General features: G+C 65.0%; 53 protein-coding genes and 1 riboswitch (2 of these 54 running past the window's edge). Of the genes, 24 read left to right on the forward strand and 29 right to left on the reverse strand.

All coding sequences use genetic code 11. The features are described 5' to 3' along the window. From GQB00_RS12005 to GQB00_RS12025, 5 genes are all read left to right on the forward strand, one after another. On the forward strand, positions 1-727 hold the 3' portion of the coding sequence (locus GQB00_RS12005) for a dihydroxyacetone kinase subunit DhaK (protein ID WP_165856377.1). The gene continues 266 nt to the left of window position 1, outside the view; only the last 727 of its 993 coding nucleotides appear in the window; the start codon falls outside the window, past its left edge; the stop codon is at positions 725-727. Positions 728-756: 29 nt separating this feature from the next. Then, positions 757-1,410 carry a dihydroxyacetone kinase subunit DhaL gene (gene dhaL / locus GQB00_RS12010; protein ID WP_111493406.1) on the forward strand — a complete coding sequence of 218 codons (654 nt, stop codon included), beginning with the start codon at positions 757-759 and terminating at the stop codon, positions 1,408-1,410. A 219-nt stretch (positions 1,411-1,629) separates the two neighbouring features. Next, positions 1,630-2,589, forward strand: coding sequence for a transaldolase (gene tal / locus GQB00_RS12015; RefSeq protein ID WP_111493404.1), 960 nt, complete (start codon positions 1,630-1,632; stop codon positions 2,587-2,589). Positions 2,590-2,626: 37 nt separating this feature from the next. Then, positions 2,627-4,612 carry a transketolase gene (gene tkt, locus GQB00_RS12020; RefSeq protein ID WP_165856378.1) on the forward strand — a complete coding sequence of 662 codons (1,986 nt, stop codon included), beginning with the start codon at positions 2,627-2,629 and terminating at the stop codon, positions 4,610-4,612. Positions 4,613-4,711: 99 nt separating this feature from the next. Continuing rightward, a riboswitch (FMN riboswitch) is annotated at positions 4,712-4,862 on the forward strand. 214 nt (positions 4,863-5,076) lie between these two features. Next, positions 5,077-5,574: a 6,7-dimethyl-8-ribityllumazine synthase gene (locus tag GQB00_RS12025; RefSeq protein WP_111493400.1), complete on the forward strand. Its 498-nt coding sequence runs from the start codon at positions 5,077-5,079 to the stop codon at positions 5,572-5,574. A 59-nt stretch (positions 5,575-5,633) separates the two neighbouring features. Here GQB00_RS12025 and GQB00_RS12030 read toward each other — a convergent pair whose 3' ends face one another. Next, positions 5,634-6,260, reverse strand: coding sequence for a TetR/AcrR family transcriptional regulator (locus GQB00_RS12030; RefSeq protein WP_111493398.1), 627 nt, complete (start codon positions 6,258-6,260; stop codon positions 5,634-5,636). 174 nt (positions 6,261-6,434) lie between these two features. Between GQB00_RS12030 and GQB00_RS12035 the strand changes: the two genes are divergently transcribed. Next, positions 6,435-6,992 (forward strand): carboxymuconolactone decarboxylase family protein, encoded by a 558-nt coding sequence (locus tag GQB00_RS12035; RefSeq protein WP_165856379.1) that lies wholly within the window; start codon positions 6,435-6,437, stop codon positions 6,990-6,992. 54 nt (positions 6,993-7,046) lie between these two features. On the opposite strand, the gene GQB00_RS12040 is transcribed toward GQB00_RS12035, so the two are convergent. From GQB00_RS12040 to GQB00_RS12085, 10 genes are all read right to left on the reverse strand, one after another. Continuing rightward, positions 7,047-8,006 carry an isopenicillin N synthase family dioxygenase gene (locus GQB00_RS12040; RefSeq protein WP_165856380.1) on the reverse strand — a complete coding sequence of 320 codons (960 nt, stop codon included), beginning with the start codon at positions 8,004-8,006 and terminating at the stop codon, positions 7,047-7,049. A 21-nt stretch (positions 8,007-8,027) separates the two neighbouring features. Next, entirely contained in the window at positions 8,028-9,374 is a 1,347-nt protein-coding gene (locus GQB00_RS12045) for an amidohydrolase family protein (RefSeq protein WP_165856381.1), read from the reverse strand. A gap of 7 nt (positions 9,375-9,381) precedes the next feature. Beyond that, entirely contained in the window at positions 9,382-9,873 is a 492-nt protein-coding gene (locus GQB00_RS12050; RefSeq protein ID WP_111493390.1) for an ureidoglycolate lyase, read from the reverse strand. Beyond that, complete coding sequence (alc, locus tag GQB00_RS12055) at positions 9,870-10,886, reverse strand: allantoicase (protein WP_165856382.1); 1,017 nt, start codon at positions 10,884-10,886, stop codon at positions 9,870-9,872. Before alc ends, GQB00_RS12050 begins: the two co-directional genes overlap by 4 nt. A 180-nt stretch (positions 10,887-11,066) precedes the next feature. Then, entirely contained in the window at positions 11,067-11,993 is a 927-nt protein-coding gene (gene puuE, locus GQB00_RS12060) for an allantoinase PuuE (protein ID WP_323127285.1), read from the reverse strand. A 2-nt stretch (positions 11,994-11,995) separates the two neighbouring features. Beyond that, positions 11,996-12,688 (reverse strand): TetR/AcrR family transcriptional regulator, encoded by a 693-nt coding sequence (locus GQB00_RS12065; protein WP_111493384.1) that lies wholly within the window; start codon positions 12,686-12,688, stop codon positions 11,996-11,998. A 56-nt stretch (positions 12,689-12,744) separates the two neighbouring features. Continuing rightward, positions 12,745-13,518, reverse strand: a complete 774-nt coding sequence (locus GQB00_RS12070; RefSeq protein ID WP_111493382.1) for an outer membrane protein OmpK — start codon at positions 13,516-13,518, stop codon at positions 12,745-12,747. 154 nt (positions 13,519-13,672) lie between these two features. Beyond that, the gene (locus tag GQB00_RS12075; protein ID WP_165856384.1) at positions 13,673-14,599 is read right to left on the reverse strand and encodes an ABC transporter permease; all 927 of its coding nucleotides are present in this window, start codon (positions 14,597-14,599) and stop codon (positions 13,673-13,675) included. A 1-nt stretch (position 14,600) separates the two neighbouring features. Then, on the reverse strand, positions 14,601-15,710 hold the full coding sequence (locus GQB00_RS12080) for an ABC transporter permease (RefSeq protein WP_165856385.1): 1,110 nt from the start codon (positions 15,708-15,710) through the stop codon (positions 14,601-14,603). Beyond that, complete coding sequence (locus tag GQB00_RS12085) at positions 15,697-17,241, reverse strand: ABC transporter ATP-binding protein (RefSeq protein ID WP_165856386.1); 1,545 nt, start codon at positions 17,239-17,241, stop codon at positions 15,697-15,699. The genes GQB00_RS12080 and GQB00_RS12085 overlap by 14 nt, the downstream gene beginning before the upstream one ends. A 311-nt stretch (positions 17,242-17,552) precedes the next feature. On the opposite strand from GQB00_RS12085, the gene xdhA reads away from it, so the two are divergent. The 7 genes from xdhA to GQB00_RS12120 are packed head-to-tail and all read left to right on the forward strand — an operon-like array spanning position 17,553 to position 25,708. Continuing rightward, on the forward strand, positions 17,553-19,076 hold the full coding sequence (xdhA, locus tag GQB00_RS12090) for a xanthine dehydrogenase small subunit (protein ID WP_165856387.1): 1,524 nt from the start codon (positions 17,553-17,555) through the stop codon (positions 19,074-19,076). Next, complete coding sequence (gene xdhB / locus GQB00_RS12095) at positions 19,069-21,438, forward strand: xanthine dehydrogenase molybdopterin binding subunit (RefSeq protein WP_165856388.1); 2,370 nt, start codon at positions 19,069-19,071, stop codon at positions 21,436-21,438. The genes xdhA and xdhB overlap by 8 nt, the downstream gene beginning before the upstream one ends. Next, entirely contained in the window at positions 21,423-22,301 is an 879-nt protein-coding gene (gene xdhC, locus GQB00_RS12100) for a xanthine dehydrogenase accessory protein XdhC (protein ID WP_165856389.1), read from the forward strand. The genes xdhB and xdhC overlap by 16 nt, the downstream gene beginning before the upstream one ends. Next, positions 22,302-22,802, forward strand: a complete 501-nt coding sequence (gene uraD, locus GQB00_RS12105) for a 2-oxo-4-hydroxy-4-carboxy-5-ureidoimidazoline decarboxylase (protein ID WP_111493368.1) — start codon at positions 22,302-22,304, stop codon at positions 22,800-22,802. It begins immediately after the preceding gene. After that, positions 22,799-23,143 carry a hydroxyisourate hydrolase gene (gene uraH, locus GQB00_RS12110; protein WP_165856390.1) on the forward strand — a complete coding sequence of 115 codons (345 nt, stop codon included), beginning with the start codon at positions 22,799-22,801 and terminating at the stop codon, positions 23,141-23,143. Before uraD ends, uraH begins: the two co-directional genes overlap by 4 nt. Positions 23,144-23,148: 5 nt before the next feature. Further along, the gene (gene guaD, locus GQB00_RS12115; RefSeq protein ID WP_207950677.1) at positions 23,149-24,510 is read left to right on the forward strand and encodes a guanine deaminase; all 1,362 of its coding nucleotides are present in this window, start codon (positions 23,149-23,151) and stop codon (positions 24,508-24,510) included. Further along, positions 24,491-25,708, forward strand: coding sequence for a urate hydroxylase PuuD (locus GQB00_RS12120; RefSeq protein WP_165856391.1), 1,218 nt, complete (start codon positions 24,491-24,493; stop codon positions 25,706-25,708). The genes guaD and GQB00_RS12120 overlap by 20 nt, the downstream gene beginning before the upstream one ends. 127 nt (positions 25,709-25,835) lie before the next feature. Here GQB00_RS12120 and GQB00_RS12125 read toward each other — a convergent pair whose 3' ends face one another. From GQB00_RS12125 to GQB00_RS12140, 4 genes are all read right to left on the reverse strand, one after another. Beyond that, the gene (locus GQB00_RS12125; protein WP_165856392.1) at positions 25,836-26,126 is read right to left on the reverse strand and encodes a helix-turn-helix domain-containing protein; all 291 of its coding nucleotides are present in this window, start codon (positions 26,124-26,126) and stop codon (positions 25,836-25,838) included. Then, on the reverse strand, positions 26,116-26,370 hold the full coding sequence (locus GQB00_RS12130) for a type II toxin-antitoxin system RelE/ParE family toxin (protein WP_228276704.1): 255 nt from the start codon (positions 26,368-26,370) through the stop codon (positions 26,116-26,118). Before GQB00_RS12130 ends, GQB00_RS12125 begins: the two co-directional genes overlap by 11 nt. Before the next feature lie 191 nt (positions 26,371-26,561). Further along, entirely contained in the window at positions 26,562-27,566 is a 1,005-nt protein-coding gene (locus GQB00_RS12135; RefSeq protein ID WP_165856393.1) for an isopenicillin N synthase family dioxygenase, read from the reverse strand. 130 nt (positions 27,567-27,696) lie between these two features. Then, positions 27,697-28,698: an ABC transporter substrate-binding protein gene (locus GQB00_RS12140; RefSeq protein ID WP_165856394.1), complete on the reverse strand. Its 1,002-nt coding sequence runs from the start codon at positions 28,696-28,698 to the stop codon at positions 27,697-27,699. 560 nt (positions 28,699-29,258) lie between these two features. Between GQB00_RS12140 and GQB00_RS12145 the strand changes: the two genes are divergently transcribed. After that, on the forward strand, positions 29,259-30,617 hold the full coding sequence (locus GQB00_RS12145; RefSeq protein ID WP_165856395.1) for an amidohydrolase family protein: 1,359 nt from the start codon (positions 29,259-29,261) through the stop codon (positions 30,615-30,617). Positions 30,618-30,896: 279 nt separating this feature from the next. Here GQB00_RS12145 and GQB00_RS12150 read toward each other — a convergent pair whose 3' ends face one another. Next, positions 30,897-31,964: a BMP family ABC transporter substrate-binding protein gene (locus GQB00_RS12150; protein WP_165856396.1), complete on the reverse strand. Its 1,068-nt coding sequence runs from the start codon at positions 31,962-31,964 to the stop codon at positions 30,897-30,899. 439 nt (positions 31,965-32,403) lie between these two features. Between GQB00_RS12150 and GQB00_RS12155 the strand changes: the two genes are divergently transcribed. Further along, positions 32,404-34,062 (forward strand): mechanosensitive ion channel family protein, encoded by a 1,659-nt coding sequence (locus GQB00_RS12155; RefSeq protein ID WP_165856397.1) that lies wholly within the window; start codon positions 32,404-32,406, stop codon positions 34,060-34,062. Here GQB00_RS12155 and GQB00_RS12160 read toward each other — a convergent pair. After that, a complete protein-coding gene (locus GQB00_RS12160; RefSeq protein WP_165856398.1) occupies positions 34,054-34,383 on the reverse strand; it encodes a potassium channel family protein in 330 nt (109 codons plus the stop codon). The two genes, GQB00_RS12155 and GQB00_RS12160, sit on opposite strands and share 9 nt — an antisense overlap. A gap of 290 nt (positions 34,384-34,673) precedes the next feature. Between GQB00_RS12160 and ccoM the strand changes: the two genes are divergently transcribed. Then, complete coding sequence (gene ccoM / locus GQB00_RS21955; RefSeq protein ID WP_266096041.1) at positions 34,674-34,805, forward strand: cytochrome c oxidase subunit CcoM; 132 nt, start codon at positions 34,674-34,676, stop codon at positions 34,803-34,805. Positions 34,806-34,943: 138 nt separating this feature from the next. On the opposite strand, the gene GQB00_RS12165 is transcribed toward ccoM, so the two are convergent. Then, positions 34,944-35,351, reverse strand: a complete 408-nt coding sequence (locus tag GQB00_RS12165; protein ID WP_111493346.1) for a globin — start codon at positions 35,349-35,351, stop codon at positions 34,944-34,946. Between the two features lie 283 nt (positions 35,352-35,634). Between GQB00_RS12165 and GQB00_RS12170 the strand changes: the two genes are divergently transcribed. Further along, a complete protein-coding gene (locus tag GQB00_RS12170; RefSeq protein ID WP_416234147.1) occupies positions 35,635-37,320 on the forward strand; it encodes a phytoene desaturase family protein in 1,686 nt (561 codons plus the stop codon). Positions 37,321-37,331: 11 nt separating this feature from the next. Here GQB00_RS12170 and GQB00_RS12175 read toward each other — a convergent pair whose 3' ends face one another. Both GQB00_RS12175 and GQB00_RS12180 read right to left on the reverse strand, forming a co-directional pair. After that, positions 37,332-38,231 (reverse strand): SMP-30/gluconolactonase/LRE family protein, encoded by a 900-nt coding sequence (locus GQB00_RS12175; protein ID WP_165856400.1) that lies wholly within the window; start codon positions 38,229-38,231, stop codon positions 37,332-37,334. A gap of 11 nt (positions 38,232-38,242) precedes the next feature. Next, positions 38,243-39,217, reverse strand: a complete 975-nt coding sequence (locus GQB00_RS12180; protein WP_165856401.1) for an NAD(P)H-dependent flavin oxidoreductase — start codon at positions 39,215-39,217, stop codon at positions 38,243-38,245. Between GQB00_RS12180 and GQB00_RS12185 the strand changes: the two genes are divergently transcribed. Continuing rightward, a complete protein-coding gene (locus GQB00_RS12185) occupies positions 39,179-39,418 on the forward strand; it encodes a hypothetical protein (protein WP_165856402.1) in 240 nt (79 codons plus the stop codon). The two genes, GQB00_RS12180 and GQB00_RS12185, sit on opposite strands and share 39 nt — an antisense overlap. 397 nt (positions 39,419-39,815) lie before the next feature. Beyond that, positions 39,816-40,433 carry a QsdR family transcriptional regulator gene (locus GQB00_RS22085; RefSeq protein ID WP_111493338.1) on the forward strand — a complete coding sequence of 206 codons (618 nt, stop codon included), beginning with the start codon at positions 39,816-39,818 and terminating at the stop codon, positions 40,431-40,433. Between the two features lie 12 nt (positions 40,434-40,445). Here GQB00_RS22085 and GQB00_RS12195 read toward each other — a convergent pair whose 3' ends face one another. The 8 genes from GQB00_RS12195 to GQB00_RS12230 form a co-directional block, all read right to left on the reverse strand. Then, on the reverse strand, positions 40,446-40,877 hold the full coding sequence (locus GQB00_RS12195) for a hotdog fold thioesterase (RefSeq protein ID WP_165856403.1): 432 nt from the start codon (positions 40,875-40,877) through the stop codon (positions 40,446-40,448). A 55-nt stretch (positions 40,878-40,932) separates the two neighbouring features. Beyond that, positions 40,933-42,348: an aldehyde dehydrogenase family protein gene (locus GQB00_RS12200; RefSeq protein ID WP_165856404.1), complete on the reverse strand. Its 1,416-nt coding sequence runs from the start codon at positions 42,346-42,348 to the stop codon at positions 40,933-40,935. A gap of 10 nt (positions 42,349-42,358) precedes the next feature. Continuing rightward, positions 42,359-43,465: a zinc-binding dehydrogenase gene (locus GQB00_RS12205; protein ID WP_165856405.1), complete on the reverse strand. Its 1,107-nt coding sequence runs from the start codon at positions 43,463-43,465 to the stop codon at positions 42,359-42,361. Positions 43,466-43,563: 98 nt separating this feature from the next. Then, entirely contained in the window at positions 43,564-45,366 is a 1,803-nt protein-coding gene (locus GQB00_RS12210; protein ID WP_165856406.1) for an acyl-CoA dehydrogenase, read from the reverse strand. A 179-nt stretch (positions 45,367-45,545) separates the two neighbouring features. Continuing rightward, positions 45,546-46,730 (reverse strand): acetyl-CoA C-acyltransferase, encoded by a 1,185-nt coding sequence (locus GQB00_RS12215; RefSeq protein ID WP_165856407.1) that lies wholly within the window; start codon positions 46,728-46,730, stop codon positions 45,546-45,548. Positions 46,731-46,891: 161 nt separating this feature from the next. Continuing rightward, on the reverse strand, positions 46,892-48,985 hold the full coding sequence (locus GQB00_RS12220; protein WP_165856408.1) for a 3-hydroxyacyl-CoA dehydrogenase NAD-binding domain-containing protein: 2,094 nt from the start codon (positions 48,983-48,985) through the stop codon (positions 46,892-46,894). A gap of 317 nt (positions 48,986-49,302) precedes the next feature. Further along, the gene (locus GQB00_RS12225) at positions 49,303-50,127 is read right to left on the reverse strand and encodes an IclR family transcriptional regulator (protein ID WP_111493324.1); all 825 of its coding nucleotides are present in this window, start codon (positions 50,125-50,127) and stop codon (positions 49,303-49,305) included. 326 nt (positions 50,128-50,453) lie between these two features. Continuing rightward, complete coding sequence (locus GQB00_RS12230) at positions 50,454-51,794, reverse strand: hypothetical protein (RefSeq protein ID WP_111493322.1); 1,341 nt, start codon at positions 51,792-51,794, stop codon at positions 50,454-50,456. Between the two features lie 186 nt (positions 51,795-51,980). Here GQB00_RS12230 and GQB00_RS12235 point away from each other — a divergent pair, with 186 nt between their 5' ends. The 5 genes from GQB00_RS12235 to modC all read left to right on the forward strand — a co-directional run bounded on the left by GQB00_RS12235 (position 51,981) and on the right by modC (position 56,278). Beyond that, positions 51,981-53,186, forward strand: a complete 1,206-nt coding sequence (locus GQB00_RS12235; RefSeq protein ID WP_165856409.1) for a 3-oxoadipyl-CoA thiolase — start codon at positions 51,981-51,983, stop codon at positions 53,184-53,186. Positions 53,187-53,255: 69 nt separating this feature from the next. Next, positions 53,256-53,627 carry a winged helix-turn-helix domain-containing protein gene (locus tag GQB00_RS12240; protein ID WP_111493318.1) on the forward strand — a complete coding sequence of 124 codons (372 nt, stop codon included), beginning with the start codon at positions 53,256-53,258 and terminating at the stop codon, positions 53,625-53,627. A 74-nt stretch (positions 53,628-53,701) separates the two neighbouring features. After that, positions 53,702-54,475: a molybdate ABC transporter substrate-binding protein gene (gene modA / locus GQB00_RS12245; RefSeq protein ID WP_165856410.1), complete on the forward strand. Its 774-nt coding sequence runs from the start codon at positions 53,702-53,704 to the stop codon at positions 54,473-54,475. A 5-nt stretch (positions 54,476-54,480) separates the two neighbouring features. After that, positions 54,481-55,176 (forward strand): molybdate ABC transporter permease subunit, encoded by a 696-nt coding sequence (modB, locus tag GQB00_RS12250; RefSeq protein ID WP_165856411.1) that lies wholly within the window; start codon positions 54,481-54,483, stop codon positions 55,174-55,176. Beyond that, the gene (gene modC / locus GQB00_RS12255) at positions 55,169-56,278 is read left to right on the forward strand and encodes a molybdenum ABC transporter ATP-binding protein (protein WP_207950678.1); all 1,110 of its coding nucleotides are present in this window, start codon (positions 55,169-55,171) and stop codon (positions 56,276-56,278) included. Before modB ends, modC begins: the two co-directional genes overlap by 8 nt. Before the next feature lie 274 nt (positions 56,279-56,552). On the opposite strand, the gene GQB00_RS12260 is transcribed toward modC, so the two are convergent. Further along, positions 56,553-56,554: a 2-nt sliver of a DcaP family trimeric outer membrane transporter gene (locus GQB00_RS12260; RefSeq protein WP_228160477.1), read on the reverse strand. The gene runs 1,309 nt beyond the window's last position; only 2 of the gene's 1,311 nt are visible here; its start codon lies off the right edge, out of view — the gene reads right to left on this strand; only part of the stop codon is in view: it crosses the right edge, with 2 bases visible at positions 56,553-56,554.

The raw sequence follows: 56,554 nt of genomic DNA on the forward strand, positions 1-56,554 counted from the left end.
TTTCGATGCCGCCAACCAGGGCCGTGGCGTGGCCTGCCTCTACGGCAACTACGCCGGCGACAACATGAACGTGAAGCTGGCGCGCAAGATGGCGGAGCTGGAGGACATCGAAGTCCAGACCGTGGTGGCCCGGGACGACGTGGCCTCGGCGCCGGCGGACCAGCGCGACAAACGCCGCGGCGTAGCCGGCGAAATCATGATGTGGAAGATCGGTGGAGCCGCCGCCGCCCGCGGCGACAACCTGAACGAGGTGATCCGCCTGGCCCAGAAGGCGGTGGACGCCTGCTCCAGCATCGGCGCCGGCCTGAGCAGCTGCACCATTCCCGCCAACGGCAAACCCAACTTCTCCATCGAGCCGGGCAAAATGGAACTGGGCATCGGCCACCACGGCGAGCCCGGCATTGAAATCACCGACCTGCCCTCAGCCAGGGAAATGGCGGCGACGCTGTGCAAACCGGTACTGGAAGACCGTCCCTTCAAGCGCGGCGACGAAGTAGCGGTACTGGTGTCCGGGCTGGGCGCCACACCAGTGATGGAACTGAACCTGCTCTACGCCGAGATCGCCGACATTCTGGACGAGGCCGGCATCAAGGTGCACCGCACCTACATCGGCAACTATTTCACCTCACTGGAAATGATGGGCGCCACCCTGACGCTGATGCAGCTCGACGACGAGCTGAAGACGCTGCTCGACGCCCCCGCACGATCCCTGGCCCTGAGCCAGTGATCCCACAGGCCACCGCCGGGAGAACCCTCATGCATTATCTGGACGCATCAAAAGGTGACGAGATCCTGCAGGATCTGGTCGCTATCATTATGGAAAACCGTACATACCTGAGCGAAGTGGACGGTGCCATCGGCGACGGCGACCACGGCATCAACATGGCCAAGGGCTTCCGCCAGTGCGGCGAGGCCATCGACGGCCAGTCCCTGTCCCTGGCCAAGGGGCTGGGCAAACTGGCCAGCGTGTTGATGGGCTCCATCGGCGGCTCCATGGGACCACTCTACGGCAGCCTGTTCCTGGGGATGGCGACCACGGTCAAGGACAAGGAGATCGTCGATCCGCAGACCTTCGGCGACATGCTCGCCGGTGGCCTGGCATCCCTGCAGGACATCAGCGACGCCCAGGTGGGCGACAAGTGCCTGCTCGACACCTTGGTGCCCGCCGTCGAGGCCTATCAGGCCGCGCTCGTGGACGGCGCCGACTTTGCCGGCGCCCTCGAACGCATGCGCCAGAGCGCGGAACAGGGCAAGGAATCGACCCGCGACCTGGTGTCGAAAATCGGACGTTCGGCGCGCCTGGGCGAGCGCTCGCGGGGTCATCTGGACGCCGGTGCCGTGTCCTGCTGCCTGCTGCTGACGCAACTGGCGGACAGCACCGAGGCCCGCCTGCAGCCACGGGCCGCCTGAGACCGTTGATTCCGGGGCGCTGCCGTTCGTCGACGGCGCCCGACTCGCCTTTCCCGCTTCGAACCGCCGGCGCCGCGACGTTCACGACGTCGCGCTGGCGGACACGGTCATCGCCGAACGTCAACGCAACCGGGCGCAGCGCTCGCCGGTTTCGGCGTTCGACGACGTCACCGTTCGCAGCCTTCATATTTCGCCGTTTCCCGACAGAGGAGCCTTGTCATGCCATCGCAACTCGACGCGCTCAAAGCCCATTCCCTGATCGTCGCCGACACCGGTGACCTGTCCGCCATCCGCCGCTACCAGCCGCAGGATGCCACCACCAACCCGTCCCTGATCCTCAAGGCCTTCGAGCTGCCCGACTACCAGCCGCTGATCGAACGGGAGCTGGCCGCCCTTGCCGGCACCGGCGACACCCGCGAGCAGCAGGTGGAGAAAGCGGTCGATACCCTGTCGGTGGCCATGGGGTGCGAGATCGCCGGCCTGGTCCCCGGCCGGGTCTCCACCGAAGTGGCGGCGCGCCTGTCCTTCGACACCGACGCCAGCATCCGCAAGGCGTTTGACCTGATCGGGCAATACGAGCAGCGTGGCGTGGGGCGCGACCGGGTGCTGATCAAACTGGCCTCCACCTGGGAAGGCATCCGCGCCGCCGAAGTACTGGAAAAGGAAGGCATCCAGTGCAACCTGACGCTGCTGTTCAGCGACGCTCAGGCCCAGGCCTGCTTCGACGCCGGCGTGTTCCTGATCTCGCCGTTCGTGGGCCGGGTGACCGACTGGTATAAGCAGCACACCGGCGAAGCGTACACCGCCGAGACCGATCCCGGCGTGCGCTTCGTGCGCGGCGTGTGCGAACGGCTCAATGCCGGCGGCTACGACACCGTGGTCATGGGCGCCAGCTTCCGCAACACCGGCCAGGTGCTGGGACTGGCCGGCTGCCCGCGGCTGACCATTTCCCCGGCGCTGCTGGAGGAACTGGCCGGCACCGACGGCGACGTCAGCCCAACCGTACACGTCGCCCCGGACCAGGGCCGCGCCACCCCGGCGCTGTCGGAAGCCGACTTCCGCTGGGGCCACAACCAGGACGCCATGGCCAACGACAAGCTGGCCGAGGGCATCCGCCGTTTCGCCGCCGACCAGGAACGCCTGGAACGGCTGATCGCCGAACGCCTGGCCCAACACTGATCCGGCCCCCCACTGAACCGCCACAAGGAGCTTTGCCATGCCATCCCGTTTCGAACTGGCCAACGCCGTCCGCGCCCTGGCCATGGACGCCGTACAGAAAGCCGGCAGCGGCCACCCCGGCGCCCCCATGGGCCAGGCCGACATCGCCGAAGTCCTGTGGAACGACTTCCTGAGCCATAACCCCGGCAACCCGGACTGGCCCAACCGCGACCGTTTCGTCATGTCCAACGGCCACGGCTCCATGCTGCAGTACGCGCTGCTGCACCTGTCCGGCTATGAGGTGAGCCTGGACGACCTGAAGCAGTTCCGTCAGCTCCACTCCAAAACCCCGGGCCACCCGGAATTCGGCTACACGCCCGGCGTCGAAACCACCACCGGGCCGCTGGGCCAGGGGCTGGCCAACGCCGTGGGGCTGGCCCTGGCCGAACGCACGCTCGCCGCCCAGTTCAACCGCGACGGCCACCGCATCGTCGATCACTACACCTACTGCCTGGTGGGCGACGGCTGCCTGATGGAGGGTATTTCCCACGAAGTCGCCTCCCTGGCCGGCACCCAGGGCCTGGGCAAGCTGATCGTGTTCTACGACGACAACGGCATCTCCATCGACGGCGAGGTCGAAGGCTGGTTCACCGACGACACCGCCAAGCGCTTCGAGGCCTACCACTGGCAGGTCCAGCGGGTGAATGGCCACGACCCGGAACAGGTCCGCGCCGCGATCGAGCAGGCCCGGGCCGACGACCGCCCCAGCCTGCTGATCTGCAAGACGATCATCGGCTTCGGCGCGCCCAACAAGCAGGGCCAGGAGTCCTGTCACGGCGCCGCGCTGGGCGAGGACGAAGTGGCCGCCGCCCGGGTCCAGCTGGACTGGCCCCACGCCGCCTTCCACGTACCGCAATCCATCTACGAAGGCTGGGACGCCCGGGCCACCGGCGCCCGCCGCGAGAACGACTGGAACACCCGTTTCGCCCGTTACGCCGAAGCCTTCCCGGGCGCCGCTGCCGAGTTCAAACGGCGCATGGCGGGCCGGTTACCCGATGCCCTGGCGGAAACCGACCTGGCCGGCGCCGCCCTGGACCGCGAAGAATCCATCGCCTCGCGCAAGGCCTCGCTGGGCTGTCTCAACACCCTGGGCCCGCAATTGCCGGAGCTGCTGGGCGGCAGCGCCGACCTGGCGCCGTCCAACCTGACGGTATGGGACGGCGCCGAACCCATCAGCGCCGAGCACCCCGGCGCCAACTACATGCATTATGGCGTGCGCGAATTCGGCATGGCCGCGATCCTGAACGGTATTGCCCTGCACGGCGGCTTCGTGCCCTACGGCGCGACGTTCCTGATCTTCTCCGAATACATGCGCAACGCGGTGCGCATGGCGGCGCTGATGAAGCAGCGGGTGATTCACCTGTTCACCCACGATTCCATCGGGCTGGGCGAGGACGGTCCCACGCACCAGCCCATCGAGCAACTGGCCACCCTGCGTGCCACCCCGAACCTGTCCACCTGGCGCCCGGCCGACGCGGTGGAGACCGCCGCCGCCTGGCAGGCCGCCCTGGAGCGAGCCGACGGCCCCACCGCGCTGGTGCTGTCCCGCCAGGGGCTGCCGCACCAGCCGCGCGACCGCGACCAGCTCGCGAACATCCGCCGTGGCGGCTACGTGCTGAAAGACTGCGCGGGGCAACCGGAACTGATCCTCATCGCCACCGGCTCGGAAGTCAGCCTGGCGACGGCCGCCGCCGAGGCCCTGAACCAGCAGGGCCGCGCCGTGCGTGTGGTGTCCATGCCCTGCTGCGAGGTGTTCGACGCCCAGGACGCCGCCTACCGCGAGCAGGTGCTGCCCGCCACCGTGAAAGCCCGGCTGGCCGTCGAGGCGGGGCATCCGGACGGCTGGTACAAGTACGTGGGCCTGGACGGCCGCGTCATCGGCATGACCACCTTCGGTGAGTCCGCCCCCGCCGGGGATCTGTTCAAGGCCTTCGGCTTTACCGAGGACAACGTGCAAGCGGTCGCCGAATCGCTGCTCAACTGAACCGGACCGGCCATGGCCCGGATCATGGCCGGTCGCATTCGGGGCTGGTGGAAAAACGCGCAACCGCATACAATGGCGCCGCCCGTGGGTAACCGCGGGCTTCGTTCTCAGGGCGGGGTGAAAGTCCCCACCGGCGGTGATGGCATTTTCGCCTCAGCCCGCGAGCGCCTGGCAGGCATGTCTGCCAGGGTCAGCAGATTCGGTGCGATTCCGAAGCCGACGGTGACAGTCCGGATGGAAGAGAAGGAATCACCAGAGAAGTCCAATCTGCGGTGCATCGCGCCGCGGTGGCGTGTCGAGCGGGCGGACCGGATCTCCGGAACCTGCGACGGCGCGCGGCCGCCTGCGGTTCATCCCCAGCCTGCACTTTGAGGCGATCCCACCACGGCTTTGCCAGACGCGAGCCGCATGCCCTGATTCCTAGTGACCGGAGCCAGCCAGAGGCTCCCGATGAGAGACCAACTATGAATCAGCAAGAATCCTTGAACCTTTCCGACGCCAGCCGCAACCAGCGCATCGCCTTTATCCAGGGCAACTGGCACCTCGACATCATCGACCAGGCCCGCGAAGCCTTCCTGGCGGAAGTCAGCCAGCATGGGCTGGACGCCGATCAGGTGGACGTCATCACCGTGGCCGGCGCCTTCGAGATCCCGCTGCAGGCCAAGCTGCTGGCCGAGAGCGGCCACTACGGCGCGATTGTCGGTGCCGGCTTCGTGGTGGACGGCGGCATCTACCGCCACGAGTTCGTGGCCCAGGCGGTGATCGACGGACTGATGCGGGTGCAGCTGGACACCCGCGTGCCGGTGCTGTCCGCCGTACTGACGCCGCACCATTTCCACGAGCACGCCACTCACCACGACTACTTCTACAAGCACTTCACCGAGAAGGGCGTCGAAGTCGCGCGGGCCTGCCTGATGACCCTGGCGAACATGGAAAAGACGCGCACGCTGACGGCGCAGTGACAGGACGCCGGGCTGTCTCACGGTTTGAGACAGCCCGGCATCACCCCCGCCTCTTCACGTCATCCGCTCGTCAGACCCTCGACCGCCCGATACCCGGCCAGCATCGCCACCATGTCCTCCGCCAGGGCCGTCACCTTGTCGGCGTCCACCCGGCGCTGGGCGAACGCGCGCATGCCCATGATCTGGGCCTGGAGCAATCGCGCCAGACGCTCGCAATCCGCGTCCGGCCTTAGCTCGCCGGCCTCGCGCGCCTGCTCCAGCAGACCGGCCAGGCGACGTTCGACACCATCCAGCAAGCCGTTGGCGGCCTCCGACAGTTCCGCATCCTGGCCGGTGGACTCCAGCAGTGTCTTGACGATCATGCAGGCCGGCGCCGCCATGCCGTGGCGGTCCACGTCGATGCAGGCACCGGCCAGGTTTCTCAGGTAACGGCAGATCCCGTCCAGCGGGCCCTCCGCGCCCTGCATCGCCACGTCCAGATCGGCGACCATGCGCCGGGAATAGACGTCCAGCGCTTCGATAAAAAGCGCCTGCTTGGAACCGAAAGTGGCGTAGAGGCTGCCCGGGCGCATGTCCAACGCGCGCTCGATGTCCTTGAGCGAGGTCGCGTGATACCCGCGCGACCAGAACAGGGCAACGGCGCGGTCCAGAGCTTCTTCGCGACTGTAGCGGGCTTTGCGGGGCATGGCATCGACTCCGGCGTGGGGGCGCTTTATTGAGTGTTCACTCAATTTTAACTTGAACGACCACTCAATAACAGTTAGCGTTGAACCATTATTGAGCGATCGCTCAAAAATAATGGCTGACGGGCAACAAAACAGCCACAGGGTTACATCGTCGAACGACAGGAGAAAACCGTCATGACCGATTTCACCATGCACGACAAGCAATCCGCACCGGAGGCATCCAAGGCGCTGCTGGAAAAATCCGAGAAAGGGTTCGGCCGTATTCCGGGCCTGCACGCCATCATGGCCGACGCGCCGGGGGTGCTGGACGGCTACCAGCAGCTGCACCAGCTGTTCCTGGAAAGCAGCTTCAACAACGACGAGAAAACCGTGGTCTGGCAGACCATCAACGTCGAGCACGCCTGCCACTACTGTGTTCCGGCCCACACCGGGATCGCCAAGAAGATGGGCGTCTCCGACGAGATCAGCAACGCCCTGCGGGACGAAACCCCGCTGCCGGACGACAAGCTGGAGGCGCTGCGCACCTTCACCCTGGCGATGGTCCGCAAGCGCGGCAACGTCAACGGCGAGGACCTGAGCGCGTTCTACGACGCCGGGTACGAGAAGCACCACGTGCTGGAAGTCATTCTCGGCCTGTCCCAGAAGGTCATGAGCAACTACATCAACCACGTGGCCGACACGCCGCTGGACGACGCCGCCAAACCGTTTGCCTGGACCAAGCAAGGCGCCTGATAGCGGCGCCCTGCTGCCCGGCCGGTGCCCAGGCGCCGGCCGGTGACTCCTCCCTTACATCGAGGCGTTGTCCTCGGCCCGGTGCTCGTAGGTGGCGTCCAGCCGTGACTTGAGGTAATTCGCGAAAGTCACTGGCGCGTACCTGGGCGTTTCGTCCGGGTAAATATCCCTGGGGTCGACCACCGAATCCGGGTTGGCCTCCAGGAAATAGGCAATGGAATAGCGCTCCTGCTGCGGCGGGCGCACGCGGTGCGGGGTGGACACGTAGGTGTCGTTGCTCCAGCGCATCAGGCAGTCGCCGATGTTGCAGACGAAGGCGCCTTCCACGTGCGGCGCGTCGATCCATTCACCCTGACGGGTCAGCACTTCCAGCCCAGCCACCTTGTCGGTGGCCAACAGCGTCAGGTTGCCGTAATCGGTGTGGGCCCCGGCACCGCCGTCCTTGCGGTCGGACTCACCGGCACTGGCCGGGTAGCGCAGTATGCGCATGGTGACGACCGGCTCGGCCAGGTGCTTGGCGAAGAAATCTTCCGATACCCCCAGGTCCAGGCTGAAGCCGCGATGGATCACCCGGCCCAGATCCAGGCACGCGTCAAAATAGGCCAGCAGATTGTCGCGCCAGCCGTCCAGCTCCGGCCAGAAATTCACACCACGGAACGGCTTGCCCGCCACCACTTCCGGATGGTCGTCCGGCAACTCCACACCCAGGTTGAACGCCTCCTTCATGTCGGCGCCGGATTCCGGGTTCAGCTTCTCGTCCGCCATGGCCACGTAGCCGCGGTTATGGGGCGAGCGCTTGATGGACAGCGCCTGCTTGTCGTCCACCGGCAACGCAAAGAAGCGCTGGGACTCGGCAAACGCCGTGTCGATCACCGACTGGGGAATGCCGTGATCCACGGCGTAGAAAAAGCCCACCTCGCGGCAGGCGCGGCCCAGCTCGGCGGCGGTCCTGCGGCGCTCTTCAATGTCGTCGCTGCGCAGACCGGCGATGGAAATCAGGGGAATTTCTTTCATTCTATGCTCCTAAGAGCCCCTCTAGACCATGTCCACACGGAGATGATCCAGAGCACGGCATCGTTCATACAGGGACAGGCCACAGGCTTGTGCCGTGGCGACCACATGGCCCTCGTCGACCTGTGTCGACCGACCGTTTTCAATCAGGCAGCGTCCGTCCACCCAGACGTGGGTAACGTTGCTGCCGCGTGCGGCAAAGACCAGATTCCATAACAGGTTGCCGCCATCATCCCTGATATCGTGGGGCGTCAGATTGGGCGCGCCCAGGTCCAGCATCACGAGGTCGGCTTTCTTGCCCACCTCGATCGAGCCGATCTCCCCGTCCAGTCCCAGCGCCCTGGCGCCGTCGATGGTGGCCATACGCAGGATACGGTCCGCCGGCAGCGCCGTGGCGTCCAGCCGCGTGGCTTTCTGGATCAGGGAGGCGAACTTCATTTCCTCGAACAGGTCGAGGCTGTTGTTGCACACCGGGCCATCGGTGCCCAGCCCGAGCGTCAGCCCCGCCGCCAGCATGTCCGGCGTGCGGGCCACACCGCTGGCGAGTTTGGCGTTGCTGACAGGGCAATGGGCAATCGCGGTGCCGGTATCGGCGAGCCGTTTGATCTCGTCGTCGTTGAGCCAGACGCAGTGGGCGATCAGGGTCTTTTCCCCGAGAACGCCGTAGTGGTCCAGCATCCCAATGGAGCGACGGCCGAAGGCTTCCAGCACCGCCGCTTCCTCTTCCTTCTGTTCACAGGCGTGGGTGTGGATGCCGACGCCGTATTCCCGCTGGCAGCGAACGGCGTCGCGATAGGCGTCCTCGCTGCAGTAGAACAGGTGCTCCAGCCCCATCCAGACCTGGATGCGTCCGGACTGACTGTTGTGGTGCGTCTTGATCAGGCGCTTGTTCTCGTCGCGGGTGGCGAAGAAATCCTTGCCCGGCCGGTCCGCCACGTAGGGCGCCAGATTGACGCGCAGGCCGATTTCACCGGCGGCGTCGGCGCAACGGTCCATGAAGCGGAACATGTCCATGACGCAGGTGGTGCCGCCTTTGAGCGCTTCGAGGTAACACAGGCGGGCCGAATGGTAGGCGTCCTCCTCCGTCAGCGCCCGATGCTCCAGCTGGTAGTACGGCAGCCACTCCATCAGCGGCATGTTTTCGGTGACGCCGCGCATCAGGCTGGAATGGGAATGGGCGTCCACCAGTCCGGGCATAAGCACGTTGCCGCGGCCGTCCACCACGGGCAGATCGTCCGGCACATTGATGGATTGGGCCGGGCCCACGGCGGCGATGCGGTCGTCCTCGACCAGCACCGTGGCGTCCGGGATCACCGTGTTGTTCGGATCGACCGTGAATACGGCCACGTGGGTTATCGCAAAACGGGTCATATCAAGCTCACTCCGGCCGGATCGGCGGGTCCAGGTCGACGGTATCGCAGTTGTCACCGGGGCCGCGACGATCCACCACCAGGAAATCCGCATCCGCGTTCACCGGCAGCAGCGGCGCGTGCCAGGTGCCGGCGCGGTAGTTCACGCCCTGCCCCGGTCCGGCGCGAAACACCCGCACCTGAGCCGGATCGAAGTCGCCCGGCGGTGCCACCACCACCCAGTAAGGCTGATCGCCCATCGGCACAAACGCCTGGCTGCCCTGCGGATGGCGCTCCATCAGGTCGATGACCAGCGGCGCCAGCGGCTGGCCCCGGAAGATGGAGATGATCGCGTCGGCGCCTTCGCCCAGGGTCTCCACCGCCGCCAGCGCGTGGAAGCGCTCGGTGCGACCGGCGTTGATGGGGAACGACGCCGCGCCCTCGGTCTGGATCACGTCGCCGAACGGCGCGAACGCCTCCCGGGTCAGCGGCTGGCTGGGGATCGTCCGTGGCGCGTTCATCGGACCGCCTTGCCCCACAGGCGCACCCGACTGATGCCGCCGTCGGGAATGCTGTTCACGCGGATGTGGGTGATCGGGCCCAGTTCGTTCAGCTCGCGGAACTCGTGGATGGCGTCGGCGGTCAGCGGCTGCTCGTCGATCAGGGTCTCCCAGAACATGCTCTGGGTGATGATGGACTGGGGCGTGCCCTGCTCCACGCAGGCCGCCTGGATCGAGAAGCGGTCCGGGAAGTTGCCCTTGAAGTGGGCGGTGTCGATGTCGATGCCGTCCACCACGCCTTTGTGTCCCAGCTTGAGGATGCACCACTCGTTGCCCGGCTCACGACGGCGTCGGGTTTCCCAGCCGTCGCCCATATTGATGCCGCGCCCGGGACGCAGCAGTTTGCGCGGCTCGCCGTAGTGGGCGTCGCTCCAGGCGACCTGGTCGCCGCCGTTGGCCAGGGCCAGCAGGTCCAGGCGTTCGTCGGCGCTGCGGTTGTCCCAGTCGCAGAATGGCTGGCCGTACACCCGGAAGCGGGCCATACCGCCGTCCGGCCAGATGTGCAGGCGCAGGTGGGTCCAGGGGCCGGAGGCGGCCAGGGCCTCGAAGCGATGGTCGTTGCCGGACAGGGACACCGCCGGCAGGATTTCCTGCCAGTCGGCGTCGTTGTCGGGATCGCCGTCCGGCGACCAGCAGGCCTCGACGGAGGCCGCCGGGGCGAAGTTGCCGGTGAAGAAGCTGGTGTCGAAATCCACACCGTGCAGCACGCCCGGCATCGCCAGGCGCAGGATGCACCAGTCGTGGCCCGTGTTGCGACGGCGACGGGTTTCCCAACCGTCCATCCACTTGCCGTGATCGTCGTACTTGTCCGGGTAGAAGCGCGGCTGTTCCGGGTCGAGCATACGCTCGCGCGGCGCGAAGAATTCGTCGGTGACCCAGGTAACCTCGGCACCGAGGCTGCCGTCGGCGAGGTTCAGGTAGTCCCGGGAAAAATCAGGCCCTTCGATGATCGGGGCGACTTGTACATCACTCATGTTGTGTTGGCTCTCTGGTTGTTCCGGGGCAGCGGCGTGAATGCGCGTTATTGAATCAGGGCAGCCTTGCAGGCTGCTCCGAAGCTAAAGCGTCGGCTACATTTCCAGTTCACTCGAGCGTGTAGCAGATGCTTCAGCTTCTGAGGCACCGCAGGTGCCCCTCATTGCCCTGTTATCGATTCATTTTGGCTTGTACGGATGCTCCGCCTTCCAGTGCCGCGCAATATCCAGCCGCCGGCAGATCCACACCTGCCCATGCTTCTGGACGTAGTCGAGGAACCGCTGCAGCGCCCGGAACCGGCCCGGCCGGCCAATCAGGCGGCAGTGCAGCCCGATCGATAGCATCTTGGGCGTGTCGGCGCCTTCCTCGTACAGCACGTCGAACGCGTCCTTCAGGTACTGGAAGAACTGTTCGCCGGAGTTAAAGCCCTGGTTGGTGGCGAATCGCATGTCGTTGGTGTCCAGGGTGTAGGGCACCACGAGATGCGGTTTCTCCTCGCCGTCGCGGGTTTCGACGGTGGTCCAGAACGGCAGGTCGTCACCGTAGTAGTCGCTGTCGTATTCGAAGCCACCGGTCTCCACCACCAGACGTCGGGTATTGGGACTGTCGCGGCCGGTGTACCAGCCCAGCGGGCGGCGGCCGGTCAGTTCTTCCTGAATGGCGATGGCCTGTTCCATGTGCTGGCGCTCGCGGGACTCGTCCATGTCCTGGTAGTGAATCCAGCGCAGGCCGTGACAGGCGATCTCGTGGCCGTCGTCCAGGAAGGCCTGGGTCACGTCCGGATTGCGCTGCAGCGCCATGGCCACGCCAAAGACGGTCAGCGGCAGGCCGCGCTTGCGGAATTCCCGCAGCACGCGCCAGACCCCGGCACGGGAGCCGTACTCGTAGATCGACTCCATACTCATGTGACGATCCGGATACGGCTGGGCGCCGATGATCTCGGACAGGAACATTTCCGAGTGGCTGTCGCCGTGCAGGACGCAGTTCTCGCCCCCTTCCTCGTAGTTGAGGACAAACTGTACGGCGATCCGTGCTTTTCCCGGCCAGTTGGCGTGGGGCGGCTCGGCACCGTAGCCGCGCAGGTCGCGGGGATAATGGTCGTGGATGCTCATCGTTTCGTCGGCTCCAGTCCGCAGCCGCGCAGGATGACGCCGGTCAGGAAATTGGCGGCGTGCTCGAAATCCTGCGGTTCGTATTCGGCCTTGTTTTCCACCATCAGGATCTGGACCTGGAAGTCCGCGTAATGCTGGGTCGAGGACCAGATCAAAAAAATCAGCTGCACCGGATCGACCGGCGCCATGCGACCGTCATCGATCCACTGCTGAATCACTTTGGCCCGTCCCCGCACCCATTCGCGCATGTTGGTGCGCAGGTGATCCTTGAGGAACGGGGCGCCCTGGATGATTTCCTGGGCGAACAGGCGGGACGCCATGGGATGCTGGCGTGACATTTCCACCTTGGTGCGCACGAACGTCTCCAGCGCCTCGGCCGGATCGTCCTCCGGACGAATCTCGGAGAACACCGCATTCCAGCGGCTCATGATGTCGTCGAACAGCGCCGAGTAAATGCGCTTCTTGTTGCTGAAATAGTAAAGCACGTTGGACTTGGGCAGCTCCGCCCGTTCGGCGATGTTCTGTATGGTCGCGCCGCGGAACCCGTGCTGGGCGAACTCTTCCTCCGCCGCGGCGATAATCCGTTCACGGTTCTTTTCCCGAATCCGCCCCGGACGGTATCGACGGCCCCGGCCGTTTTCCGCCGCGTCCCCGATCTCGTTGATTCTGGCTTCAGGCTGCTGAGTCATGAGCGTCCATCGCTTTGAGAGCGGGGAAGCCGGAATCCCGGCCTCCCCAACAGGGTTTAGAAATGGAACTTCACGAGGGCACTGACCGCGCTCTCGGTGTCCATCACGCTATCATCGGCTTCGCCGTACTTGTTGTTCCAGTAGGAATATTCAATACCGGCGTAGAGCATGCCCGGATGACCGGCGAAGTCGCCGATGTCCAGTTTGAACTGCGGGTTGAAGTGGAATTCGCTGGCGTGGTCGCGGGTGGCGGTGGACCAGTCGATGTAACCGTCGAACAGGAATTTGGCGGACGCCACTTCGAACGGCAGCCCCCAGGTGATGGTGGTCTGCCAGTCGTCGCCCGGATCGTCAAAGCCCGGCGCGTCGGCGTTGTTATTGGCGTAGTAAAACAGGGTGTTGAAGTACAGGAAGCCCGGCACATCCCACGCCAGTCCAGGGCCAACCAGATAGTTGTTGGACTCGGTGCCGCCGCCAAACTCGTAGGTACCGGTCAGCAGCACATCCTTGATCGGGCCAAAGCTGAGGTCGTTGTTGCTCAACCAGTTCATGCTGAGAGTGGGAGAGAACTCGCCGTATACGTCGTCGTCACCCTCGGAGCTGCCGTGGCCGTGGTTGCGGTCGATGAAGAAGAACGTACCGCCCCAGTTGTGGGCCGTGACGTTTTCGAAGGTAAAGAAGGTGTCCTCTTTCTTGCCGCCGAAATCCTCATAGTCCGCACTGTGCAACACGGTGATGCTGGAGCCGCCGAAGAACTTTTCCGCATGCGCCGCCGGCATACAGGCCGCCATAACACAGGTCGCTAGCAATGTTTTACGAAGTGCCTTCATGGTCAATCTATCCTCTGTCGTTTCTTCTAGGCATCGTTGGCAGTGGCATTTCTCATTATTGAAATCGCGGAACCTCTGACGGGCTCTCTATCTACTCGCACGCTTGGGAACGCGGCTGTCCCTCCACAGCCGCGTTCCCTTGCTTTCTTCTCTGTTACCGACTGGGCCGGTAGGGCTGACCGATGGACAGCGGCGTGTGCAACCGGGTCCGTGTCGGATTCGCGGACAGCAAAACCAGCACCACCACGGTGACCACGTAAGGCAGCATGGCCAGCAGTTCCGGCGAGATATCCCAGCCAAAGCCCTGCAGCACCAGATGGAGGATGCTGGCCAGGCCGAACAGGTAGGCGCCCAGCAGCACCCGCACCGGCCGCCAGGTGGCGAACACCACCAGTGCCAGGGCGATCCAGCCGCGGCCGGCGGTCATGCCCTCGGTCCACAGCGGGGTGTAGGCCAGGGACAGGTAGGCGCCGGCCAGGCCCGCCAGGGCACCGCCGAAACTGACCGCCAGGTAGCGGATCAGCAGCACCGGCAGGCCGTTGGCGTTGGCCGATTCCGGCGACTCGCCCACCGCCCGCAGTAAAAGGCCTCCCCGGCTGTGGCGCAGGAAGACGTAGACCGCCACGAAAAGCCCCAGGGAGACGTAAACCAGCAGATCGTGGTTGAACAGCACCGGCCCCAGCACGGGGATGTCGCTCAGGCCGGGAATGGCGATCTTGGTGAAACCGTCGATGGTCTTGCCCACGTAGTCGGCGCCGATGAAGGCGCTCAGACCCGTGCCGAAGATGGTCAGGGCCAGGCCGGCGGCGTATTGGTTCGCCGCCAGGGTGATGGCCATGAAGCCGAACAGCAGGGACATGGCGACTCCCGCCAGCATGCCGACGATGACGCCGACCAACAGGCTGCCGGTGGCGAACACTGCGGCGAACCCGGCCACCGCGCCGATCAGCATCATGCCTTCCTGCCCCAGGTTGAGAACGCCGGAGCGCTCACAGATCAGCTCCCCCAGGGCCACCATCAGCAGCGGTGTGCCGGCCACCACGGTGGCGGAGAGGATGTTGACGATCATATCCAGTTCCATCTCAGCTCTCCTGTGTGGCGACGGGGGTGGACGCCGGACGGCTCTCGGCCACCGGCTTGTGTTTGAGACGCACCCGGTAGTGGATGAACGCGTCACAGGCGAGCAGGTAGAACAACAACAGCCCCTGGAACAGGCCGGTCATGGCCTTGGGCAGGTTCATGGCGATCTGCATCATCTCGCCGCCCAGGAAGGTCAGTGCCAGCAGCGCGCTGGCCAGGATCAGGCCAACCGCCTTCATGCGCCCCATGAACACCACGATGATCGCGGTGTAGCCGTAGCCCGGCGATACCTGGGGCACCAGCTGGCCAATCGGGCCGGTCACCTCCGACGCGCCAGCCAGACCGGCCAGCCCACCGGCGACCAGGAAGGCGAACCAGATCAGCCGCTTGCGCGGGAAGCCGGCGAACTGCGCGGCCTGTTCGTCTTCCCCCAACACCTTGAGCTGGAAGCCAATGAAGGTGCGTGCGAACAGCACGCCCACGGCCACCGCCGCCAGCACCGCGAAAAGCAGGCCGATGTGCAGGCGCGTGCCGGGGATCAGCATCGGCAACAGGGCCGAGTCGCCGAACATCGCCGACTGCGGGAAGCTGAAGCCGTAGGGATCTTTCAGCGGCCCGTGCACGCAGAACAGCAGCAGGTTCAGCGCGATGTAGTTGAGCATGATGGTGGTGAGGATTTCGTTGCAGTGGAAATGCGTCTTGAGGAAGGCGGCGATGGCCGACCACAGCGCCCCGAAGACGATCCCCGCCAGCAACACCAGCGGCAGGACCCAGAAGCCACTGCTCTCACCGATCTGGAGAGCGACGATGGTGGCGCCCACGGCCCCCATCAGGAAATGCCCCTCGGCGCCGATGTTCCACAGCTTGGCCCGGTAGCAGACCGTCAGGCCGGCGGCGCACAGAAGCAGCGGCGCGGCCTTGAGGCCCAGCTCCGCCCAGCCGATGGCGTCGCTGATTGGCGTGATGAAGAAATGACGCAGGCCTTCGACGGGATCCCGATCCAGGCCCAGGAAAATCAGGAAGCCGGTGATCAGGGTCAGCACCAGCGCCAGGATCGGCGAGGCGTACTGCATCAGGCGGGAATCCACCTGGCGGCGTTCAAGCAACAGCATGGTCTACCTCCCCGGCCGCCTGGTCGTCAAAGTCGCCGGCCATCCATTGTCCGAGCTGCTCGATGGTGAGGGATTCGGTGGGCACGATGGGCGACAGACGGCCCGCGCAGATGGCCCCCATGCGGGTACAGAGTTCAAACAGCTCCTCCAGGTCCTCGGAAATCAGCAGGACGGCCGCGCCCTTGTCGCGCAGCTCCACCAGCACTTCGTGAATGGCCACGGCGGAGCCCACGTCCACGCCCCAGGTGGGATGCGAGGCCACCAGCAATTGCGGCTCCTGCAGGGCCTCGCGGCCGATGATGAATTTCTGCAGGTTACCGCCGGACAGACTGCGCGCCGTGGCGTCGACGCCGTCCGATTTCACCTGGAAGCGCTCGCGCACCCGGCGGGCGTAATCGCGCACCTTGCGGTAGGACACCCAGCCCCGGCTCACCAGGCCGCGGGCGGACGCGGTCAGCAGGGTGTTGTCCACCAGTGACATGTCCGGCACCGCGCCCCGGCCCAGGCGCTCTTCCGGCACCACGGCGATGCCGGCACGACGGCGGGCGTCGGGGCCCAGCTGACCGATCGACTGGCCCGCCAGGTGCACCTGTTCCGGTGCGGCCTTGAGCTCGCCCGACAAGGCCCTCAGCAGTTCGTCCTGGCCGTTACCGGCCACCCCGGCAATGCCGACGATCTCGCCCGCGCGCAGCTCCATGTCCACGTTATTCAGGCTGGTACCGAACGGGTCGCTGCTCTTGTGAGTCAGTCCGCGCACCCTGAGCAGCGGCTCGCCCGGGCTGGCCGGCGGCACCTCGGTGGTCAGCGGTGTTTCGTCACCGACCATCAGGCGGGCAATGGCGTCGGTGGAGGTTTCAGTGGGGTCGCATTCGCCGGTGACCTTGCCGTTGCGCAGCACCGTGGCGTGGTGACACAGGTCGCGCACTTCCTGCAGTTTGTGGCTGATGAACAGGATGCTGCAGCCCTCACCCGCCAGCTGGCGCAGGGTGCGGAACAGGTCGGACACTTCCTGCGGCGTGAGCACGGACGTCGGCTCATCGAGGATCAGCAGGCGGCTGTCCTGGATCAGGCAGCGCACGATCTCCACCCGCTGGCGCTCGCCGGTCGACAGGCTGTGCACGAAGCGGCGCGGATCCAGGGCCATGCCGTAATGCTGGGACACCTCGCGAATGCGCTGTTCCAGCGCCTTGCGATCCCTGGCCTGACTGGCCGGCAGCCCCAGGGCGATGTTCTCCGCCACGGTCAGGGTTTCGAACAGGGAAAAGTGCTGGAACACCATGCCGATCCCCAACTGGCGGGCATGGGCCGGACCTTGCAGGGTCAACTTTTCACCGTCCCAGAAAAGGGTGCCTTCGTCGGGCTGGATGACCCCGTATATCACCTTCATCAGGGTACTCTTGCCAGCGCCGTTCTCACCCAGCAGGGCGTGGATTTCGCCGGGGGCCACGGTCAGGTCGACACCGTCGTTGGCCCGGCACCCCGGGTACTCCTTGACGATGTTCTCCAGACGTAGCCGAGCCACTGCCGTCATGTCTTTACCTCGTAATCAAAGTGACCGGATTCGTTGTTGTGGAAATGAACCGTCCTGTCACTTCCCAATAAACTGACCAGATAATCAACATTTCGTGATGTGAGCAATTTGCTTGCCAACTGGCGAGAAAAATCAAATTTGCTATAAACTCGACTAATTGGTCAGAAAATTGCAAAACCATCGGTCAGAAGGTGGATTCAATAACGGGCATCTGCCTGTTACGCCATACAAACCGCCTGCCCCGGAGCCCCGCCACGAACGGCCTCCGGCAAACTTTCAGGGCGAACATAATACGCAAGATGGTGAGACCTGTGATCGAATTCTTTCTCAACGGCGAGCCGCAGAAACTGACGGAGGCCGACCCAAACCTGAGCATCCTGGAGTGGCTGCGCACCAAAATGCGGCTCACCGGCACCAAGGAAGGCTGCGCCTCCGGCGACTGTGGCGCCTGCACCGTCAGCATCGGCGTCCCGGACGGCGCCAGCGGCCGGTTGCGCTATGAAAGCGTCAACAGCTGCATTGCCCTGATCGGCAGCCTGCACGGGAAACATCTGGTCACCGTGGATGTCCTAAAGGAAGAACCTGTCCACCCGGTCCAGAAAGCCATGATCGACTGTCACGGGGCGCAATGCGGGTTCTGCACGCCGGGTATCGTGATGTCCCTGTTTACCCTGCACACGGAGCGGCAGGCGAATCCGCAGCGCCTGGCCCAGCCACCGTCCCACCACGAGCTGCTGGAAGCCCTGGCCGGCAATCTGTGCCGCTGCACCGGCTACCGGCCGATCGTCGAGGCCGGCCGCCGCGCCTGCGTGGAAACCTGGGAACCCGGCCGCAAGGACCGCCCCCACAGCGGTCCCGCCTGGCTACAGGACAGCGCCATGCAGGCCACCCTGAAACGCATCCAGGGCGAGAAAGGCGGACTGCAAAGCCCGAGGCATCGTCACGACCTTCCGAGCAACCTGAACGAGCTGCGCACCCTGCGCGCGCAATACCCCGAAGCCCGCCTGATCGCCGGCGGCACCGACCTGGCGCTGGAAATCACCCAGCAGCTGCGCGACCTGGATCACCTGATCAGCGTCGAGCGGGTCGCCGACCTGCAGCGACTGGAGGTGACGGACGATCACCTCTACCTGGGTGCGGGTCTGACCTACCGCCAGCTCAATGACGTGCTGCCCGGTTACTGGCCCCACTTTGCACCGTTACTGGAACGTCTGGGATCGTTACAGATTCGAAATTGCGGCACCCTGGGCGGGAATATCGGTAACGCCTCCCCCATCGGCGACATGCCCCCCGCGTTGATCGCCCTGAACGCCGAGCTGGAACTGGACAGTCTGGACGGCGTGCGCCGGATTCCTCTCGCGGATTTCTTCCGGGACTACAAGCAGACCGACCTGCAGCCCCACGAATTCATCCGCGGCGTGCGGGTGCCCTTGCCGAAAGCCGGCGAGCACCTGCTGCTGTACAAGATCTCCAAGCGTCTGGACGACGACATCTCCGCCGTGCTCGGTGCTTTCTGGCTGCAACTGGATAACGGCGTGGTGAGCGACTGCCGCCTCGCTTTTGGTGGTATGGCCGCCATTCCCAAGCGGGCGAACGCCGCCGAGCAGGCTATCCTGGGCCAGCCGTGGAACGACGCCACCGTCGCCGCCGCGATGAGAGCCCTGGCCACCGACTTCAAACCCATGTCCGACGTACGCGCCTCCGCCGACTACCGGCAGCAGGTGGCCGGCAACCTGCTGCAACGCGCCCTGCTGGAAACGGGCGGCCCCTCTGATCCATCAACGCCCCTGACGGTGACCGATCTTGCTCCTGTGGAGGTGCCCCCTCATGCGTAAACTGCCCGATAATCTCGTTCAGCCGCCGGTGTCGGCACGCGGCACTGCCGGCTCGAAAATCGCCCACGACAGCGCCTGGAAGCACGTCAGTGGCCAGGCCCGTTACATCGACGACCTGCCCGAGCCGCCCGGTCTGCTGCACGCCGCCGTCGGTCAGAGCAGCCAGGCCCACGCTCGCATCAAGTCCATGGACCTGAGCGCCGTGCGCGCCTATCCCGGCGTGGAAGCCGTGCTGACCGTCGACGACGTGCCCGGCCACACGGACATTGGCCCGGTGTTTCCCGGCGACCCGGTGCTGGCCGGCGAGATCGTCGAGTTCATCGGCCAGCCGCTGTTCGCGGTGGCGGCCACCTCCCTGCGCGCCGCGCGTCAGGCGGCCCGGCTGGCGAAGGTGGAGTACGAGCCGCTGGAACCGGTGCTGACCACGAAAGACGCGCTGGCCCAACAGTTTTTCGTACGCCCGTCCCACACCCAGCAACGCGGCGAGCCCGACAAAGCGCTGGCCGAGGCGCCGAACCGGCTGCGGGGCGAGATGGACGTGGGCGGCCAGGAACACTTCTACCTGGAAAGCCAGGCTTGTCTGGTGGAACCCACCGAGGACGCCGGCGTGTTCGTGCACACCTCCAGCCAGCACCCGTCCGAGGTGCAGAAGCTGGTGGCCGAGGTGCTGGCTCTGCCGATTCACGAAGTGCAGGTGGAAGTGCGCCGCATGGGCGGCGGCTTTGGCGGCAAGGAAACCCAGGCGGCGCCGCTGGCCTGTATCTCCAGCCTGCTGGCCCGGCACACCGGCCGCCCGGTGAAATACCGCATGGCCCGGCCGGACGACATGGTCCAGACCGGCAAGCGTCACGACTTCTACAACACCTACGACATCGGCTTCGACGACGAGGGCCTGATCCACGGCGCCAACATCATGGTGGCCGGGCGCTGCGGCTACTCGCCGGACCTGTCCGACGCCATCGTCGACCGCGCCATGTTCCACGCCGACAACGCCTATTACCTGGACCAGGCCCGGGTGGTCGGTCACCGCTGCAAGACCCATACGGTGTCCAACACCGCGTTCCGGGGTTTCGGCGGACCGCAGGGCATGATGATCATCGAGCGGGCCATGGACGACATCGCCCGCCACCGGGGCCTCGACCCGCTGGACGTGCGCAAGCGCAACCTCTACGGCCCGGGCCGGGACGAGACCCACTACGGCCAGACCGTGGAACAGCACGTGCTGCCCGAACTGATCGAGCAACTTGAGGCCAGTTCCGATTACCGTGAGCGGCGCCGGGCCATTACCGAGTTCAACCGCCGCAGCCCGGTGGTCAAACGCGGGCTGGCGCTGACGCCGGTGAAGTTCGGCATCTCCTTCACCGCCAAGCACCTGAACCAGGCCGGCGCGCTGGTGCACGTGTACACCGACGGCAGCATCCACCTGAACCACGGCGGCACGGAAATGGGCCAGGGCCTGTTCATCAAGGTGGCCCAGGTGGTGGCTTCCGCGTTCCAGGTGGACATCGACCGCATCAAGGTCTCCGCCACCCGCACGGACAAGGTGCCGAATACGTCACCCACTGCCGCCTCCTCCGGCTCCGACCTGAACGGCATGGCGGCGCTGGACGCCTGCGAGAAGATCAAGGCGCGACTGGTGGAGTTTGCGGTTGAGACCTACGGCGTGGCGGCCTCCGACGTCGAGTTCGCCAACAACCAGGTACGCGTGGGCAAGGACCTCTTTGGCTGGGCCGACTTCGTACAGCAGGCCTACATGGCCCGCGTGTCGCTGTCGTCGTCCGGCTTCTACGCCACACCCAAGATCCACTACGACCCGGAAACCGGCAAGGGCCGCCCGTTCCTCTACTACGCCAACGGCGCGGCCTGCTCCGAAGTGGTGGTGGACACCCTGACCGGCGAGTACCGCGTGGTGCGCACCGACATCCTCCACGATGTGGGCCAGTCCCTGAATCCGGAGATCGACATCGGCCAGATCGAGGGCGGTTTCATCCAGGGCATGGGCTGGCTGACCACCGAGGAACTGATGTACAGCGACAAGGGCCAGTTGATGACCACCGGTCCGGCCACCTACAAGATCCCGGCGGTGTCCGACGCCCCCGAGGATTTCCGCGTGTCCCTGCTACCCCACAGCCCCAACCGGGAAGCGACGGTGTTCCGCTCCAAGGCGGTGGGCGAGCCGCCGCTGATGCTGGGCATTGCGGTCTGGTGCGCCCTGCGCGACGCCGTCGCCAGTCTGGCGGACTATCGTTACAGCCCGCCTTTTGACAGCCCGGCCACGCCGGAGCAGGTTCTCAAGGCCGTCACCGCTACCCGGCAGTGGCTGACCGAAAACGGAGGCGATTCCTCATGCAAAAGCGCCTGAACTGGTACGAAGCCGTGGCCGACTGCGAGCGGCGCGGTGAACCCTACGTGCTGGTGACCGTGCTGGGTGTGACCGGTTCGGTGCCGCGCGAACCCGCCAGCAAGATGGTGGTTACCGGCGAGCAGAGCCACGACACCATCGGCGGCGGCCACCTGGAGTACCGCATCATCGCCAGCGCCCGGGAGCGTCTGGCGGCGCGGGACTACACCTACGAGATGGCCCACTTCCCGCTGGGCGCCAGCCTCGGTCAGTGCTGCGGCGGCAGTGTGGCGGTCCTGATGGAAGGCCATGCCGGCGGCGATGGCCGACTGCTGGTGTTCGGCGCCGGTCACGTGGCGAAGTCGCTGATCACCATCATGGGCGAGCTGCCCTGGCAGATTACCTGGGTCGACAACCGCGCCGACAGTTTCCCGGACGAGCTGCCGGTGAACGTGCGCCGTCATCACACCGACGATCCCGTGGGCGATGCCGCCGCGCTGGCCGATGGCGCTCACGTGGTGATCCTGACCCACAATCACCAGTTGGACTTTGACCTGTGCCGCACCCTGCTGGACGCGGGCAACGCCGCCTCCATCGGCCTGATCGGCTCCGACACCAAGGCGGACCGCTTCCGACAGCGGCTGGCCCATCGCGGCTACAGCGACGCGCAGATCGACAGCATCCGCTGTCCGGTTGGCCGGCTCGACGTGCCGGGTAAACGGCCCATGGAAGTGGCGGTGTCGATATCCGCCGAGCTGCTGACACTGGCGACCGAAACGACGGACAAACCGTCCCGCCGCGGCCTGTCCTGGTCCAACCTGAAAACCCTGATGCGGGAAGACGCCGAACCGGCGCCCACGTCAAACCCGAAGCTGGAGAACTGAATGTCCCTGGAATCCCTCAACGCGATGAGCGCGACCGAGGCTGCCGAAGTTCTGCGCACCTGCTGCGCCGCCGACCGCTGGATCGAGGGCATGGTCGCCGCCCGTCCGTTTACCGATCGCGACGACCTGCACCGCAAGGCCGAGGCCCTGTGGCCGACCATGACCGAGAGCGACTGGCTCGCGGCGTTCGACGCCCACCCCAAGATCGGCGACGTGAAAAGTCTCAAGGCCAAGTACGCCAACACCCACGCCCTGGCCAGCGGCGAGCAGTCTTCCACGGCCGTCGCCAGCGATGACGTGCTGCATCGCCTGAAAGACGGCAACGACGCCTATCACGAGACATTCGGTTTTATCTTCATCGTCTGCGCCACGGGCAAGTCCGCCGACGAGATGCTGGCCCTGCTGGAAGCGCGCCTGCCCAACACCCGCGCGCAGGAAATCGAGAACGCCGGCCGCGAGCAGGCAAAAATCACCCACCTGAGACTGGATAAACTGGTATGAGCGAACGCAGCCCGATTACGACCCATATCCTCGACCTCGGCAGCGGCTACCCCGCCGAAGGCGTCGTCGTGACCCTCGAGCAGCAGGACGGCGACGGCTGGACCCAGGTGGCCAAGGGCACCACGGACAGCGACGGCCGCATCGGCCAATGGTTCGACGGCCCGCTGGTGACCGGCCTGTATCGCCTGACGTTTGCCACAGGCGATTACTTCCAGTCTTACGGCAAGGACTGCTTCTACCCCCAGGTGACCATCGACTTCTCCGTCAGCGGTGACCAGGACCACTACCACGTGCCGCTGCTGCTCAATCAGTGGGGCTACTCGACCTACCGCGGGAGCTGATCACCATGGCGTCATCGCAACCGGTGCAGGCCTACCGGGGTCGGCTGCTGCATTTCCTGGCCGATCCCGGCCTGGAGACACCGGCGGACAACAGTTACGAGTGGTTCGAGGACGGGCTGCTGGTGGTCGAGGACGGACGGGTCAAGGCCGTCGGCTCCGCGGATGAGCTGATCGGATCGCTGCCTGAAGGCACGCCGATCGAGCACTGGCCGGAGCACGTGATCCTGCCGGGCTTTATCGACACCCACGTGCACCTGCCCCAGCTCGGGGTGATCGGCAGCTACGGTGCCCAGTTGCTGGACTGGCTGGAGACCTACACCTTCCCGGCGGAAATGCGCTTTGCCGAGACCGACTGGGCCAGGAGCCAGGCCAATCGGTTCCTCGACCAGTTGCTGCGCCACGGCACCACGGCCGGGCTGGTGTTCTGTACGTCGCATCCGCAGTCGGTGGACGCCCTGTTCGAAGCCGCCGAAGCCCGCGGCCAGGCCATCACCGCCGGCAAGGTGATGATGGACCGCCACGCCCCGGAAGGCCTGTGCGACGAGGCCGAGAGCAGCTACCAGGATTGCCAGGCGCTGATCGACCGCTGGCACAACCATGGCCGGCAGCAGTACGCCGTGACCCCGCGCTTTGCGCCCACCTCCACCCCGCGTCAGCTGGAGCTGGCCGGCAAGCTGGTCGCGGACAACCCGGGCGTGCTGATGCAGACCCACTGGGCCGAGAACAAGGCGGAGATCGCCTGGGTGAGCGAACTGTTCCCGGACCGCGCCGATTACCTGGACGTCTACGCCCACTACGGCCTGCTCAATGACCGGGCGGTGCTGGCCCACGGCATCCACATCAACGACGGCGACCGCCAGCGGCTGGTGGAAACCGGCGCGCGCATCGCCTTCTGCCCGACGTCCAACACCTTTCTTGGCAGCGGCCTGTTCGACCTGCGCAGCGCCCATCAGGCGGGCGTCACCCTGAGTCTGGCCACGGACGTAGGCGGCGGCACCAGTCTGTCGCTGCTCAAGACCATGGCCGAGGCCTACAAGGTCTGCCAGCTGCGCGAGCAGGCGCTGACGCCCTTCCAGGCGTTCTACCTGGCCACTCTGGGCAACGCGAAGGCGCTGCACCGGGACCACGAGATCGGCAACTTCGCCCCCGGCAAGGTCGCCGACTTCGTGCTGCTGGATACGGACGCCACCCCCATGCTGGGCCTCAAACAGCACAGCACCAGCCTGCGCGACAGGCTGTTCGACCTGATGATCCTGGGCGACGACCGGGTCATCCAACGCACCTACATTGCCGGCCAGTGTCGGTTCGATCGGGATGCAGAACGTGTTTCAGAGAAAGGAGTAACCGATGGCCGCCTACCTCAGTGAATGGCTCAGCCTGCTGATCCGCTGGTTCCATGTGATTGCAGGCGTCGCCTGGATCGGGGCGTCGTTCTATTTCATCTGGCTGGATAACCACCTGGAAGATCCACCCGAATGGAAGAAGAAAAAAGGCATCAAGGGTGACCTGTGGGCCGTCCACGGCGGCGGTTTCTACGAAGTGGCCAAGTACAAGCTGGGGCCCGAGAAAATGCCCGGCATCCTGCACTGGTTCAAGTGGGAGGCCTACAGCACCTGGCTGTCCGGCACGGCGCTGCTGTTTTCCGTGTACTACTTCGGCTCCCCCGGCTACCTGATCGACAACGCCAAGATGGAACTGTCCACCCTGTCCGCCGCGCTGATCGGCCTGGGCTTCATCGGCGGTGTGCTGCTGGTCTATGAACTGCTGATCCGCAGCCCGCTGGCCCGGAACGGGATGGCATTCGGGGCGGTACTGTTCGCCCTGCTGCTGGTGGTCGACTGGGCGCTGTTCCAGGTGTTCGCCGGCCGTGGCGCGTTTATCCACGTGGGCGCGGTGATCGGCACCCTCATGGTGGGCAACGTGTTCCTGGGCATCATGCCGTCCCAGCGGGCGCTGGTGGAGACCGTGGAACAGGGCCGGGAGCCGGACGAGCGGGTGGCCCAACTGGCCGCCCTGGCCAAGCTGCGTTCGACCCACAACAACTACCTGACCCTGCCGGTCATCTTCATCATGATCAGCAACCACTACCCGATGCTGTACGGCCACGCCCACGGCTGGCTGATCCTGGCGGCCATCGGGTTCATCACCGCCTTCGCGCGCCACTTCTTCAACCTGAAGCATCGCGGCGTGTACCGGCCGTCGATCATCCTCGCCTGCGGCATCATGACCGTGATCCTGATCGGTGTGATCGCCCCGCCCACCGGCAAACAGGCCGCGGCCCAGGCGGCAGCGGCGGCCGAGGCAGCCGGCGAGGTCAGCGACGCGGACATTCACTCCCTGGTCAGCACCCACTGCGCGGGCTGCCACGCCAAGGAGCCCAGCAGCCCGGCGTTCCAGGCCGCGCCGGCCGGCATCGCCCTGGACACCCTGGACGAAGTGGTGCAGCACAACGACCAGATCATGCAGGCCGCGGTGAACAGCCAGTACATGCCGCTGGGCAACACCACCGGCATGACCGAGGAGGATCGCAAAAAGCTGGGGGCCTGGTTGCAGGCGCACAAGTAAAGGAAGATCCGGGAAGTCCGTGTCGCAGAGACTTCACGCCTCGAGCTTTTGCCGGGCAGGCCCTGCGGCCTGCTCGGAAGCTAGAGCAACCGCTACGTGAGCTCACGCAAACGATGGCGGCTGGTCGCTATGGACGAGAGCTAGTGTCCTCGGTGGCTTCCAGCTTGATTCGGTAGCCGCAGGCCGAGGCGTATTTCCTCAGGGTGCTCCAGCTTGGGTTGCCGCGACCGCCTTCCAGGCGAGAAATATTGCTTTTGGCGGTTCCGATCCGCTTGGCCAAGTCGTCCTGAGTCAGTCCCGCATGAGCACGCATGCTGATCAGTTGCTCCATGTATTCAAACTCACCCGCCAGCTTGTCGTATTCGTTCCGCACCGTTTCATGTTGAAATGCTTTCTGCTTAAGTGCCTTAAGACTCATACTGTTTCACCTCCCGAAGCCGCTCTTGCGCAAGCCTCAGCTCTTTCAAAGGCGTTTTCTGGGTCTTCTTGACGAAGGCGTGAAGCACCATGACCGCTTCACCCTCCATATAGCAGTAAAACCCTCTCCCGATCCCTTCCTTGGCTCTTGCGCGAATCTCGAAAAGCCCGCCACCCATTGCTTTGGTGTGAGGTTCGCCCAGATTCGCGCCATATTTCTCAATCATCTCCAGCAACCGGATCATTCGTGCCTAGATCTTAGGCGGCATACCCAGAATGTCCTGCTGGACGTCGCCGTAAAATCTAACGTCCCATGTCATAGAATCATCCTAATCCCTGAAGGTTATCATAAATGATAACGGAGACAGCATCAAAATTGTTCAGCCACAAAAAAGCCCGCACCTCCCGGCGCGGGCTTTCCTGTCTTCGCCCTGACCTACATCTTCCCGGCGAAGTTCGCGTTGATCCGCTGTAAAAGGTAATCCCGGGCGGAGATTGCGGGGTATTTCTGCTCCGGCCCCTGGATCATGACGTCCTTATTCGCCTGGCAGAAGAACGCCATGCTGTAGCGCGGACCCTGATATTCGCCGGAGCGCGGCATGCGCACCCGATGCAGGGTGGATCGGAGCCTGTCGTCGCTCCAGCGCATCAGCATGTCGCCGATGTTGCAGGTGATGACGTCGTCCCGCGGCACCACGCTGGTCCATTCCTGGTCCGCGCGGCCCTGGGCGTCCTTGCCGGGACACACCTGCAGGCCGAACTGGCCTTCCTTCTGGAACACCATGGTGAGGCAGTCGAAGTCGGTGTGGGCGCCGGCGCGCCAGGTGCCGGGCGGGTACTCGGCGCCTTCCGGCAACGGCAGGTAGTGCAGCAGCCGCAGGGTGCTCTGGTACTCCGGGGAGCTGCGATCGTGAGCCCGGGTAAAGAAGTCGCGCTCGAAACCGAGCTTGTCGGCGAAGCAGGACAGAATCTCCATGCCCACCTGCCAGCAGCGGTGCTCGAAATCCAGGATCACGCGCTGGAATTCCGGCAGAGTGGTCTGGCCCGGCCACAGGTCGTCCATGTAGGGCAGTGTCACCTGGAAAGACTCTTTCTCGTCGGCGGTGCCGGTGGACGGACGCACCTGGGACTTGAACTCCCAGCCGGTATTGAGGCCTTCCTTGAGGGGAAACCGGCCCTTGGTGTCGGCGTCCTGGGCAAAGAAGGCCTCCGCCATGGCGAACGCTTCCCGCACCCGCGCCACGTCCAGGCCGTGATGGACCAGCTGGAAGAAGCCCACCTCGCTGGCCGCCTGCCACAACTGTTCGGTGATCTCGGCGCGGCGATTGTCGAAATCGCTCAGATCGATCAGCGGGATCTGGCGATCGGTCTCGATGCCCTCGCCGCCGATGGTGGATTCGAATTCCAGTTCTTTCAGTCCATAGGCTTTGCTTTGACTCATTCGTTTTCTCCAATGGCTTGGCAGGTCGCCCCGCCGTTGATTGGAGCAATGCCTGGCGAGGTATACCCTCGCCCGCCGCTTCTACTCCGTACTGGGCGCGGACCAGTGCCCCGGCCCGCCGTTGAGGCTCTTACGAGCCGGGCATGAACGACCGGTCCACGGCCGTCTCCGGGTCGAAAGACGCTTCGTCGATCTCCTGGGCCTTGGCGGTCCAGTGCCAGGTGGTGGCCAGACGCTCCGGGTTGAACGCCCCCATGCCCTGGGTCTCGCTGGCCTCGTTGTAGACCAGCGGGCGGATGGAACGGATGGTGTCCGCCGCCATGGCCGGGTCCACGTCCGGCACCTGGGCGTGCACCATGGCGCCGCTTTCCTGCGGGTGGGCCCAGGTGTATTCGATGGCCTTGGCGTAGGCTTTCACGAAGCGGCGCGCCACCTTCGGGCGTTCTTCCAGAAAGCGTTCGCTGGCAATCACCGAGGTGGAATAGAACGCCAGACCGGCGTCGTACCAGGGCATCACGTTCAGCGTCTTGCCGGCCTGGTCGGCCATGGCCTGGTATTTCTCGGTGTCGGTGACCCAACTGATCACCACGTCGGTGCGCCCCGTCAGCAGCATCGGGTTGAGCGCGCCAGGGTCGGTCTTGACCAGCTTGATGCCGCTTTCGTCCACCTGATTCACGTCCAGCAACAGCGGAAAGAACAGGTTCGAGGAACTGAACGGCGAGGTGGCGACGGTCTTGCCGGCCACATCCTTCACCGACTCGATGCCGGAGCCTTCCACCGAGAAGAACGCATGCGGGGCCTCGCTGAAGACCGAATAGATGCCCTTGACCGGGATGTTGTCGTCCTGGGCGCGGGCCACCAGCAGCGACACCAGATCCGACAGGCCCACGTCCGCCTGACCGGCGACCAGCTTGGTGATGGCGTCGGTGGAGCCGCGGCCGGAGACCACGCGGACCTCCAGGTCCTCGTCCGCGAAGAAACCTTCCTCGATGCCTACGTATACCGGCGCCTTGTCACCACCGGGCAGCCAATCGAGCTGGAAGGTCACTTTGTCCGCGGCAAAGCCGAGCTGAGCGCCCAGGGTGAGGGTCGCGAAGGTCAGTGCGCGGGGCAGTGTGTGCTTGAATGTCATGTCCTGTCTCCTTGCTGCCTGCGTCTTGGGTTCGTGCGCAGACCATCGTTCAAGGGAGGCATCGGACGACTCGCGGGAGGCGGGGCAATCGGCTCGGACATCGCACCAATCGCGCCCGGCCGCGGTGTCCAACACCCGCCGATGCGCGATGAGCAATGCCCCGATTCCCCGGAGGAGAACCTGACTGCTTCTACTCAGTCACGTATCCCCAACAAAGCAGGTGGCGTGCCAGCGGCGGGAAAACGGCGCCGGATCAGCCCCGGCGATCGCACGCCGTTTTCCTGAGGGTCTGACCCAAACGACGCCTCGCACCAATCGGGGGCACTTTTTGAGCCAATCGGTCCAATACCGGGCGCTCACGAGGACCCGGGCCGTGGTCCTGGCGTTCGGGGTGCTGGAGTGAAAGTTGCTTTGAGTCCGGGTATCCACAAAACTGACCAACTGGACGGAACGGGATTCGACCGGTGATTCCCGCCACCGTCCCCCGAAAGAGTAGAAGCGGTCAGGAGCCCGCACACCGCGCTCCGGGACATTGCTCTTTGCCCGCAAAGGAGCCCGCTATGCCCTACCTTATCCGCAACGCCGCCGGGATTTTCGCCCCGCAACACCCGGACGCCAACGCCCTGCGCATCGACGGCAACCGCATTGTCGCCCTCGGCCGCGACCTCATGCCCGGAGACGGCGACACGGTCATCGACGCCCGCGGCTGCGTCGTCTACCCCGGCCTGGTGAACACCCATCACCACCTGGCCCAGTCGATTCTCAAGGGCGTGCCCGAAGGCCTCAACCAGGGGCTGGGCGACTGGCTCGCGTCGGTGCCCTACCGCTTCTGGCCGCAGATCCGCCCGGAGCTGATGTACCACGCCGCCCGCCTGGGCCTGTACGAACTGCTACGCTCCGGTGCCACCACCTGCGCCGACCATCACTACCTCTATCACCGGGACACGCCGGATGAACTGGAGGACTCGGTCTGGCAGGCAGCGGACGAACTCGGCATCCGCCTGGTGCTGTGTCGCGGCAGCGCGGTGGAGAAAGGCAGCCACAAAGGGCTGGCCCGGCACAACATCGAACCGGAAACCACCGAGCAGGTGCTGGCGCGCATGGAACGCAGCCGCGCCCGCTATCACCAGGCCGCTCCGGACGCCATGCGCCGTCTGGTGGCCGCGCCGACGAGCCTGGTGCACTCCAGCCCGCCGGACTTCCTGAAGGAGATCGCCGCCTACGCACGCGGTCATGGGCTACGCCTGCATTCGCACCTGCTGGAAGTGGGCTTCGACAACGTCCAGGCCCGGGAAAAGTACGGCCTGGCCGCCATCGATTACGCCGAGCGCTGTGGTTTCCTGGGCCCGGACGTGTGGTTCGCCCACCTGGTGCAGAGCGACGCCCACGCGATCGAGCGTCTGGCGGCGACCGGAACCGGCATCGCCCACTGTCCGACGTCCAACTGCCGGCTGGGCAGCGGCGTGGCGCCGGTGATCGAGATGGCCCGGCAGGGCGTGCCGGTCAGCATCGGTGTGGATGGCTCCGCCTCCGCCGAGTCCGGCTCCATGCTGCAGGAGCTGAACCTGACCTGGCTGATCCATCGCGCCGTACACGGCCCTGACGCCACCACCCTCGACCGGGTGCTCGACTGGGGCAGCCGTGGCGGCGCCCGACTGCTGGGCCTGGAGGCCACCGGCGAGTTGGCCGTCGGCATGGCCGCGGACCTGGCGCTCTACGATATCGACCAGCCCAGGTTCGCCGGCGTACACACGCCCCTGTTCGCGCCGCTGATGTGCGGCGAGCCGGTGCAGGTGAAGCACAGCTTCGTGGACGGCAAACCGGTGGTCGAGGACGGTTCGGTATTGGGGCTGGATGAGCGGGCGTTGGTTGAAAACGTTCGGGACGGGCTTCGGGATCTGCTGACTCGAGTAGCCTGAATGAGGGCGCCTGACGGCGCCTCCGAAGCTGAAGCGTCGGCTACACGCTCCCGCCATACCGGCAACGGTTAAGGATGCACCATACTGTGTAGCGGACGCTTCAGCTTCCGAGCAGGCCGAAAGGCCTGCCTGAGGTGTCACCTGAGGGTGGTCAATCTGCACCGCACTGCCCTTATCGCAGCCCCCCCATTCTCCAGCCACAAAAAAGGCCCGTCGCATTACGCTTCGGGCCTGACCGTCATCCAGGGCGGACACGGTGTCCGCCGGATTCGACAGCGTTCAGTTTGGCATGGTCGCGGTCATGCCCTGAACGTACCAGTCCATGCTGGTCAGCTGTTCGTGGGTGGCGACTTCGCCTTCCTTCACGCGCAGGGTGCCGTCCTGGTCATAGATCGGGCCGGCGTAGGGCTGGATCTCGCCGCTGCGGATACCCTCGATGACCGAATCCACCTTGGCGCGCTGCTCGTCGCTCAGACGATCGCTGATCGAAGCGATCTTGATATCGCCTTCGGCGATGCCGCCCCAGGTGTCCTCGGATTCCCAGGTGCCGTCCATGACGTCCTGCACGGTTTCGATGTAGTACGGGGCCCAGTCGTCAACCACGGACAGCAGGTGCGCGTGCGGACCGAAGTGGGACATGTCGGACGCCTGGCCCACGGCCCACTTGCCGCGCTTCTCGGCGGCCAGCATGGCGGCAGGGCTGTCGGTATGCTGAACGATCACGTCCACGCCCTGATCCATCAGGGTGTTGGCCGCATCCGCTTCCTTGGCCGGGTCAAACCAGGTGCTGACCCACACCACTTTCAGCTCCACGTCCGGATTGACCTTGCGCGCCGCCATGAAGGTGGCGTTGATATCACGGATGACTTCCGGAATCGGGAAGGAGGCGATGTAGCCGATCTTGTTGGACTCGGTCACCAGACCCGCCGCCGTGCCGCTGACGTAGCGGCCTTCATAGGTCACCGCCAGGTAGGTGCCCAGGTTCTCGGCACGCTTGTAGCCGGTGGCGTGCAGGAAAGTTTTGTCCGGGTATTCCTTGGCTACGCGCGCGGTGGCGTTCATGAAGCCGAAGGAGGTGGTGAAGATGACGTCGTTACCGGCCTGGGCCAGACGACGGATGGTGCGCTCGGCGTCCGCGCCCTCGCTGACGTTCTCCACGTAAGTGGTCTGCACCTTGTCGCCAAAGTGTTCTTCCAGGGCCTTACGTCCCTGATCGTGTTGGTAACTCCAGCCGTGGTCACCAATCGGGCCGACGTAGACAAAACCCACTTTCAACGGATCTTCCGCCAGGGCATGCATGGGGAGCACCAGGGCAGCCAGCACAGCCAGTTTCTTGAAAAAGCGCATTCGCACACTCTCCTGTTGGTATCGTTTTCTCGATATCACTTTCTTTTTAGAGCGACTCATTCGTGGCCCGTGAGTTTAACCTGTTATCGAATCACGATGCAGATTCCGGGCATGAATCAGCACTGCGGATTTGTTGAGCAAAAAGCTGGCCAATTGTTCAGGAAATATCGCGACACCCGGTATTCCGCGCCGGATCACTGTTCGACGCCACAGCAAAGCCCCAGCTCCTCACGCTCTATTGCACCACGATAGCGCAACCAGGCCAGCCACGTCGGATAACCATCGCTTTTCCCGGCTTTCGGTGAGGTGCCCGGGAATTTCTTATACTGATGGCGGGAACCGATGCCGTGCTCCACGGGCATCGGCCGAAGGACGATACCGGGCCAGGGACCGCGGCCGTCACCGCCTCCACCGGCCCCGTCACGTTAGGATGACAACGATGCACAACGGGACCGGACGTTACATCAGGCACAGCCTGGCCACCCTCTTTGCAGCGGCCACGCTGTGGCTCCTGGCGTGCCCGGCACTGGCCCAGGAGACGGCGCCCGATCCCAGCCAAATCGACACCGCCAGCGTCAACGTCGATGGCCGCCCGCTGTTCCGAATTGCCGGCACGGCGTCGTTTCCGGCGGCGGAGCGCGCAGCCAACATCCGCCGCAACATCCTGGAGGTGGCATCCGATCATGCAGTGGCGGTGGACAGTATTCGCAGCATAGGTCGGGACGGCCGGGTCGAGATCGCCGCCGCGCAGACACCGCTGCTGACCATATTCCCCGTCGATGCCATGGCGGAGGGTGCGCCCCTGGAGGAAGTCGCCGAGGCGTTCCAGCGCCGGACGGCGGACGCCATCACCCGCTATCGCAACCAGCGCAGCTCGGACTATCTGGCCACGGCCAGCATGAAGGCCGGCGCCGCACTGGTGCTGACCCTGGCGCTGCTGTGGCTGGCCCTGTTCCTCTACCGGCGCCTGCTGGCGTTTCTTGACCAGCATTACCGGCGACGGGTTCAGGATCTGAAGATCGAGTCCTTCGAGCTGGTACGGGCCGACAACATCTGGGCGGCCCTGACCGGGTTCATCCGCTTCCTGCGCATCGCCACCGTGCTGGTCGTGGCCTACCTGGGCCTGGAGTTCGTCCTTTACCAGTTTCCCTGGACTCACGGCACCGCCCGCACCCTGCTGACGCTGTTCACCGAGCCGGTGGTCAGCATCGTCAGCGCCTTCCTGGACTACCTGCCGGAGCTGGTTTTCCTGGTCGTGCTGGTGGCGGTCTCACGCTATCTGCTCAAACTCATGCAGCTGTTCTTCCGCGGCATCGAACGGGGCCGGATCCACATCGGGGGTTTCGAGGCGGAATGGGCGCAACCCACCTACAAGCTGCTGCGTTTCTTCGTGGTCCTGCTCACCGTGGTGCTGGCCTACCCCTATATTCCCGGCTCCGGCAGCGCGGCCTTCCAGGGCCTGTCGATCCTGCTGGGCATCATGGTGTCGCTGGGCGCCTCGTCGGCGGTGTCCAGCGTGGTGGCTGGCTACGCCATGACCTACCGCCGCGCCTTCAGCATCGGCGACGTCATCACGGTAGGCGAATACACCGGCACCGTGCGGGAGACGCGACTGCTGGTTACGCACCTGCGCACCTTCCGCAACGAGGAAATCGTGCTGCCCAACTCGCTGATCCTCAACAGCCCGGTCACCAACCTGACCCGGTCGGCGGCGGAGAACGGCCTGATGCTCAGCGCCACGGTCGGGATTGGCTACGAGACGCCCTGGCGTCAGGTGGAAGCCATGCTCAAGGAAGCGGCGGCGCGCACCCGGGGCCTGCTGGAGAAACCGGCACCGTTCGTGCTGGAAAAGGCCCTGGGGGATTTCGCGGTCACCTACGAACTCAACGTCAGCATCGATTCGCCGGCGCATCGCTTCTATAGAGCGGCGGAACTGCATCGCCACGTCCTGGATGTGTTCAACGAATACGGCGTGGCGATCATGACGCCGGCCTACATCAGCGACCCGGACGAACCCAAGCTGGTGCCACAGGAACGGTGGTACGCGGCCCCGGCCAGGCCGCCGGACGAATCCGGCAACGCGCGGGATTCAACCTGAACGGGCTGCCTGCAACTGAGCGAAGACCTCGCTGCCGGCGCTGACCGCCATGGCCACGATCAGCCCACTGAGCACCAGCCCCGCCAGGGCGATGACGATCGCCAGGAGCCGGGCCCAACCGCTGACGGGCGCCCGGTCGCCGTAACCCACGGTGGTGCCGGTGATGCAGGCCCAATAAAGCGCATCGCGCCAGGGCCAGCGCTCCAACCGGCCGGCCCAGAGCCCCAGCCCGAGGATCAGCAGAACCAGGAACCCAAGGATGGGGGCCGCCAGCAGCAGATGGTGGAAGAACAACAGCAGGAACTCGGTGGTAAAGGCCATATCCCTCGGCATCCGTGACGGGAACGGCTTACAGTCTAATCACGTGCACCCGTTGCAGCCAGTGTCCATCCCTTGATTGGGAACCACCACACCGGCGTCGCCCGCCTTGCTCTCATGGCTTTCCGGGGCTTGGCAGATCATTGAATTAACCAGACGAGACACTAGCAGCGGCCCCCCAAACCTTGATTGAGATCAAAGGTCACGGTCCGATCAATTGATGCAAATCAAATCGGCTCGGGCGAGCGCGTCATAGAGTATGACCATCGACTACGGGGACAGGGGGAGCTGTCATGTACACAGATGCAGTCGTTATTGCGGGCATTGCCACGGCCATTCTGGCCTGCGCGTTCTTCGGCGGCGTGGGCTGGTTCATTTACAAGGATTCCCACCGGAAGGTGAAGCAGAAAGACCCTCGTCACTGAGGGCTCCGAGGGAGACACGGGGAGCAAGAGACGGGCACGTCCGACACCAGCCAGACTGAAAACCGGTCGATAAAAAGCAGATCGAGCTTTTCCCCCTGACTCCGTCCGTCAGGGGGATTTTTTTATGTCGGATAAGGCTCAGTAGGCACTCTTGATCAACTCCACCCCCGGTGCAATCGCACGACGCCAGGCGGCCTCCACGTCCAGGGTGAACTGGGGATCGTATTCACGCAAGGTGGCCATCAGGGCTTCGATCCACAGGTCGTACCACTCCGGGCGGATGTTGAAGGCGTGTCGGCAGTGACTCTCTCCCAGGGCCCGGAGTTTGGCGTCGGACATCCCCCGCGAATACAGCACCAGCTGCATGATGCCGTTGCGCAGCAGGTGGCGCTGGGCCGGCATATCGGTGTCCACGAAGCGCTCCCGGATCGCGTCCGAGCTGGCCATAAAGCGATCGTAGAAATGCTTGAAAAAATTGTCGTCGTTGCAGCAACGTCCATAGCTCTGGAAAACAATGTCGCTGTCTTTCGAACCAACCACAGCCATGGTCAGTGATCCTCCCTAATTCAGCCGTTGGCCCTGCGAGCGGGCGCCGGGAGCGTAGCAGAGCGCCGCAGGCCGCCACAGGCTTACGTCAGTATCCGCCCTCGAAATCCGCCATTTCATTGACACCCATCAAGAAAAGGCGGCATCGCCTGTAACGGTGTGCAACCGTGAACTGGGCAGTTCTCGACTTTCGTCGTACATTGGAGAAACGCCAGACCCCAGAACAACACAACAAGCCAGAAACGACACGACAAGCCGAAAACAACACAACAAGAGGATGCCCATGACCGTCAGCGCCGCCACCTCACTGAAACCCAGCACCATCCGCATCGGTAAACGCTACCGCGCCAGCCGCGTCGACGCGGACTACGACACCATCGTCATCGGTTCCGGCATCGGCGGCCTGACCAGCGCTGCCCTGCTGGCCCGGGAAGGCCAGAAAGTGCTGGTGCTGGAGCAGCACTACACCGCCGGCGGCTTTACCCACAGCTACGGCCGCAACGGCTACGAGTGGGACGTGGGCGTGCACTACATCGGCGATATGGGCAGCCCGCACACCCTGGGCCGCAAGCTGTTCGACACCATCACCGACGGCCAGCTCAAGTGGGCGCCAATGGACGACAACTACGACCGCTTCTACCTGGGGGACCGGGTGGTCAACCTGCGGGCGGGCAAGGACGGCTTCCGGCAATCGCTGGTGGACGCCTTTCCGGACGACGCCCAGGCCATCGACCGCTACATCCGGCTGCTCGACAAGGTCGCCTCGGGCATGCAGTGGTACACCCTGTCCAAACTCTCGCCAAAGCTGGCATCGCCGCTGACCCGCCGGGCCCTGCGCCTCATGCTGCCCAAGTGCTTCAACCAGACCACGCACGAGGTGCTGTCCGAACTCACCGACAATACCGCGCTGATCGGTGCCCTCACCGGCCAGTGGGGCGACTGTGGCGTCACACCGAAGCATTCCAGCTTCCTGATCCATGCGCTGATCGCCAAGCACTACATCCACGGTGGCTATTACCCGGTGGGCGGCGCGGCCGAGATGGCCCGCACGATCATCCCCGTCATCCAGTCCGGCGGCGGCGACGTGATGACCTACGCCGATGTCACCGAGATTCTGGTGGAAAAGGGAAAGGCCTGCGGCGTGCGCCTGGCGGACGGCCACACGATCCACGCCGGGCGCATCATCAGCAACGCGGGTGTGATCAACACGTTCGAGACGCTGTTGCCGGCCGAGGTGGTGCGCCGCACCGGATACGCCCGCCAGCGCCGGCACATTGAACCGTCCATGTCGCACCTCGGCCTGTACATCGGGCTGAACGCCACGGCCGCGGAGCTGGAACTGCCGAAAACCAACTTCTGGATCTACCCCGACGAACACCACGACGCCAACGTGGAGCACTTCCTGGCGGATCCGGACAACGCGCCGCTGCCGGTGGTCTATATCTCCTTCCCGTCGGCCAAGGATCCGGACTACCTCAACCGCTGCCCCGGCACCGCCACCATCGAAGTGGTGGCCCCCACCACCTGGAGCCAGTTCGAACCCTGGAAGCACGCCACCTGGGGCAAGCGGGGTGACGCCTACGACACCCTGAAGCAGCGGTTAACGGAAAGAGTGCTGGAAACGGTGTACGACAAGCTGCCGCAGCTGCGCGGGCGGATCGATTACGTGGAGACCTCCACGCCCCTGTCGACCTCGTGGTTCTGCCGCTACGACCAGGGCGAGATCTATGGGCTGGAGCACACCCCGGAGCGTTTCGACCAGGGCTGGCTGCGGCCGAAAACAGAGATTCCCGGGCTCTACCTGACCGGCCAGGACATCCTGACCTGCGGCGTGGTCGGGGCCATGATCGGCGGCCTGGTCACCACCCTGGCGATCCGGGGTGTCAAAGGGGCGGGACTGGCCAAGCGCATCTTCGTCGACCGGGGCGCCGCCGGCCCCGACCTCCAGTTGGTGACCGAGACCGGCTGAGCGCGGCCGGATCAGGGCTGGCCGGCATGCGGCACGTCGACCCGCGCCGTCCACAGGTTCGCCTCCGGCGCGAGCTTGCGGCGCCGCGCGCTGGAATCCGGCGCCACGCAGACCAGCAGGGTGCGACCGTCGTCGCCGCCCAGCATGCAGGCAAACACGCCCTGGCCATTGGCGGGCTTCAGTTCATCGACGATCTCACCGCCCGGCGCGACCCGGATGCAGCGCTGGTTGAAGGCGTCGGCGACCCACAGGTGGTTATCCGCATCGAGACAGCAGCCGTCGGGCCCCACCGCCAGTCGCCGTAACAGGTCCGCACGCTCGGTGCCCGGCTCCGGGCGCGGGCCGAAGCGGGCCCAGTCGCGGCGGTCGGACAGCGTGCCGTCCGCGCTTATGTTGAACGCCGTCATGGCGTTGCCGAAGGTTTCGCCGACGATCAGCGTCCGGCCGTCCGGCGTGATCACCGCGCCGTTGGGGAAATAGAGGTCCGTCGCGGCCGTGCTGACTGCGCCATCCGGTGCGATCCTGGCCAGGCAGGCGGGCTGCATGGCTTCCCCGGCCATCAGGTCGAAGCCGAAGTTGCCCACCCAGGCGCCGCCGTCGGGCGCAACCACCAGGTCGTTGGCGTGGCCGGTCGCGAGGTGGCCAATGTCGGCGTGGATCGTCACCCGACCATCCGGCCAACGTCGCAGGACGCGTTGATCCAGCATGGACACCACCAGCATCGAGCCGTCCGGCAGCCAGCCCAGCCCCGACGGCTGGCCCGGCACCTCCATCACGGTCTCGCGCCGGCCGTCGGCGTCAATACGGCTGACGGTGTGCGCGTAGAAATCGGACACCCACCAGGCGCCGTCGTGCCAGCGCGGCCCTTCAAAAAAGGTGCCGCCGTCGACAAACGGTTGCAGCGTCGCCATAGCCAAGCTCCTTACAGGCACCCGGCCAGACGCTGACGAATCAGGGTCTCGGCTTCGTCCATGATGCGGGCCAGCAGGTCCTGGCAACTGGGGATGTCGTGGATCAGGCCGGCTACCATGCCGCAGCTCCAGGCAGCTTCATCCATCTTGCCCTCCTGCAGCACCTGGCGCCCCTTGACGCCGGTGACCAGGTGACGGATGTCGTCGATCTGCGTGGCGGCGCCTTTCTCGGCTTCAATGCGCAGGATCTCGTCCACCGCGGCGTTCTTCATCACCCGCTCGGTATTGCGCAGGTTGCGCATGATCAGTCGGGTCTGGCGTTCGTCCGCCTCGACCAGGGCCTGTTTGACGTGATCGTGCACCGGGGCATCGGTGGTGGCGATAAACCGGGTCCCCATGTTCATGCCTTCCGCCCCCAAGGCCATCGCCGCGACCAGGCTGCGGCCGTCGGCCATGCCGCCGGAAGCCACGAAGGGAATGCTCAGTTCCTCCGCCGCCCGTGGCAGCAGGATGAAGTTGGGAATGTCGTCCTCACCGGGGTGGCCGCCGCACTCGAAGCCGTCCACGCTGACTGCGTCACAGCCGATCTGTTCCGCCTTCAGGGCGTGACGCACGGACGTGCATTTGTGAATGACCTTGATGCCCGCCGCCTTGAGGGTGGGCATATACGCCTCCGGACTGCGGCCGGCCGTTTCCACCACCCGCACGCCACCCTCGATAATCGCCTGGATGTACTCCGGATAGGGCGGTTCCTTGAAGCTGGGCAGGAACGTCAGATTGACGCCGAACGGCTTGTCGGTCAGTTGCTTGCAGCGGGCGATTTCCCGCGCCAGATCCTCCGGCGTGGGCTGGGTCAGTGCCGTGATAATGCCCAGGCCACCGGCGTTGGAGACGGCCGCGGCCAGCTCCGCGTAACCGACGTAGTGCATGCCACCCTGGATGATGGGGTGTTCGATCTGGAACAGTTCGGTAATTCGGGTTTTCATGGACGAATCTTCCCTAACGATGCGTTATTTTATTTATTGGAATTTGATTTCATTATTGGCTCGAAAATAACGAAAATCAATGCATCGCCGATGCTGGCAGAAAAGCATAAAAAAGGCGGACACGAGCGTGTCCGCCGAATCGGGTCGGGCTGGCTGACGGCGGCGTTCCCGACGTATCGGGCACGGTTGCCGGCGGCATGACCCGGAGCAATGAGACTCCATGAAGGCGGCCAGGGACGGTGCAGTAGCCAGACACCGTCCATGACCGACACACTCAAGATCGTAAGGCGAAGGAATAGTTCCGGGATGATTGCCGCACCGGTTGAGCGAGGTCATGACCGGCAATTCCCGTGCTGCTGATACCTACTTGCCTTGAGCCATTTGCGGACCTTTTTTCTGATTATTGGTATTTAGTTTCATTAATGACTAATCTTGCAAACAATGCACAAATTTCGCAGCGCGGCACTGGGTCAGTCAGGCGGAATCAGTATACTGACGACACACCCGGCCAGCGGCGAAGCCTCTGGCCTATATAGCGACACCCATAACAACAATATCCATAACAACAAAAAACCAGCCCAGACAGGACGAGGTGACTGTGGCAACCAACGCGAACTCCCACAAAACGACGTCCGCCGAACGGACGCAACGCCCCACCCCCGACGATGCCTTCAGGCGAGCCCGCGAGCTCTGGCTGCAGGGAGAACGACTTCACCTCGCCTCGCTGGCGGAAGAACTCGGCATCGGCCGCGCCACCCTGTTTCGCTGGGTGGGCAACAAGGATCTGCTGCTGGGGGAAATTCTCTGGTCGCTGTACGCGCCGCTGCGGGACAAGGCGCGGATGGACGTACCGGGCTCCGGGATCGATTACGTGGTGGGCGTCTACCATCAGATCAACAAGGCGCTGCTGCACGACAAGGCCCTGCGGCGTTTCATCGCCCAGGATCCGGAATACGCCCTGCGCATCCTCACTTCCGCCAGCTCCACCGTGCACAACCGCGTGGTGCAGGCCAACACCCGCATGCTGTGGGAACAGATCGATGCCGGCCACCTGGCGCGCCCGCCGATGAAGACCGAAAGCCTGTCCTATTTCATGGTCCGGCTCGCCGAATCCTGCCTCTACAGCGACGTGATCTGCGGCCGGGAACCGCGGGAAGCGGAGCTGGACGACGCCTGCCAGGCGGTGCGAATCCTGCTGGGAGGCAAGCGCCGTTAGTGTCCCGTGCGGTTACTGCGGGCGCCTGATCACGGCCATGGTCAGGCGGGACGTACAGGTGAGCTTACCGTCCTCGTTCTCGATGCGGATTTCCCACACCTGGGTGGAGCCGCCGATGTGCAGCGGCCGGGCCGTGCCGATCACCCACCCGGAGCTGACCGAGCGCACGTGGTTGGCGTTGACTTCCAAGCCCACGGCCACCTGGTCCGGTTTGCGCAGGCAGTAGTTCGCCGCCATGCTGCCCAGGGTTTCGGCGAGGACCACGGACGCGCCGCCATGAAGGATGCCAAACGGCTGCCGGGTGCGCTCGTCCACCGGCATCCGCGCCCGCACAAAATCGTCGCCGACTTCCAGATACTCGATGCCCAGACTCTCCACAGCCGTGCCGAGCGATCCTTCGGTCATGGCTTCGATCGTTGGCGTACGCGTCCAGATACTGCTCATTGTTGTTTGTCCTCTTCTTGTTCAGCCATTGATTAGCCGCCTATTAAACCACCAATCACAGCTGCAGAGAACGCACTTCCAGGAACTCCTCCAGGCCCCACTTGCCGAACTCGCGGCCCACGCCGGAATGGCCGAAACCACCGAACGGCGCCTGCGGGTTGAATGCGCCGCCGTTGACGAAGACCTGGCCGGTGCGCAGCTTGCCGGCGATCTTTTTCGCCTTATCGGCGTCGCCGGACCAGACCGCGCCGGACAGGCCATAGGCCGTGCCGTTGGCGATCCGGATCGCCTCAGATTCGTCCTCGTAGGGAATCACGCACAGCACGGGACCGAAGATCTCTTCCTGCGCCAGACGGCTGTCCGGCTTCACGTTGCCGAAAACGGTGGCCCTCGCGAAATAGCCCTGATCCAGCCCTTCCGGCGCACCGGCACCGCCGGCCACCAGCGTCGCGCCTTCTTCCTGGCCCAGCCGGATGTAGTCGAAAACCTTGTCCCGCTGCTCGGCCGAGGCCAGCGGGCCAAGCCGGGTGGTGTCTTCCAGCGGGTTGCCCGGCGTCATCTTCGCCACGGCGGCTGCCGCCAGTTCGCAGGCTTCGTCGTGCCGGCTGGCCGGCACCAGCATGCGGGTCAGCGCGGTGCAGGTCTGACCGGAATTGAGCAGGCAGTTGTTCACGGTGCCTTTCACCGCCGCCGTGAGATCGGCATCCGGCAGGATCACCGACGCGGACTTGCCGCCCATCTCCAGGGCGTAACGCTTGAAGTCGTCGGCCGCCGCGTGGGCGATCAGGTGACCGGTGCGGGTGGAGCCGGTGAAGGACACCATGTTTACTTGCGGGTGTTTGATCAGCGTATCGCCGGCGGTCTGGCCCTGGCCACAGACCATGTTGAACACGCCCTTGGGCAGGTCGGTCTGATCGAGGATTTCCGAGAGGATGAAAGCGGTGCCCGGGGCGATTTCGCTGGGCTTGAGCACCACCGTGCAGCCCGCCGCGATGGCCGGCACGATCTTCAGCATCACCTGGTGCAGCGGGTAGTTCCAGGGCGTAATGCAGCCCACTACGCCCACCGGCGCGTACTGCACCTCCGAGTTGCCGACTTGCTCGCTGAACGCGAACTCCGGCAGCAGCTTGAGGTAGGACTTGGTGGTCAGGATCGGCATCCCCGCCTGGATCTGCCCCGCCAGCTTGAGCGGCATGCCCACTTCCCGGCTCACGGTTTCGGCGATCTCGTCGGCGCGGGCCTTGAGGCCGTCCAGCAGCTGCTCCAGCACTTGGGTGCGCTGCTCCAGCGAGGATTCCGACCAGCCGTCGAAGGCCGCGTGGGCGGCGCTGATCGCCCGCTCCATTTCCTCGCGACCGGCCGCGGGCACCTGCGCCATCACCTCGCCGGTGGCCGCTTCGTGGACGTCCAGGGTGTCGCCGTTCCAGTCTTCCCACTGGCCATTGATGTACAGCTTGTTCAGGTTCTTCATGATTCGCTCCTCAGTCGAACACGATCACGCCGCGTGCGTTCTTGCCAGCCACCATATCATCGAACGCCTGGGGCGCCTGGTCGATGGAATAGGTCTGGGTGATCAGTTCGTCCAGCTTGAGTTTGCCGGCCTTGTACAGGCCCAGGATGCGGGGGAAATCGTGCTGCGGCCGGGCCGAACCCAGCCAGCTGCCCTTGAGTGTGCGCTCGTCCGCCGGCAGCGACAGCGTCCCGATTTCGGTCTTGTCCTTGGGATCGGCGACGCCGACGACCACCGCGGTGCCGCCGCGCCCCAGGCATTTATAGGCCTGGGCGGCCACCGCACCGGCGCCGACGCACTCGAAGGCGTAGTCCACGCCGCCGGTCAGTTTCTTCACTGCCTTGGCGGTGTCGTCCACCTCGTTGATGTTCACCGTGTGGGTGGCGCCGAATTCTTTGGCCATTTCCAGTTTGCGGTCGTTGGTGTCCACCGCCACGATCATCTCCGCACCGGCGGTGGCGCAGCCCTGAATGGTGTTGAGGCCGACGCCGCCGATACCGAACACCGCGGCCCGCGAGCCCGGCTCCAGTTGCGCCGTGTTGAACACGGCGCCCACGCCGGTCATCACCGCGCAGCTCACCAGCGCGGCGTTCTGCAGGGGCACGCCCTGCTCGACCTTGACCGCGTTATCCACATGCAGGGTGGCGTACTCCGCCATCACGCCGCAGGCGCCGAACACGTTGAGGTCGTTGCCGTCGGCATCGGTGGTGCGCACGCTGCCGTCCGGCAGGGTGAACATGGCCTTGCGCGCGTTCTCGCACAGCACCGGACGACCACGCACGCATTGGCGGCACTTGCCACACATGGAGATGAAGGAGCTGACCACGTGGTCGCCCTCCTGGAAGCTCGTTACACCCTCCCCCACGTCAACCACCACACCGGCGGCCTCGTGCCCCAGCACCAGGGGCGGCGGATACTGGATCTTGCCCGTGGTGGCGGACAGGTCGCTGTGGCAGACGCCACAGGCCGCGACCTTGATGGTGATTTCGTTGCGCTTGGGTGGCGCGACCTGGATGGTTTCCACGGTAATGGGCTGCCCCCACTCCCGGCACACCACGGCTTTGGCTTCTCGCGTCATTCGTCCGTTCTCCCTTTGTTTTTGGTTGTGCGAGTCCTGGTTGTGCGAACCTTTGTTGAATGCCAGCGCTGCTGACCGTCAGTGCGCACCGCTCCGAATCAGAATTCGGCGTCGTTCATGTCCAGGGCGGTCGTATCCACTTCCGCCAGCAGGCCGGCCAGGGCCGCCACTTTCGGCAATTCGTAGCGGGCAAAGTAGTCGCAGGCGCGCAGCTTGCCCCGGTAGAAGACTTCCGGCTGCGGACCGCCGTTCTCAATGCCACCAAGCGCCGCCTGGGCCTGGCGCAGCCAGAGCCAGCCAACAACCACATGGCCGAAGGCCTCCAGGTACAGCGACGCGTTGGCCAGGGCCCGTTCGGTGGCACCGTCAGCGCGCACGGCGTTGATGGCATCCGTCGCCTGCACCAGCTGCGCGACCGACGCTTCCAGCCGTGTGGCATTGTCCGCCAGCGCGGGCACTTCCCGCGCCTCGGTGATCGTACGTTCGACCCGTTTGAGCAGTGCACGGTAGTGCTGCCCATCGGCCTGCATCACCTTGCGCCCCAGCAGATCCATGCCCTGGATGCCGTGGGTGCCTTCGTGAATCGGGTTCAGGCGGTTATCGCGGAAAAACTGCTCCACCGGGTATTCCCGGGTGTAGCCATAGCCACCGTGGACCTGGATCGCCAGACTGTTGGCCTCCAGACAGTACTGGGACGGCCAGGACTTGATCAGTGGCGTCAGCAGGTCAAGCAGGCCGGCGGCCTCCGCCCGTGCGTCGTCCCCGGCGGCAAACTTCTTCTCGTCCACCAGCCGCGCGCCTTCCAGGCACAGGGCCAGACCGCCTTCCACATAGGCCTTCTGGGTCAGCAGCATGCGGCGGATGTCCGCGTGACGGGTCAGTGCCACCTGGCCGGTGTTCGGGTCCTTCTCGCCCATGGGGCGACCCTGTTTGCGGTCACGGGCGTAGTCCAAAGCGTGCAGGTAGCCAGTGTAGCCCAGCATCACGGCACCCAGACCCACACCAATGCGCGCCTCGTTCATCATGTGGAACATGGCGGCCAGGCCCTTGTGCGGCTCGCCCACCAGATAACCCACGGCACCGTCTTTCTCACCGAAGTTGAGCATGGTGGAGGTGGTCCCGCGATAGCCCATCTTGTGGATCAGTCCCGCCAGCGCCACGTCGTTGCGCTCACCCAGGCTGCCGTCGTCGTTGACCAGGATCTTGGGCACCAGGAACAGGGAGATGCCCTTCACCCCGGCCGGCGCATCCGGCAGCCGGCCCAGCACCATGTGCACGATGTTGTCGCTCAGCTCGTGGTCGCCGGCGGAGATAAAGATCTTGTTGCCTTTGAGGCGGTAGCTGCCGTCACCGGCCGGCTCCGCGCGGGTCTTCAGGTCACCCAGCGACGAGCCGGCGTGGGGTTCGGTCAGGCACATGGTGCCGAAGAAGCGGCCCGCCAGCATGGGACGAGCATAGCGCTCCTTCTGCTCCTCGCTGCCGTGGGCCAGGATCAGGTTGGCGGCGGCGATGGTCAGGCCGGCGTAGCCCTGGGTGCCCACATTGGCGCCTTTGAGCAGGCCGACGCACATCTGCGCCACCGCCGCCGGCAGCTGCATGCCGCCCAGCTCATAGTCCTGGCCGGCGGCCATCAGTCCGGTCTCGCGCAGCACATCCAGCGCCTTCTTCACTTCCGGGCGCATCTCGACCCGCCCGTTTTCAAAGGTCGGCTCCTCCTCATCGACCAGTCGCGCGTGGGGTGCGAATTCCTCGGCGGCCACCTTCAGCGCCAGATCCAGCGCCGCTTCCAGGGTATCGCGGCTGTGGTCGGCGTAGCGCTCGTACTGGAGCACGTCTTCCGTCTGGTGCAGTTCGAACAGCTGGAAGGCGAGATCGTGGGGGTTGATGATGTGCTGGTGCATGGCGTTGACCTGTTGTTTTTGGGGTGATGCTGCGGGTTTGGAGTTGTCTACTCCCCCTCTCCCCCAGCCCCTCTCCCTCAAGGGGCGAGGGGAGCTCATGGTGCCAACTCGAGGCTCACGCTCCCTCTCCCCTGGAGGGAGAGGGTTGGGGAGAGGGGGCGGCGGCTAGCACCGAGGTCTTAAACCACCTCAAACAACCCGGCCGCCCCCTGACCGCCGCCGATGCACATGGTGACCACCACATACTTGGCGCCGCGGCGCTTGCCTTCGATCAGCGCATGGCCGGTCAGGCGGGAGCCGGTGACACCGTAGGGGTGGCCGATGGAGATGGAGCCGCCGTTGACGTTCAGCTTCTCCATCGGAATACCCAGACGATCGCGGCAGTAGACCACCTGCGAGGCAAACGCCTCGTTCAGCTCCCACAGGTCGATGTCGTCCATGGTCAGGCCGGTGCGTTCAAGCAGACGCGGAATGGCGTAGACCGGGCCAATGCCCATTTCGTCCGGCTCGCAGCCGGCGACCGCAAAGCCACGGAAGATACCCATCGGCTCGATGTTGTGCTTCTCGGCGTAGGTGCCGTCCATGACCAGACAGGCGGAGGCGCCGTCGGACAGCTGGCTGGCGTTGCCGGCGGTGACGAACTGATCGTCGCCTCGCACCGGGTTCAGGCCCGCCAAACCTTCCAGCGTGGTATTCGGACGGTTGCACTCGTCTTTGGTGAGCGTGACCTGCTTTTCGCTGACTTCGCCGGTCTCCTTGTCCTTCACCAGCATGGTGGCGTCGTAGGGCACGATCTCGTCGTCGAAGTAGCCGGCTTCCTGCGCCGCGGCGGTGCGCTGCTGGCTGATCAGGGCATACTCGTCCTGCGCCTCGCGACTGATCCCGTAGCGTTTGGCGACGATGTCGGCCGTTTCGATCATCGACAGGTAGAGTTCCGGCTTGTTCTGCATCAGCCATTCATTGCTGGCGCGGAACTGGTTGATCTTGTCGTTCTGCACCAGGCTGATGGATTCGACGCCGCCGGCGACCATGGCCGGCACCTTTTCCGACAGCACCCGCTGGGACGCCAGCGCAATGGACTGCAGGCCGGAGCTGCAGAAGCGGTTGATGGACAGGCCGGCGGTGGTCACCGGCAGACCGGCGCGCACGGCGGCCAGACGGGCCATGTTCTTGCCCTGGGCCCCTTCGTGGAAGGTGGCGCCGAGGATCACGTCCTCGACCAGATCCGATTCGATACCGGCGCGTTGCACGGCGTGCCGGATCACGTGACCGGCCAGATCGACGCTGTGGGTGTTGTTCAGGGCGCCCCGGTAGGATTTACCCAGACCGGTGCGAGCGGTGGAAACGATGACGGCATCTGACATGAGAGCCTCCTGGGAAGCGTTTTGTGGTTGTTATCTCGACGCTGTTCGCGCAAGCAAACAGCGTGGCTTAGGGCGAAACGCACGGCCGGCCGGAGAACCCGACGGCCGCCCCGCAGGACGACCGCCGCACAAGGAACCGCGCGTTTCGTGATCGGCGCGGATCAGAGGCTGGCGAAGGTCTTGCCTTCGTTCGCCAGGCGCTCCAGCAGCGGTGCCGGCTCCCACTGGGCACCGCCTAAGGTGTCGTGGAAACGTTTGACCGTGTCGAAGATCTCTTTCACGCCCACCTGGTCGGCCCAGAACATAGGACCGCCGCGGTAGGCGGGGAAGCCATAGCCGTAGATCCAGACGATATCCACATCCAGGGCTCGGGCGGCGATGCCTTCGTCCAGGATCTTGGCGCCTTCGTTGATCATCACGTACATGCAGCGCTCAAGGATTTCCTGATCGCTGATCTCGCGTGGCTCGATGCCCTGCTCCTTACGGAACTCGGCGATCAGCTCGTCCACGTCGGGATCGGGAATCGGCTTGCGGCTGCCTTCTTCATAGAGGTAAGTGCCGGCCTGGGTCTTTTGACCCAGACGGCCCTGCTCGGCGAGCTTGTCCATCCAGCTGGGCGGAATGTCCTCACCCGCCTTGCGGCGCTCCTCGCGAATGCGGTAGCCCACGTCGATGCCCGCCAGGTCGGACATGGCGAACTGCCCCATGGGGAAGCCAAGGTCGGTCAGGACCTTATCCACCTGCTGCGGCGAGGCGCCTTCGTTGACCAGCTTAATCGCTTCGGCACCACGCTGGTGCAGCATGCGGTTGCCGACGAAGCCGTAGCAGTTGCCCACCAGCACGCCGACTTTCTTGATGCGCTTGGCCACCGCCATCACGGTCGCCTTGACGTCGTCGGCGGTCTGGTTGCCGCACACGTTTTCCAGCAGCTTCATGACGTTGGCCGGACTGAAGAAGTGCATGCCCACCACGTCCTGCGGGCGCGTGGTGGCGGAGGCAATCTCGTCGATGTCCAGGGTGGAGGTGTTGGAAGCCAGAATGGCGCCCGGCTTACAGACCTTGTCGAGCGTGCCGAAAATGTCCTTCTTCACGCCCATGTTCTCGAACACCGCCTCGATCACCAGGTCCACGTCGGCAAAGTCGTCATAGGCCAGGGTCGGCTGGATCAGCGCCATACGCTCTTCCACCTGTTCCTGGGTGATGCGGCCCTTCTTCGCGGTGTTCTCGTAGTTGCGGCGGATGATGGCCAGGCCTTTATCCAGCGCTTCCTGCTTCACTTCCAGCAGGCGCACCGGGATGCCGACGTTGGCGAAGTTCATGGCGATGCCGCCGCCCATGGTGCCGGCGCCGATGATGCCCACGCTGTTCACGTCGCGCACCGGGGTGTCCTTGGACAGCCCCGGCACCTTGGAGACTTCACGCTCGGCAAAGAAGGCGTGAACCAGACCGGCGCGCTGCGGCGATTCCATGCATTCCATGAACAGCTCGCGCTCGCGCTTCATGCCCTCGGCGAACGGCAGCTGGAACGCGGCTTCCACGGCGTCCACACATTTGAACGGGGAAAACAGGCCGCGCGCTTTCTTCTGCAGACCGGCACGGTACTGGTCGAAGATGTCGCTGCCCTTTTCGGCATCGACCTTATCGGTCAGCTCACGGACCCGGCGCACCGGCTTGCCGTCGTCGATGACCTTTTGGGCGAACGCCAGGCCCACGGCCTTCGCGTCGCTACCGGATTCCACCGCATCGACAATGCCGTTGGCCAACGCGTCGGCGGCGGAGGCGAAATTGCCGGTGGTGATCATGTCCAGGGACACCTGCGCCCCGGCCACGCGCGGCAGACGCTGCGTACCACCGGCGCCGGGCAGCAGACCCAGCTTCACTTCCGGCAGGCCCACCTTGGCGCTGTCCAGGGCCACGCGATAGTGACAACCCAGCGCCATTTCCAGACCGCCACCCAGGGCGGTGCCGTGGATGGCGGCGACAACCGGCTTGTCGCTGTTCTCAAAGGCGTCCACCACCGACGGCAGCCCCGGCTCCTGCATCGGCTTGCCGAACTCGCGGATATCCGCACCGGCGATGAAGGTGCGACCTTCGCAGACCAGCAGCAGCGCCTTCGCCTCGGCGTCCGCCTGGCCCTGTTCCAGGGCGCCCAGCAGACCGGAGCGTACGGCATGACCGAGGGCGTTGACCGGCGGATAGTTCACGGTGATGACGCCAACGGCGCCTTCGCGTTGATAGGTGACGACCTCTGACATAGCGTTCTCCTTATACTTGTCTAAACGCTTTTATATGGAATGCAGTTTTATTAAGCGAAATCTAAAAACGTTTTAAACCATTTTGGGCGTCTGTTTCAACCGCAAATTGAGACACAGCGTCGAATGACGGATCAGGAAAACCGGTTTGGAGAAGCGTAGACGAGGCGTCGGCGGAATCGGTGTCGCGGAAAAGCCCGTTTCCGAGCCGTCCGCAGGGCGGCCCGGGGCTTGGCCGGGCCGCAATTCGAGGAATGTCAGACACAAAAAAACCGCAGGCCGGAACCTGCGGTTTTCGTTGGCTCGACGAAGAAGCGGACTTAGACGCCCAGCGCCTCGATGTCACTGGCCAGCATCGCCAGCTGGTGGGCGATGGACTCGCGCAGTTTCTCGCCGGAGATCAGGTAGGACGGCGCGGCGCAGGTCAGAACCATGGTGGTTCCGTCTTCCAGGTGCACCGGCACGCCGGCAGAATTGATGTTGCGGTCCCACTCGCCCAGGGACAGACAGAAACCGGACGTGCGGTATTCTTCCATGGCCCGCTCCAGGCCCTCCTTCTTCTCCGGCCACTGGTCGCCGTATTTCTTGGCCATGCCGTCCATCAGGATCTTGCGGCCGCTCTCGCTGATCGCAGCGCAGTAGGCGCGACCGGCGGAGGTGGTCGCCATGGGCAGGCGCAGGCCGATTTCCATGCGCAGCAGCGTGGCTTCCGGCGGCATGCGGTTTTCCACATAGATCATGTGCAGGCGGTCGTGGCAGGTCAGGCCCACGGACATGTTGGTGCGGCGGGCGAACTCGTCCATGTAGGGCTTGGCCAGCTGACGCACCTTGAGGTTGGAGACGTAGGCGTAACCCAGCGCCAGAACGCCGGAGCTGAGCTGGTACTTCTCCAGCACCGGGTTGTAGCTCAGGTAACCCAGCTTGGTCAGGGTGTAGGTCATCCGGGATACGGTCGGCTTGGGCAGGCTGGTGATGCGGGCAATGTCCTGGTTGCCGAGAATCACCGAGCCCTGGCTGAAGGCGCGCAGCACGTCCAGGCCACGGGACAGTGCCTCGACGAACTTGCGGTCTTTTTCCGGTGCTTCGGTTTTCCCTTCCCCGCTGGCCAGGGCCAGATCGGATTCGATTTTCTGTTTTGCTGTCATAGATTGCCTAGTGTTTCCCACAGCCGATGCCCTGACGTTCGACGGTGTGGTCGCTTCCACTGACCAACCGCTCTGCAGACGTTGAACGCCGCGTCGCTACGGTGACCCACTTGCTCCATTCGCTGAAATTTTCTTCATTTTACGGTGACTCGGCACCGAGTACCACCGAGATCAATCAAAATATGTGCCAAACTTGAAACAGACTTTCTTTTTGTCTCATGGCTATTTCGCCAACGCCCGGAATACCCTTGACCGCACCTTAGTTCATGGCTCGATATTTTAACATGCGAAATATGTAGTAAATTGAAAAAGCCGCCCACGGCGGCCTAACGCAGCCACTGACAGCCCCACAGCAGCGCCAGCATCAGCGGTATCGAAACCAGCGCGAACAGGCCGTTCCAGCCGAAAGCCACCACCCACCGGGACAGCTTGCCGAACCGCGACAGCAGCATCACCGAAGGCCCGAACGGCGACAGCATCATCGCCAGGGAGAACCCGACCACCAGGGACACCGCCACCAGCAGCGGGTCAAGTCCGGTCAACACCAGCTGCGACAAGAGTCCGGACAGGAAGCTCAGCACCGTGATCGGCGCAATGCCGACCGACGCGCACAGCGGCAGGATCAGGACACCGGCGGCCACCAGCATGACATCGCTGGCACGACCCTCCAGCCACTGGGACAGCAGCTCCGGCGGCACCTGGGCCGACAGGGCCACGCCGAGTCCCGCCGACGCCGCGAAGATCGCAATCTCGTTATAGAGCCCGGCGATGCTGCCACTCCATTCCGTTGCGGCCCGGGACACGGCGCCATCGCTGCGCCAGAGATAGACGAAGGTCACCGCCGGGACCGACAACATCGCCGCCCGGGACACATTCAGCGGCGTCAGCCAGACCAGCGCTGCCATCAACCCGAACACCACCGCAACCAGCGCCAGCAGGCGCCCGGTGCCCGCCGGCCAGCCGTCCAGGGTTGTGCGCTCGGCGCTGACCCGACGGAAACGCCGGAATTCGAGCGCCCAGCCCACCAGCAGGAACAGCACCGCGGCCGCCGCACTGTAGGGCAGCATCTGACTCCAGCTCAGGGACGGTACTTCCCGCGTGATGATGGCCACGGCCACGCTGGTGGGGGCCACCAGGGGCACCAGCGCAAAGCCGCGCAAGGTGCTGCTCAACACGCTGCGCAGCCAGCGCAAACGGGACTCGCCGCTGATGCCGCGTTGATCGAGGGTGTCGGAGAGCGCCCCGCAGAGCAGGTTCATGACACCGAAATTGAGCACCGACGCCACCCCACAGCTGGTGGCCACGTACTTGGGGTAGAGCCACAGCGAGCGCCCCCGCAGCAGGACATCGTGAACCCGCCGCAGCACCTCGAACCGCTTTACCAGACACTGCATCGTGCCCAGGCTGCCCAGAAACGCGCCGTAGAAGGCCGCCGCCGAGGCCGCATCGGCCAACTGCGCCGCCGTCAGGCGTCCCGCCAGCACCAGGCCCGCCAGCGTCAGCACGGACACGGACATCAAATAGCGTGCATAGCCTTCCAGCTGTGGCAGCCGGACCAGGAAATACACCAGGAACGCGCCGCCGGACACCAGACTGAGCGGGCGCCACCCGCTGAGCAACGACAGGAGTTCGCAGACCACCGCGAACGGGAGGGCCAGACGGGTCATGACGCCTCGTTAGGGGCCGCTGGCACTGGTTGCATTTGCACAATCCCCCGATTAATCTTGTTTTAATTATTCAAAACTAAATTCCGCTTAACGAAACTATAGAAACATTTCCAACAACACAAGTCTCACTTCAGCTGCCCAAACCGGCCGCTGCGACGTGAGACCCACAAGAATCCGGGAGATGCCATGTCCGCCTACATTTACGATGGTCTGAGAACCCCCTTCGGCCGCCACGCCGGCGCCCTCGCCCGGGTCCGCCCCGACGACCTGCTGGCCAGCGTCATCCAGGCCGTGGTCGAACGGAACGATTTCAACAAGGCGCTGTATGAAGACGTCATCGCCGGCTGCACCAACCAGGCCGGCGAGGACGCCCGCAACCTGGCCCGCCACGCAGGCCTGATGGCCGGTCTGCCGGTCGAGGCCGGCGGCCTTACCGTCAATCGCCTGTGCGGTTCCGGACTGGCGGCCATCATCGACGCCGCGCGGGCCGTGCGCTGCGGTGAGGGTGAGCTGTTTGTCGCCGGCGGCGCGGAGAGCATGAGCCGGGCACCGTTCGTAATGGCCAAGAGCGAGTCCCCGTTCAGCCGGGATTTCCGCGCCTTCGACAGCACCATCGGCGCGCGCTTCCCCAACCCGCGTGTGGAAAGCGCGTTCGGCAACGACACCATGCCGCAGACGGCGGACAACATCGCCCGCGAGCTGGAGCTGTCCCGGGACGCGGTGGACCGCTTCGCCGCCCAGAGCCAGGCGCGCTATGACGCGGCCCTCAAGGACGGGTTCTACGACGAGGAAATCCTGCCCATCGAGGTGCCCCAGGGCCGCAAGAAGCCGCCGGTTGCGGTGGCCCGGGACGAGCATCCGCGCCCCCAGTCCGACCTGGAAGCCTTGGCCGGGCTGCGCACCCTGTTCGACGGCGGTGTGGTGACCGCCGGCAACGCTTCCGGTGTCAACGACGGCGCGGCGGCGCTGATCGTCGGGTCGCGGGAAGCCGGCGAGAAAGCCGGCGTGCAGCCCCGGGCGCGCATCGTCTCCGCGGCCATCGCCGGGGTGTCGCCGCACGTCATGGGATACGGGCCGGTACCCGCCAGCGAGAAGGCCCTGGCCCGCGCCGGCCTGGGTATCGCCGACATGGACGTGATCGAGATCAACGAGGCCTTCGCCGCCCAGGTGCTGGGCTGCACCACCAGACTGGGCATCGATCCCACCGACTCGCGCCTCAACCCCAATGGCGGCGCCATCGCCGTGGGTCATCCGCTGGGGGCATCCGGCGCGCGCATTGCCCTCACCGCCACGCGCCAGCTGGAGCGCAGCGGCGGCCGCTACGCCCTGATCAGTATGTGCATTGGCGTCGGCCAGGGGATCGCCGCCGTGATCGAGCGCGTAACGGACTGATTGAGGCCGCCGACTGTCGCTCCCGCCAACATCGTGGTAGAACCGGTCTTTTCAGCAGAGAAGACCGGCATGACCCGCACTCTCCATAAACAGCCCCGCTTCCAGCTTCGTCTTGTATCCGGCAAGGATGTGGTCATCGGTCCGGGCAAGGCGGACCTGCTGGAGGCGGTGGGCCGCACCGGATCGATAGCCTCGGCCACCCGCGAGATGAAGCTGAGCTACAAGAAAGCCTGGCAACTGATCCACACCATGAACCAGCATTTCCGGGAACCGGTGATCACGACCGCCACCGGCGGCAGCCGGCATGGCGGCGCCGAGCTGACCGATCTCGGCCGTCAGGTGCTGGCGCAATTTCGCGCCCTGGAAGCCCGCATGGCCCCGGAAGCCACCCCCGAAGCCCAGGCCCTGATGACCCTGCTGGCAGACGACCCGGATCAATAGGCACCGGTTGGCGCCTTGTCGATCAGCCGCTATAGTGATTCCGTTATTTCCATTTATACATAACGGTAGCCATCATGCTCTTTCGTGCTCTTCTCCTGTCACTGGCCGGCCTGCTGTTCGCCGGTTCCAGCACCGCAGCCCCCCGTATCAACGTCTACGCCGCCGCGTCCCTGACCGACGCCATGGACGCGGTGGCCGAGACCTACGAGGCGGACCATGACGCCGACGTCGTGCCGGTCTATGCCTCGTCGTCCACCCTGGCCCGCCAGGTCGCCAACGGCGCCCCGGCGGATCTGTACTTCTCCGCCAACGAAAAGTGGATGGACTGGCTCGCCGACCAGGGCGTGACGCTCAACCAGCGCGCTGACCTGCTGCAGAACCGGCTGTCGCTGATCGCCCCGAAAGACAGTGCGACGCAGGCGTTCACCCCCGGCGCCGGTGCACCGATCGCCAGCCTGCTCAAACCCGGCGAGCGGGTCGCGGTGGGCGATCCGGATCACGTGCCCGCCGGTATCTACGCCAAACAGGCGCTTCAGACCCTGGGCGAGTGGGACGACCTGCAGGCCCGCCTGGCCCGGGGCGATAACGTGCGTGCGGCACTGGCCCTGGTCGAGCGCGACGAAACGCCGCTGGGCATCGTCTACCAGACCGACGCCAAAGCCAGTGACGCAGTGCGCCAGTTGGGCCTGTTCCCGGAGTCCAGCCACAAGACCATCACCTACCCGGCGGCGCTGATCGGTCCGCCCCACAGCGACGCTGTGGATAACTTCCGCCGCTGGCTGGCCGGACCGGAGGCCATGGCCATCTTCCAGCGCTTCGGCTTCTCGCCCCTGGCGGCCGAGCACTGATCACCATGCTGACGCCCGCCGAATGGGACGCCATCCGCATCAGCCTGCAGGTGGCCGGCAGCGCCCTGGCCTGGATCCTGGTCCCGGGGATTGCCCTCGCCTGGCTGATGGCGCGCCGCACCTTTCCGGGCAAGGCGCTGCTCGACGGGCTGTTGCACCTGCCGCTGGTGCTGCCACCGGTGGTGGTGGGTTACCTGCTGCTGGTGGCCCTGGGCCGACGCGGGTTCCTGGGGCAATGGCTGGACAGCACCTTCGGCATTCAGCTGCCGTTCACCTGGCAGGGCGCGGCCTTGGCCGCCGGCGTCATGGCATTTCCGCTGCTGGTGCGTTCGGTGCGGCTGTCGCTGGAAGCGGTGGACACCCAGCTCGAAGCCGCCGCCAGTACCCTCGGCGCCGGCCGCTGGCGCGTGCTGTTCACCATCACACTGCCGCTGACCCTGCCCGGGCTGCTAACCGGCTCCGTGCTGGCTTTCGCCCGCGCCCTGTCGGAGTTCGGCGCCACCATCACCTTCGCCGCCAACATTCCGGGCGCGACCCGCACCCTGCCGCTGGCGCTCTACACCCTGATCCAGACGCCGGGGGCCGAGAGCGCCGCGGCGCGGCTGTGCGTGCTGTCCATCGTCATTGCCATGGTGTCGCTGATCGCCTCGGAATGGCTGGCACGCCGGGCCCGCCGCCGCCTGAGAGGACGCGATGACTGACGCCCACCCGATGAAGGAAGCCGCACCGCTGGAATTACAGGTCGATCATCGCCAGGGGGACTTCCGGCTGCGCGCCGAGCTGACGCTGCCCGGTTCCGGCGTCACCGCCCTGTTCGGTGTCTCCGGCAGCGGCAAGACCAGCCTGCTGCGCCTGATCGCCGGCCTGGACAAGCCCGAGAGCGGCGCGATCCGCCTGGGCGATGACACCCTGGTGGATCGCAGCGCGGGCGTGTTTGTGCCCCCACATCGCCGCCGGCTGGGCGTGGTGTTCCAGGAAGCCCGCCTGTTCCCCCACTACCGTGTGCGCGGCAACCTCACCTACGGCATGCCCCGGCCGGACGCCGCGCGTTTCGGCGACATTGTCGACCTGCTCGGCATCGCTCAACTGCTGGATCGCTTCCCCGCCACCCTGTCCGGCGGCGAAGCGCGTCGGGTGGCCATCGGCCGCGCCCTGCTCAGCAACCCACGCCTGCTGCTGATGGACGAACCCCTGACCGGCCTGGATGGCGCCCGCAAGCAGGAGCTGCTGCACTTCATCCTGCGCCTGGCCCGGGACATCGACATTCCCATTGTCTACGTCAGTCACGATCCGGAAGAGCTGACCGCCATCGCCGATCATCTGGTGCTGATGGATGCCGGACGCGTGGTGGCGGACGGCCCGTTGGACGACCTGCTGATGCGCTTCGACCTGACCCGTTATCTGGGTGGGTTCGACGCCGCGTCGGTGCTCGATGCCCGGGTGGACGTTCAGGACACCGCCTACGGCCTGACGCAGCTCGCGCTCGACGACGGCCAGCTTCTCACCATCCCCGCGGTCGAGGCCGGGCTCGGCGAGCGCCTGCGCTTGCGCATCCCGGTGCGGGACGTAGCCCTGGCGCTGGCACCGCAGACCGGCTCGTCCTACCGCAACCAGCTGCAGGCGCGCATCACCGACACCGCCACCCTGCCTGACAGCCCCGCCGCCATTGAAGTACGGCTGCAGGTGGGCGAGCAGGCGCTGCGAGCGAGGCTGACACGGAAATCCTTCGAGGAGATGGCACTGGCCCCGGGGCAGACCGTGACGGCACTGGTGAAGACAGTGGCGTTTGCGTTACGGCGCTGAGCGCTGCGGAAGACCATCAATCTAGCAGACGCTTTGGCTTCCAAGCCGTCCTCCGGACGGCCGGATGCCCCGTAACGCGACTCAACACGCGGGGCGCCAACGGCGCCTCAGAAGCTTAAGCTTCTGCTAAATTGCCCCGACGATCCCCACCGGCACCCACAAAAAAGCCCCGGAGCAAACGCGCCGGGGCAATGGGCAAAACGACGGAGTAACTGAGATAAATCAGAAGGCGGGCCGGTCGAGCCGGCCCCTTTCTCTATCCGCGGTCGACTGATC

This window comes from Marinobacter sp. JSM 1782161 (assembly GCF_011421605.1).
GTDB lineage: Bacteria > Pseudomonadota > Gammaproteobacteria > Pseudomonadales > Oleiphilaceae > Marinobacter_A > Marinobacter_A bohaiensis.

Coding starts and splice junctions, on each gene's coding strand:
- dhaL (WP_111493406.1), top strand. CDS start 757: ATGCATTATCTGGACGCATCAAAAGGTGACGAGATCCTGCAGGATCTG.
- tal (WP_111493404.1), top strand. CDS start 1,630: ATGCCATCGCAACTCGACGCGCTCAAAGCCCATTCCCTGATCGTCGCC.
- tkt (WP_165856378.1), top strand. CDS start 2,627: ATGCCATCCCGTTTCGAACTGGCCAACGCCGTCCGCGCCCTGGCCATG.
- GQB00_RS12025 (WP_111493400.1), top strand. CDS start 5,077: ATGAATCAGCAAGAATCCTTGAACCTTTCCGACGCCAGCCGCAACCAG.
- GQB00_RS12030 (WP_111493398.1), bottom strand. CDS start 6,260: ATGCCCCGCAAAGCCCGCTACAGTCGCGAAGAAGCTCTGGACCGCGCC.
- GQB00_RS12035 (WP_165856379.1), top strand. CDS start 6,435: ATGACCGATTTCACCATGCACGACAAGCAATCCGCACCGGAGGCATCC.
- GQB00_RS12040 (WP_165856380.1), bottom strand. CDS start 8,006: ATGAAAGAAATTCCCCTGATTTCCATCGCCGGTCTGCGCAGCGACGAC.
- GQB00_RS12045 (WP_165856381.1), bottom strand. CDS start 9,374: ATGACCCGTTTTGCGATAACCCACGTGGCCGTATTCACGGTCGATCCG.
- GQB00_RS12050 (WP_111493390.1), bottom strand. CDS start 9,873: ATGAACGCGCCACGGACGATCCCCAGCCAGCCGCTGACCCGGGAGGCG.
- alc (WP_165856382.1), bottom strand. CDS start 10,886: ATGAGTGATGTACAAGTCGCCCCGATCATCGAAGGGCCTGATTTTTCC.
- GQB00_RS12065 (WP_111493384.1), bottom strand. CDS start 12,688: ATGACTCAGCAGCCTGAAGCCAGAATCAACGAGATCGGGGACGCGGCG.
- GQB00_RS12070 (WP_111493382.1), bottom strand. CDS start 13,518: ATGAAGGCACTTCGTAAAACATTGCTAGCGACCTGTGTTATGGCGGCC.
- GQB00_RS12075 (WP_165856384.1), bottom strand. CDS start 14,599: ATGGAACTGGATATGATCGTCAACATCCTCTCCGCCACCGTGGTGGCC.
- GQB00_RS12080 (WP_165856385.1), bottom strand. CDS start 15,710: ATGCTGTTGCTTGAACGCCGCCAGGTGGATTCCCGCCTGATGCAGTAC.
- GQB00_RS12085 (WP_165856386.1), bottom strand. CDS start 17,241: ATGACGGCAGTGGCTCGGCTACGTCTGGAGAACATCGTCAAGGAGTAC.
- xdhB (WP_165856388.1), top strand. CDS start 19,069: ATGCGTAAACTGCCCGATAATCTCGTTCAGCCGCCGGTGTCGGCACGC.
- xdhC (WP_165856389.1), top strand. CDS start 21,423: ATGCAAAAGCGCCTGAACTGGTACGAAGCCGTGGCCGACTGCGAGCGG.
- uraD (WP_111493368.1), top strand. CDS start 22,302: ATGTCCCTGGAATCCCTCAACGCGATGAGCGCGACCGAGGCTGCCGAA.
- uraH (WP_165856390.1), top strand. CDS start 22,799: ATGAGCGAACGCAGCCCGATTACGACCCATATCCTCGACCTCGGCAGC.
- guaD (WP_207950677.1), top strand. CDS start 23,149: ATGGCGTCATCGCAACCGGTGCAGGCCTACCGGGGTCGGCTGCTGCAT.
- GQB00_RS12120 (WP_165856391.1), top strand. CDS start 24,491: ATGGCCGCCTACCTCAGTGAATGGCTCAGCCTGCTGATCCGCTGGTTC.
- GQB00_RS12125 (WP_165856392.1), bottom strand. CDS start 26,126: ATGAGTCTTAAGGCACTTAAGCAGAAAGCATTTCAACATGAAACGGTG.
- GQB00_RS12130 (WP_228276704.1), bottom strand. CDS start 26,370: ATGATCCGGTTGCTGGAGATGATTGAGAAATATGGCGCGAATCTGGGC.
- GQB00_RS12135 (WP_165856393.1), bottom strand. CDS start 27,566: ATGAGTCAAAGCAAAGCCTATGGACTGAAAGAACTGGAATTCGAATCC.
- GQB00_RS12140 (WP_165856394.1), bottom strand. CDS start 28,698: ATGACATTCAAGCACACACTGCCCCGCGCACTGACCTTCGCGACCCTC.
- GQB00_RS12145 (WP_165856395.1), top strand. CDS start 29,259: ATGCCCTACCTTATCCGCAACGCCGCCGGGATTTTCGCCCCGCAACAC.
- GQB00_RS12150 (WP_165856396.1), bottom strand. CDS start 31,964: ATGCGCTTTTTCAAGAAACTGGCTGTGCTGGCTGCCCTGGTGCTCCCC.
- GQB00_RS12155 (WP_165856397.1), top strand. CDS start 32,404: ATGCACAACGGGACCGGACGTTACATCAGGCACAGCCTGGCCACCCTC.
- GQB00_RS12160 (WP_165856398.1), bottom strand. CDS start 34,383: ATGGCCTTTACCACCGAGTTCCTGCTGTTGTTCTTCCACCATCTGCTG.
- ccoM (WP_266096041.1), top strand. CDS start 34,674: ATGTACACAGATGCAGTCGTTATTGCGGGCATTGCCACGGCCATTCTG.
- GQB00_RS12165 (WP_111493346.1), bottom strand. CDS start 35,351: ATGGCTGTGGTTGGTTCGAAAGACAGCGACATTGTTTTCCAGAGCTAT.
- GQB00_RS12170 (WP_416234147.1), top strand. CDS start 35,635: ATGACCGTCAGCGCCGCCACCTCACTGAAACCCAGCACCATCCGCATC.
- GQB00_RS12175 (WP_165856400.1), bottom strand. CDS start 38,231: ATGGCGACGCTGCAACCGTTTGTCGACGGCGGCACCTTTTTTGAAGGG.
- GQB00_RS12180 (WP_165856401.1), bottom strand. CDS start 39,217: ATGAAAACCCGAATTACCGAACTGTTCCAGATCGAACACCCCATCATC.
- GQB00_RS12195 (WP_165856403.1), bottom strand. CDS start 40,877: ATGAGCAGTATCTGGACGCGTACGCCAACGATCGAAGCCATGACCGAA.
- GQB00_RS12200 (WP_165856404.1), bottom strand. CDS start 42,348: ATGAAGAACCTGAACAAGCTGTACATCAATGGCCAGTGGGAAGACTGG.
- GQB00_RS12205 (WP_165856405.1), bottom strand. CDS start 43,465: ATGACGCGAGAAGCCAAAGCCGTGGTGTGCCGGGAGTGGGGGCAGCCC.
- GQB00_RS12210 (WP_165856406.1), bottom strand. CDS start 45,366: ATGCACCAGCACATCATCAACCCCCACGATCTCGCCTTCCAGCTGTTC.
- GQB00_RS12215 (WP_165856407.1), bottom strand. CDS start 46,730: ATGTCAGATGCCGTCATCGTTTCCACCGCTCGCACCGGTCTGGGTAAA.
- GQB00_RS12220 (WP_165856408.1), bottom strand. CDS start 48,985: ATGTCAGAGGTCGTCACCTATCAACGCGAAGGCGCCGTTGGCGTCATC.
- GQB00_RS12225 (WP_111493324.1), bottom strand. CDS start 50,127: ATGACAGCAAAACAGAAAATCGAATCCGATCTGGCCCTGGCCAGCGGG.
- GQB00_RS12230 (WP_111493322.1), bottom strand. CDS start 51,794: ATGACCCGTCTGGCCCTCCCGTTCGCGGTGGTCTGCGAACTCCTGTCG.
- GQB00_RS12235 (WP_165856409.1), top strand. CDS start 51,981: ATGTCCGCCTACATTTACGATGGTCTGAGAACCCCCTTCGGCCGCCAC.
- GQB00_RS12240 (WP_111493318.1), top strand. CDS start 53,256: ATGACCCGCACTCTCCATAAACAGCCCCGCTTCCAGCTTCGTCTTGTA.
- modA (WP_165856410.1), top strand. CDS start 53,702: ATGCTCTTTCGTGCTCTTCTCCTGTCACTGGCCGGCCTGCTGTTCGCC.
- modB (WP_165856411.1), top strand. CDS start 54,481: ATGCTGACGCCCGCCGAATGGGACGCCATCCGCATCAGCCTGCAGGTG.
- modC (WP_207950678.1), top strand. CDS start 55,169: ATGACTGACGCCCACCCGATGAAGGAAGCCGCACCGCTGGAATTACAG.